Raw genomic sequence first — 54181 nt, forward strand, 5'->3', positions numbered from 1 at the left:
AGTGCGGAATTACGATCTGGAGTTCCTGAAACGCTTCTCCATGGTGATCGCGCTGCTGGCGACCATCACCCTCGGCCTCATCCTCCTTGCCGCCTACATCCACACCCGGATTCCGCCCGAGGTGTCGCCGACCGCGGCCAAGCGCACCGAACAGCGCATCTCGCCCACCGGCGCGGTCTATGCCGGCAGCACCGGCGCCGCCGCGCAGGCCGCCGCCAAGGCCGCCGCGCTGGCCAAGGCCGCGTCGCAGGTGGCCTACGGCGGCACCAAGGACGGCAAGGTCATCTTCGACAACCTGTGCACCGCCTGCCACACCACCGGTGTGGGCATGGCGCCGACACTGGACCGTTCGCACTGGGACAAGCGCATCGCACAGGGCAAGGACACCCTCTACAAGCACGCCATCGAGGGCTACACCGGCCCGGACGGCGGCATCATGCCGCCCAAGGGCGGCAACCCGGCGCTGACCGAGGAACAGATCCACGCCACCGTGGACTGGATGCTGGGCAACCTGAAGTAGACGCCCCAACGCGCCGCTTCCTGTAGAGCCGAGCCCACGCTCGGCTGCCCTCCGCGCGGCGTGGCCATGTGCAGCCGAGCATGGGCTCGGCCCTACGATCCCGAGGCTTTGCCCAGCGAGGCCTGATCGCTCAGATGACCCCGCTGCGCAGGCGGGGTTTCGCATTTCAGGGTTAGTCTGTGCGCCTCTTCCATGGAGTCGCCCGTCGATGCGCCGCCGTTCCCTCGCCCTTGCCCTGTCCCTGCTGCTGCCGGCCAGCGCCTTTGCCCAGGCCCAGCCGCAGGCCGCACCGGCTACGACGCCCGCTGCCGCGCGCAGCAGCGCCAGCGTGGTGCTGACCGCCGCGCCGGCCGACTGGCGCGCGCTGGATGGCCAGCGCGTGCGCATCGCCGCACCGCTGACCCTGGCCGGCACCGATGGCCTGGAGCGCTTCGGCCAGCTCACCGTGGCCTTCGATGGCCGCCTCTGGCAGCCGACCGAAGTGGCCGCGCCGGGTACGGCCGGCTATGAGCAGGTGATGGCCGACAACCAGCGTCGTCGCCTGGTGCTGGACGATGGCAGCGATGCCCGCGATCCGGCCAGCGTGGCCTACCTGCCGGGCAACCCGGTGCTGCGCACTGGCATGCAGCTGCGCAATGTGGAGGGCATCGTGCGCGTGGATGCACAGGGCCGTCCGCGCCTGCAGGTCGAGGGTGCGCTGAAACTGCCGGAACTCAAGCGCCCGGCAGTGCCGACCGTGCCGGGTAGCCTGCATGTGGCCGCTTTCAACCTGGAGAACTTCTTCAACGGTGATGGCCAGGGCGGTGGCTTCCCGACCCTGCGCGGCGCGCGCACGCTGGACGAGCACAAGGCGCAGGTGGTCAAGCTGGTCACCACGGTCAACGCGCTGGGCGCCGATGTCGCCGCGCTGATGGAGCTGGAGAACGACGGCTACGGTCCGCAGTCGGCCATCGCCGAACTGGTCGATGCGCTCAACCGGGACCGCGGCGCGCAGGGCGACTGGCGCTTCGTCGACGCGGGCAACGGCCCCGGCGACAACCCGATCCGGGTCGGCATCATCTACCGCAGCGCGCGCCTGCAGCCGGTCGGCAAGCCGGCCACGCTGACCGGTGGTCCATTCGTCGAGCACAGTCGCGTGCCGCTGGCGCAGGCCTTCCAGGGCAAGCAGGGCGCACCGTTCGTGGTGGTGGCCAACCACTTCAAGTCGAAGGGCTGCCGCGACGCCGCCGGTGCCGACGCTGACCGCAACGACAACCAGGGCTGCTGGAACGCCACCCGCGTGACCTCCGCGCAGCAGCTGCACGCCTGGCTGCAGACCGACCCGACCGGTACCGGTGCAAAGGACGCGGTACTGCTGGGCGATTTCAACGCCTACGCGATGGAAGACCCGATCCGCACCCTGCATGACCTGGGCTGGCAGGACGCGTTCAAGGTGGCCAAGGTCGAGCATCCCTACAGCTACGTCTACAACGGCTACACCGGCCGCCTCGACCATGCATTGCTGAGCCCGGGCATGGCCAACCGCCTGCGCGGCGCCGCCGAATGGCACAGCAACGCCGACGAGCAGGACGCCAGCGGTTACCAGGGCCGCAACGTGCAGGGCCCGTGGCGCAGCTCCGACCACGACCCGCTGCTGCTGGGCTTCGACAGATAAGGTTCGCCGGGGATCTGCTCTGCGAGGGACCTTGATCGGCACGGATGCTGCCGTTGCTTTTGATCTACCAGTCCGCCTTCAAGCGAGCCGAGCATCGCAGGTGAATCAGGGGCGAAGAGGCGCCGATGTCTGAGCGCAGCGAGTTCGGCGCCGTCCCCTGGTTCACCGAGAAGCGCAGGGTACCGGTGCACAGCACCGGCTCGCGGCTGGCGGGCGCGTTTCTTTTGGTTACTTTTCTTTTCGCGCGAAAAGAAAAGTGACATCCCACCGCGGGCGCGGAAATGGCCCGCCGCAACCAACGCTCACCCCCAGGCGATCAATCCGATCGCCAGCACCGCCAGCGCAAGACCCGCGCGGTTCCACTTCGTGGTTGCCTCGCCGAACGCGAACACGCCCACCAGCGCACCCAGCACCACCACGCCGATGTTCATGCCGGCGAACACGGTGGCCGGGCTGTCCGGCATCGACTGGTGCGCATGCACATAGAACAGGATGTTGCCGCCGTTGAGCAGGCCCAGCAGCGCACCCGCGCCGAGGTTGCGCCAGGCCAGCCGGCTGCGGCCGCTGAAATGCCGCCACAACTGCAGCGCCAGCATCAGCACGAACGCCACGCTGAAGCTGGCCAGCACCGCCGCCATCGACGGGGTGCCGGACAGCGCCACCTGCTTGAGCAGCACGTCCACCACCGCGAACCCGGCCCAGACGCCCAGCAGCCAGCCCCAGCCACCGGGTGAGGACGCCACCGCCGGTCCGCGCGGGCGCAGGCTGATCGCCACCATGGCGACCAGGCCCAGCGCCAGGCCGACCAACTTCCACGGCGTGGCGGTCTGGCCGAAGAACAGGAACGCGGCGGCCAATGACAGCAGCAGCGACAGCCGCTGCGCCACGTCGCTGCGGACGATGCCGGCCACCGCCACCGCGCGGCCCAGCACCAGGAAGATCGACGGCAGCACCACCGCCAGCGCCAGCAAGGACAGCCACGGCGCATGCGGCGCGCGCAGCGCGTCCAGCGGCGGCTGCAGCACCGCGGCGGTGAGCGTTGCAGCCACCAGATAGTTCCAGGTGACCATCTGCGCAACATCCAGCTGGCGGCGTCCGGCCACCTTCAACACCACCGAAACCAGCACGCTGCAGATCACGGCCAAGGAAAGGTAGAGCATGGGGCGGGCACAGGGCGGGGGCAGGGGACGGTATCATGGTGCCATGCACAAGCCTTCGTTCCCCGTCGCCCCTGGCGAAACCGCCTGCCTCGAACTGGACGGCCCGGCCGGCCCGCTGGAAGTGGTCGTCGACCTGCCCAAGGCCGATGTGCCGGTGCAGCCGATCGTGGCCATCGTCTGCCATCCGCTGTCCACCGAGGGCGGCACCCTGCACAACAAGGTGGTCACCATGACCGCCACCACCCTGCGCGAGCTGGGCATCGCCACGGTGCGCTTCAACTTCCGCAGTGTTGGCGCGTCGGCCGGTGAGTTCGACCACGGCGTGGGCGAGCAGGACGACCTGAAGGCCGTCGCCGCCTGGGTGCGCAGCCAGCGTCCGGACGACCGCCTGTGGTTGGCCGGTTTCAGCTTCGGCTCGTTCGTGTCGCTGAAGGCCGCTGCCGCGCTGCAGCCGGAAGCGCTGATCTCGATCGCGCCGCCGGCCGGTCGCTGGGATTTCGATGGCATCGCACCGCCGGCGCGCTGGCTGGTGATCCAGGGCGAGCAGGACGAGATCGTCGACCCGCAGGCCGTCTACCAGTGGCTGGACACGCTGGACTTCCCGCATGAGCTGGTGCGCATGCCCGAGACCAGCCACTTCTTCCACCGCAAGCTGATCGACCTGCGTGGCGCGCTGACCCACGGCGTGAAGCATTGGCTGGGCGCAGCGGCATGAGTGCAACCGAGTTGACCCCGTCGCAGCGGTACGCGGAAGGGGTCGCCCGTGGCGACTGGCAGAACGACCCGGCCCAGCATGCGGCGCTGGCCGAGCTGGACCGCATCCACCTGGGCCTGCTGGACAGTGCCGAGGACGGTTGGCTGGACCGCCTGTCCTCGTTCTGGAAGAAGCCCGAGCCGGTGAAGGGCCTGTACTTCTGGGGCGGCGTCGGCCGCGGCAAGACCTTCCTGGTCGACCTGTTCTACGACGGCCTGCCGATCAAGCAGAAGTACCGCACGCATTTCCATCGCTTCATGCGCAGCGTCCACGAGCGCCTGCGCGAGCACCAGGGCCAGAGCGACCCGCTGGCGAAGATCGCCCAGGAATGGCGCAGCAACCTGCGCGTGCTGGTGCTCGACGAGTTCTTCGTCACCGACATCGGCGATGCGATGCTGCTGGCGCGGTTGCTGGAGCGCCTGTTCGCCGAGGGCGTGACCCTGGTCACCACCTCCAACACGGCGGTGGAGAACCTGTACCTCAATGGCCTGCAGCGCGAGAGCTTCCTGCCGGCCATCGGCCTGCTGCAGCGCTTCTGCGTCGAGTTGTACGCCGAAGGCACCGAGGATTACCGTATGCGCGCGCTGACCCGCTCGCCGGTGTACCGCGCACCGCTGGCGGCCGACAGCGATGAGTGGCTGGCCACGCGCTGGAACGAGCTGAGTGGCGGCCAGCCGGCCAAGGCCGGCAACATCGAGATCGAGGGTCGCAAGATTCCGGTCCGTGGCCGCGGCAAGAGCATCGCCTGGTTCGATTTCGCCGCGCTGTGCGAGGGCCCGCGGGGGCCCTCGGACTACATCGAGATCGCGCACGAGTTCAACACGGTGCTGCTGGGCGGCATTCCGGCATTCGATCGCCTGAACGAAGATGCCGCGCGCCGCTTCGTCAACCTGATCGACGAGCTGTACGACCGCCACGTCAACCTGGTCTGCACCGCCAGCACCTCGCCGATCGAGCTGTACACCGGCCAGCGCCTGCAGGGCGCGTTCGAGCGCACTGCCTCGCGCCTGATCGAAATGCAGAGCGCCGAATACCTGGGCACCCCGCACCGGGCGTAAGGGCGGGCCGTCTGTAGAGCCGAGCCCACGCTCGGCTGCTTTTGCATGATGTGCCGAAAAGCAGCCGAGCGTGGGCTCGGCTCTACAACAGCGCCGCGCGGTTATCGGGAGGGCGCCAAGGCGTCGTCACGCGGCCGCTCATCCGGCCCGGCCGACACATGCAGCCCCGTACCGCTGCCGTGCTCCACCCGAACGCTCTCGCCGCGCTCCAGCAGCCGCAGTGGCTGTCCCTGGTAGCGCACTTCCAGCGCATCGTGGGCCTCTGCCAGTGAACGCACCAGCGGGCAAAGGGCCATTGCCTTGGCTTCCAGCTGCTGGCTGCGCGCTTCCATGCGGCGGTCGACCTCGGCATCGAGGCGGTCGGCGCGGCGCTCCATGGCCCCGGCGCGGCCGGTGAACACCTGCCACAGCACGCTGCGGGTCATCGACCCGGCCATCGTCTCGGCCATCTGCTCGATGTGCGCGTCGAAGCCGTCGCCGAAGGCTTCCTGTTCCCAGTAGCCGCGGCCCAGGCTGGCGTCGATCCAGTCCTGCATCTCGCCGCGCATCGCCCGCATCTGGCGGTTGCGGGACTTGCCGGTGATGGCCTCGAAGGCAGCGTCCAGCGCATCGAAGGTGACCCCGGAGACTTCGTGGGCCAGTGCGGTGGCCGCCGGCATCAACTGGCGGGCACCGGCCTCCATCTGCCGCAGGCGGGCGGCATCGGCGGCGCTGACCGGCACCATGGTGCCGTCCAGGCTCAGCTCGCCATCGTGGAACACCACTTCATGCGGCGCCTGCGGGCCATGCCGCAGCCAGATGCCGCCGCTGTCCACCAGCACGTCATAGTCGGTATGGATGCCGCACTGGTCCGAACGCAGGTCCGGCCCCTCGGCGGCCAGCGCCGGGGCAATGAACAGGGCAGGCAGCAGGGCCAGCGCGGGCAACCACAAGTGCATCGGAGCATCCTTTTCCGGGAGCGAGTGGCCAGCATCCGCTGCCCGCCCGAGCGCGTCACCGGCCGGAAGTCACCCGTCCACCGGATTCCCACCGGCTGCCCACCACCTATCCACAGGGTTGTCCCTAGCCAGTTTCATCACTGTCATGTGAAGCTGTCATTGTTCCGTTTTCGCGGTGCGTTGTACCACCGCAATGACGCCTTTCGGGCTTGACTGCGCAGCCCGTTCCGGCAGGTCTGAAGCGTCTGATCCGGGCGCCGATGGCACGATCCTTGCGGCGCAAGGGATTGCCGAATTTCACTACATTTGGCGTTGACGGACCCCACTACCCCCACTATCTTGTGGCCGTCGGTCGCAGCAACCCCAATTCCAGGGGATGCCCGGGGTACCCATCCGCGATCGCCAACGGCAGTGGCAGGCGCAGGGTCTCATCCCCTGCGACGCCGTCCTGCCATCCTGGGCTGTCATGTCCCGGGCTGCGTCACCCGATGCATCGAGCACCCACCAATCACGCCAAGAGGACACACGCCGTGACCACCGAATCCAGCGCCACCATCGAGAAGGAAAGCGAATTCCTGTTGACGTCGCCGCCGACGGCCAACGCGATGAGTGTGACCAAGCGCAATGGCACGACCGAACTGGTGGACCTGAACAAGATCGTGCGCGCGGTGCAGCGTTCCTCCGAAGGCCTGCACGCCGTCGATCCGATGCGCGTGGCCACCCGCACCATTTCCGGCCTGTACAACGGCGCCACCACCCGCGAGCTGGACGAACTGTCCATCCGCACCGCCGCCCTGCTGATCGGTGAAGAGCCCGAATACGGCCGCCTGGCTGCGCGCCTGCTGGCCAACTACATCGCCAAGGAAGTCTCCGGCCAGGAAATCTACGCATTCTCGCAGTCGGTCAGCCGTGGCCATGAAGTCGGCCTGATCAACGACCGCCTGCTGAACTTCGTGCAGACCAACGCACGCAAGCTCAACGATGCCATCGACATCTCGCTGGACCTGAACTTCGATTACTTCGGCCTGCGCACCCTGTACGACCGTTACCTGCTGCGCCACCCGCACACCCGCAAGGTGATCGAGACCCCGCAGCAGTTCTTCCTGCGCATCGCCAGCGCGCTGAGCGAGGACGTGTCCGAGACCCTGGCGCTGTACAAGCGCATGGGCAACCTGGACTACCTGCCGTCCAGCCCGACCCTGTTCAACTCCGGCACCACCCACGAGCAGCTGTCCTCGTGCTTCCTGCTGGACTCGCCGCAGGACTCGCTGGAGTCGATCTATGCCAAGTACGGCGACATCGCCCAGCTTTCCAAGTTCTCCGGCGGCATCGGCGTCAGCTACACCCGTGTGCGTTCGCGTGGTTCGCTGATCAAGTCGACCAACGGCCACTCCAACGGCATCGTGCCGTGGCTGAAGACCATGGATTCGTCCGTGGCCGCGGTGAACCAGGGCGGCAAGCGCAAGGGCGCGGCCTGCGTGTACCTGGAAACCTGGCACGCCGACATCGAGGACTTCCTCGAGCTGCGTGACAACACCGGTGACGAAGCCCGCCGTGCGCACAACCTGAACCTGGCCAACTGGGTGCCGGACCTGTTCATGAAGCGCGTCGAAGCCGACCAGGAATGGTCGCTGTTCGATCCGCGCGTCGTGCCGGAGTTCACCGACCTGTTCGGCGAAGCCTTCGAGGCCGCCTACCTGCAGGCCGAAGCCCAGGGCAAGGCCAACCGCACCATCTCCGCGCGCAAGCTGTACGCCCGCATGATGCGTACGCTGGCCGAGACCGGCAACGGCTGGATGACCTTCAAGGACAAGTGCAACCGCGCCAGCAACCAGACCCTGCGTCCGGGCAACGTGATCCACCTGTCCAACCTGTGCACCGAAATCCTGGAAGTCACCTCCAACGATGAAACCGCGGTGTGCAACCTGGGTTCGATCAACCTGGGCAACCACTTCGACGAGCACAACGAGTTCGACTTCGAGAAGCTGGCCGAGACCGTGCGCCTGGCCGTGCGCCAGCTCGACCGCGTCATCGACCTGAACTTCTACCCGATCGAAACCGCCCGCCGCGCCAACCTGCGCTGGCGTCCGGTCGGCCTGGGCTGCATGGGCCTGCAGGACGTGTTCTTCCGCAAGCGCCTGCCGTTCGACAGCGCCGAAGCCCGCGCCCTGTCGAAGAAGATTGCCGAAGCGATCTACTTCCACGCGCTGGAAACCTCCTGCGAGCTGGCCCAGGAACGCGGCAAGCACCCGTCGTTCAACGACACCCGTGCCGCCAGCGGCGAACTGCAGTTCGACGCCTGGAACGTGGTGCCGGAAGACACCGCACGCTGGGATGCCCTGCGTGAGCGCATCAAGGAACACGGCCTGCGCAACTCGCTGATGATCGCGATCGCCCCGACCGCGACCATCGCCTCGATCGCCGGCTGCTACGAGTGCGTCGAGCCGCAGGTGTCCAACCTGTTCAAGCGCGAGACCCTGTCCGGTGACTTCCTGCAGGTCAACCGCTACCTGGTGAACGAGCTGAAGAAGCTGGGCCTGTGGACCGCCGACATGCGCGATGCCATCAAGCTGGCCGAAGGTTCCATCGCCGGCGTGGCGCAGATTCCGGAAACGCTGCGCGAGGTCTACCGCACCGCGTGGGAACTGCCGATGCGCTCGCTGATCGACATGGCCGCCGAGCGTGGCGCCTTCATCGACCAGTCGGCCTCGCTCAACCTGTTCATGGAAAGCCCGAACATCGGCGCGATGTCCTCCATGTACATGTACGCCTGGAAGCAGGGCATCAAGACCACCTACTACCTGCGTTCGCGCCCGGCCACCAAGATCGCCAAGACCACGGTGAGCAGCGCGGCCCCGGCCAAGGTGTTCAGCCCGGACGAAGCCATCGCCTGCTCGCTGGAAAACCCGGAAGCCTGCGAGGCCTGCCAGTAAGCAAAAAAGAAGGGCCCCAAGCGGTAACTTGGGGCCCTTCTGATGCTTCACAAAACCCAAACTCCGTATCCGGATGAGGGTCTAGATCTGCCACTTCCTCTAAGAAGTGGAGCGAGTATAGCAATCCAGATCTCGTTCTGCTGGCGGGTCAAGTTGTAGTCCGGATGCCTTTTTTGTTTAGGTAAATTAACGATGGCTACTAATCCGCCGAAAAACAACGCTCGTATTGGTGCGGTTCGCGACCGCTCGCAGTTCCTGACGCCTTCCGGCCATCACGCAAAGCGTGGACCCGATGGGCGAATCATGGATGTGAAGACTAGCAGCAAGGATCCTTTCAAGGGTGTGCGGCGCGAATACAAGTGATCTACAGCTGGGGAGAGTATTCTCTCCCCAGCTTTCTGCATTTTGAAATTGAGGAAAACTGACACCCATGGCCGACAAGCCCAAGCAGATGCTGCTCGATCCCGGTTTTGAACTGACCCTGCGCCCGATGCGCTACCCGCAGTTCTATGACATGTACAGGAACGCGATCAAGAACACCTGGACGGTGGAAGAGATCAACTTCCAGATCGACATCACCGACCTGCACAGCAAGATGTCGCCGGGTGAGCGCCACCTGATCCACCGGCTGGTCGCGTTCTTCGCCACCGGCGACTCGATCGTGTCCAACAACCTGGTGCTGAACCTGTACCAGCACCTCAATGCGCCGGAAGCGCGCATGTACCTGTCGCGCCAGCTGTATGAAGAAGCGCTGCATGTGCAGTTCTACCTGACCCTGCTCGACAACTACCTGCCGGATCCGGAAGAGCGCGCCAAGGCGTTCTCGGCGGTGGAGAACATCGACTCGATCAAGAAGAAGGCCGACTTCTGCTTCAAGTGGATCGACTCGATCCAGAGCCTGACCCGCATCGAGACCCGTGAACAGCGCCGCCAGTTCCTGCTTAACCAGATCTGCTTCGCCGCTTGCATCGAAGGCCTGTTCTTCTTCGCTGCCTTCGCCTACGTGTACTACTTCCGTTCGCGTGGCCTGCTGCCGGGCCTGGCCTCGGGCACCAACTGGGTGTTCCGCGACGAGAGCGCGCACATGGAGTTCGCGTTCGAGTCGGTGCGTGTGGTGCGTGAGGAAGAACCGGACCTGTTCGACGAAGAGATGAAGCAGCAGGTCTACGACATGCTGGCCGAGGCGATCGAGTGCGAAGTGCAGTTCGCCGAGGACGTGCTGTCCGGCGGCGTGGCCGGCATTTCCACCCGCGACATGCGCCAGTACCTGCAGCACTGCGCCGACCAGCATTTCGCCAAGCTGGGCATGGAAAAGAAGTACAACGTGCGCAACCCGCTGCCGTTCATGGAACTGCAGGACGTGCAGGAACTGACCAACTTCTTCGAACGCCGCGTCTCGGCTTACCAGGTCGGCGTGCAGGGCGAAGTGGCCTTCGACATGAACTTCTGATCGAACCGGTCAAGCCTGTCGCAACGAAAAACCCCGGCGATCGCCGGGGTTTTTTGTTGCGCGCCGGGCTTTTGCAGAGTCGAGCCATGCTCGACTGCTGTCCGCGAAGATCAGTCGAGCATGGCCCGACTCTACAAAGAGCGGCTATCGCCGCCCTTCCACCGTCATGCGCACCGCCAGCCCGGCCAGTACCGTGCCCATCAGCCAACGCTGCACCATCTGCCAGGTGGGGTGCGCGGCCAGGAAGCCGGCGATGCTGCCAGCGGTCAGCGCGATCATGCCATTCACGCTGACACTGACCAGGATCTGGGTGGAGCCCAGCACGATCGACTGCATCAGCACGCTGCCTTCGCTGTCCGGGTGCAGGAACTGCGGCAGCAGCGACAGGTACATCACCGCCACTTTGGGGTTCAGCAGATTGGTCAGAAAGCCCATCGTGAACAACTTGCGCGGGCTGTCCTGCGGCAGGTCGCGCACTGCAAACGGCGAACGGCCACCCGGCTTGAGCGCCTGCCAGGCCAGGTACAGCAGGTACAGCGCGCCGCCGATGCGCAGTGCGTCGTAGGCGAACGGTACCGTCATCAGCAGGGCGGTGATGCCCAGCGCCGCGCACAGCATGTAGAACACGAAGCCCAGCGCCACCCCGCCCAGCGAGATCAGTCCCGCCATCGGGCCCTGGCAGATCGAGCGCGAGATGACGTAGATCATGTTCGGCCCGGGCGTGATCACCATGGCCAGCGAGACCAGTGCAAAGGCCAGAAGGTCGGAAGTGGCGGGCATGGGTGGTCCTGACGGTGGGCGTGGCGCAGTGTAGCGCCTGCCATGGGCGGGGCCTGCGCAGGCACCGCTGCCAGGTGGCCATTGCACATGCGTTCCGATGGCCGTCACGCCGGTCGCATAAAATTACCGGACCCCACACACCCAAGCACCCCCATGACCCCGAGCCCCGAGACCGTGCCGCCCACCGAAGTGCGCATGGCCGAAATCGTCTTCCCGAACCACACCAACCACCTCGGCACCCTGTTCGGTGGGCAGGCACTGGCGTGGATGGACAAGGCGGCCTTCCTGGCCGCCGCCCGCTATTCGCGCCGCACGGTGGTGACCGCGCGCAGCGACCAGGTCGACTTCAAGCTGCCGATCCGCATCGGCCAGATGGTCGAGACCATCGGCCGCATCGTCGAAGTCGGCCGCAGCTCGATGAAGGTGGAGGTGGAACTGGTCGCCGAAGACCTGCACAGCGGCGAGCGCAAGCTGTGTACCCGCGGCCACTTCGTGATGATCGCGCTGGACGAGGAAGGCCACCCGATCGCGGTGCCACCGCTGCCGGCGGCCTGACCCGGCCAACGGACCGGCGCTTGCGGGGGCGCCGCCGCGCCCCCATCTGGCAGCCATGACCCCGCCACTGACCGACTTCATCGACCGCGCCCAGCGCCTGTTCGTGCTGACCGGCGCTGGCTGCAGCACCGCCTCGGGCATTCCCGATTACCGGGATACCGACGGCCAGTGGAAACGCACGCCGCCGGTGACCTACCAGGCCTTCATGGGCGAGGCGGCCACCCGCCAGCGCTACTGGGCGCGCAGCCTGCTGGGCTGGCCGCGCTTCGGCCTGGCCCGGCCCAATGGCACCCACCAGGCCCTGGCTGCCCTGGAAAGCCGCGGCAAGCTGCAGGTGCTGCTGACCCAGAACGTGGACGGCCTGCACCAGCGGGCCGGCAGCCGCAACGTGATCGACCTGCATGGCCGACTGGATCGGGTGCGCTGCATGGGCTGCGAACGCCGCAGCGGCCGCGAGGACTTCCAGCAGCGCCTGCTGGACGCCAATCCGGGCTGGGACGCGCTGGAGGCCGGTATCGCCCCGGATGGCGATGCCGATCTGGAGACCGATTTCTCCAGCTTCGTGGTGCCCGATTGCCCGTCCTGCGGCGGCCTGCTGAAGCCGGACGTGGTGTTCTTCGGCGAAAACGTGCCCCGTGAACGCGTGGCAGCGGTGCATGAGCACCTGCAGCAGGCAGACGCCGTGCTGGTGGTGGGTTCTTCGCTGATGGTCTATTCCGGTTTCCGCTTCGTGCAGGCGGCGGCCAGGGCAGGGCTGCCGGTGGCGGCGCTGAACCGCGGCCGCACCCGTGCCGACGACCTGCTGCAGTTCAAGGACGAGCGGGACTGCGCTGAGGCGCTTGCAGGGCTCGTTACCGGGTAGCGCCGGGCCATGCCCGGCGGAAACGGGGTGCCGCGCCGCACGTTCGCCGGGCATGGCCCGGCGCTACCCATCATGCGTCCCCGCGAAACAGCGATCCATCCAGACGGTTGATTCGCCGGCCGTGCGGCGGTGCAATACGCACCCCCTACGTCGTTCATCACCGTCTTGAGCCAGCTGTTCTCGCCGATTTCGTTCGGCCCCCTGACCCTGTCCAACCGCATCGTCATCGCGCCGATGTGCCAGTACTCCGCCGAAGACGGTCGCGCCAGCGACTGGCACGCCATGCACCTGGGCAACCTGGCGCAGTCGGGCGCTGGCCTGCTGATCCTGGAAGCCACCGCGGTCGAGCCGCGCGGCCGCATCAGCTGGGCCGATCTGGGCCTGTGGGACGACGGTACCGAAGCCGCGTTGGCACAGGTGCTGGCCAGCGTCCGCCGCTGGTCGCCGATGCCACTGGGCATCCAGCTCGGCCACGCCGGCCGCAAGGCCTCGGTGAAGCGCCCGTGGGACGGCGGCGGCCAGTTGTCAGCCGATGATGCGCGTGGCTGGTCCACCGTGGCGCCGTCGCCGCTGCCGTTCCATGCCGGCGATCCGGCACCGCAGGAACTGGACGAGGCCGGCATCGCCGAGGTCATCGCCGCCTTCGCCGCCAGTGCGGTGCGCGCCGAGCGCCTGGGCTTCGAGCTGATCGAGCTGCATGCCGCGCACGGCTATCTGCTGCACCAGTTCCTGTCGCCGCTGAGCAACCGCCGCACCGATGGCTATGGTGGCTCGCTGCCGAACCGCCTGCGCCTGCTGGTGGAAGTGTTCGACGCGGTGCGTGCGGTAGTGTCCGACAAGGTCGCCGTGGGTGTACGCATTTCCGCCAGCGACTGGGTCGACGGTGGTTGGGATCTGGTGCAGAGCGAAGCACTGGCCCAGGTGCTGGACGCGCGCGGCTGCAATTTCCTGCATGTCTCCAGCGGCGGCCTGGACGAGCGCCAGAAGATCACCGTCGGCCCGGGCTACCAGGTGCCGTTCGCGGCGGCGATCAAGGCCAAGGTGCGCATGCCGGTCATCGCGGTGGGCATGATCACCGAGCCCGAGCAGGCCGAATCGATCCTGCGCCATCGCCACGCCGATGCCGTGGCCCTGGCGCGCGGCATCCTCTACGACCCGCGCTGGCCGTGGCATGCCGCCGCCGCGCTGCGCGACAGCGTGGAACCGGCGCCGCAGTACCTGCGCTGCGAGCCGCGCGACGCGCGCGGCGTGTTCAAGGCGCGCTGAGGCTCACACCCGCCAGGCCGGCGCCATGCCGGCCTGCAGGTGCTCGAACAGCGCGCGGATCTTGGCGGTGAAGTCGCGGCGGTCGCTGACGCAGAAATAGACCTCCATCGGCTCCGGGCGCCACGCCGTGTCGGCGCCGAACACCGCCTGCAGGCGGCCATCGCGCAGGTAGGGCTCGGCCACGAATGCGGCCAGCCGGGTGATGCCGGCACCGGTCGCGGCAAGCGTTGCCAGTGCATCGATGTCATCGCAGACCATGCTCGGCGGCAGTGCGGCGTCCACGCGCTGGCCATCCTTCAGCAGGCCCCAGCGCAGCGGTCGGCCATCGGTGGGGAAGCGGTGCAGCAGCCCGCGATGACCGCTCAGGTCGGAGGGTTGCTGCGGGGTGCCGTGCGCTTTCAGATAGGCCGGCGAGGCACAGAACACGAACGGGACGCGTGCCAGTTGCCGCGCGACCACGCCATCTTCCAGCTGTGCACCGATGCGGATGCTGGCATCCACCGCTTCCGGCCCATGCTGCACGGCGCGGTCGGTCAGGCGCAGCTCCAGCTGCAGTTGTGGGTAACGCTGCTGCAGTGAAGGCAGCAAGGGGGCAAGCACATGGCGACCGAAGGCGCTGCTGCTGGCGATGCGCAGCGACCCGGCCGGCTCGATGTCACCGGCAGTGACCATCGCCTGCGCGCGCGCCAGGTCGGCTTCGATGTGGCGCACCTGCGCCAGGTACAGCGCGCCGGCCTCGCTGAGGGCCAGCTGGCGCGTACTTCGGTTCAGCAACCGTACCCCCAGATGCGCCTCCAGCCGGTTGATGTTCTGGCCGACTGCGGTGGCGCTGATGCCAAGGATGCGGGCCGCGGCGGCAATGCTGCCGGTCTCTGCGGTGCGGGTGAAGCTGCGGATCAGTTGCAACAGGTTCATGACCGACCAGCTTGCCATGGGGACGCCCAAGTATCGCTTGGGACTGAACCAAGCTGTTCGGTTGCATCGGTGACCATCGATCCGGCGGGCGCGGCGCTGCCCTACACTCGGGGGATGCGCCCCGATTCCATTCTTACCCTGTCCTGTCCCGACCGCACCGGCATCGTCTACCGCGTGTCCGGCCTGCTGTTCGACCACGGCTGCAACATCCTCGACGCCCAGCAGTTCGGCGACGAGGAGAGCGGCCGCTTCTTCCTGCGCGTGCATTTCGACCGCGATGCCAGCCTGCCGCTGGAGACCGTGTACGCCGCCATGGCCACGCTTGCCGAAGGCTTCGGCATGGACTGGCAGCTGCATGATGGCCGCCGCCGCGCACGCCTGCTGGTGCTGGTCAGCAAGCAGGGGCACTGCCTCAACGATCTGCTGTTCCGTGCCCACAGCGGCCAGTTGAAAGTCGACATCGCGGCAGTGGCGTCCAACCACGCCGATTTCGCGCCATTGGCCGCGTCCTACCAGGTGCCGTTCCACCATCTGCCGGTGACCGCCGATACGCGTGCGGTGCAGGAGCAGCAGATCATCGACCTGGTCGAGCGCGAGCGCATCGATCTGGTGGTATTGGCGCGCTACATGCAGATCCTGTCACCCACGCTGTGCCGCGCACTGGCCGGCCGTGCGATCAATATCCACCACAGCTTCCTGCCCAGCTTCAAGGGCGCGCAGCCGTATCACCAGGCGCACGCGCGCGGGGTCAAGATCATCGGTGCCACCGCGCACTACGTCACCGAGGATCTGGACGAAGGCCCGATCATCGAACAGGACGTGGCCCGCGTGGACCACGCGATGGCACCGCGCGAACTGGTGCGGCTGGGCAGCGATACCGAATCGCTGGTGCTGGCGCGCGCGGTGCGCCGCCATGTGGAGCACCGCATCCTGCTCAACGGGCACCGAACGGTGGTGTTCCGGTAATCGCCCATCCCGCGTCCGCCGGGCATGGCCCGGCACTACCGAATCCTAATTTCATCCAGTGAAAAGCCCCCGGTTCGGCCGTCCCGCGATCTGTAGGGGGGCGTAGTTGGGGGGCTGGATGAATCGATTGTGTTGTCGTGGGCAGGAGCGCGCAAGCGGCATAAGCGACGTGCGCGGTAGCGCCGGGCCATGCCCGGCGGTCGCCCGTCAGGCGATCGCGATTCCCGCCTTGCCCAGCGCCTCGCGCACCATCGCGTCATTGGCTTCGGTCACCGGCCGGGTCAGCTCCCACAGGAACTTCACCCGGAAGCCGGACTTCACCGCGTCCTGCGCGCTCCACAGTACGCAGTAGTCGCGGGCCAGGCCGCACACATGCACTTCGCGGATGCGGCGCTCGTGCAGCCAGCCGGCCAGGCCGGTAGCTGGGCGCTCGCCATCGGGGCCATGGTTCTCGCGGAAGGCGCTGTACGAATCCACCTGTTGGCGCGTGCCCTTGCGCAGGATCAGGTCGGCCACGGTCCAGTCCACGCCCGGGTGCAGGGCGGCACCGGCGCTGCCCTGCACGCAGTGGTCCGGCCATAGGGTCTGCGGCTGCGCGTGCAGCAGGATGGTCTCGAAGGGGCGTTGGCCGGGGTGCTGGCTGGCGAACGAGGCATGGTCGGCCGGGTGCCAGTCCTGTGTCGCCACCACGGTGCGGTAGCGGCGCTGCGCCAGCAGACCGGCAATCGGTACCACCAGCGCATCGCCCTGGTCGCAGGCCAGCGTACCGCCGGGCATGAAGTCTGGCTGCAGGTCGATCACCAGCAGGGCGACATCGGCGGGCAGGGCGGTCATGGCAGGTCCACTACAACGTGAAGGGGCGACCAGCGTGGCCGCCCCGGCGGCACAGGTCAATCGCCCTGCGGCGTCCCAGCGTCCTGCCCGTAGTACAGCAGGCCGATCTTGATCCGCTCGCGGCCATTCTCGCGGCGATGGCGGTTGGCATCGCGCAGCGAGTACACGCAGCCGCAGTACTCCTGCTGGTAGAACTGCTCGCGCTTGCTGATCTCGATCATGCGGCTGGCACCGCCGCCCTTGCGCCAGTTGTAGTCCCAGTACTGCAGGCCCTCGTAGCGCGACGCGGCGCGGATGCCGCAGTCGTTGATCTGCGCCATGTTCTTCCAGCGCGAGATGCCCAGCGAAGAACTGATGGTGTCATAGCCGTGTTCGTGCGCGTACAGCGCAGTGCGCTCGAAACGCATGTCGAAGCACATCGTGCAGCGGATGCCGCGTTCGGGCTCGTTCTCCATGCCGCGCGCACGGCTGAACCAGTTGTCGGTGTCGTAGTCGCAGTCGATGAACGGGATGTCGTGCTGCTCGGCGAAGCGGATGTTCTCCTGCTTGCGCAGCTCGTATTCCCTCACCGGGTGGATGTTGGGGTTGTAGAAGAAGATCGCGTAGTCGATCCCGGAGGCGGTGATCGCCTCCATCACTTCGCCGGAGCAGGGCGCGCAGCATGAATGCAGCAGCAGGCGCTTGCCGTCGGCGGGCAGGGTCAGGGTGGGACGTTGGAGCTCGGTCATCGTCAGGTACCGCATGGACCGCCGGCAACGGCGGTGGCCCATGCATCAGCGCGTGGGTGAACAGGTCTGGCCGGATACCGTGAAAAGGACGCGCGCGGCCGCATCGCCTGCACGCGCAGGACAAGGACGGCCCCGGCAACCTCCCCGCGGAGATTCCAGGTCGAATCAGGGGACGGTCGTGTCCCCCGGCCGGGGCCGGTATTCGGGCTGATGGACACGGGCCGCAGCCCACCTACTACCTGCCGCTTCCCAGGCGCGAGCCCAGTGCTGTTGGCAGGATTCGTTTCCATTCACCGCTGCGGGGCAGCTCCGGAATGGGCGCGCGAGGCGCCTTCACCGGATTCCCGTTTAAATCCCGGCCGCCATCAATGCCACGGCCGGGATACCTTCGGCGTGCCCACGGTGGACGCGTCGACGGCAATGGTCAAGGGCCAATCAAAGCGCAGGGCTGTGGCTCGTTTCTCAGGCTGTGAGAGCCCCTCTTGCCATACTGTGCATCGACAGACGGGAGGTGACTCGTGGCGGCGAAGTACTGCGATCTGGTCATGAAAGGCGGCATCACCAGCGGCATCGTGTACCCCAATGCGGTACTGGCGCTGGCGCGCGAGTATCGCTTCAAGAGCATCGGCGGCACCTCGGCCGGCGCCATCGCTGCGGCGGTGGCGGCCGCGGCAGCCTGCGGTGATCGCCGCCAGCAGGCGGGCGAGCACCTGCCTGGCGATGCCGGCTATGGCGGGTTGTCGGCGGTGTCGGCGCAGCTGTCGCGGCGCGGCTTCATCTACAGCCTGTTCCAGCCGGCACGGGGCGCGCGTGCGGCCTATCGGCTGCTGGTGGTGCTGACCGGCAATGCCCGCCTGCCGCACAAGCTGCTGTGCCTGGCCGTTGCCGTGTTCGAGATCGCGCCGCTGGAAGTGCTGGTGTCGCTGGCGCTGCTGCTCGGCCTGGGCTGGTGGGGTGGTGGCTGGAGCGGCGTGGCCGCCACGCTGCTGCCGTCGCTGCTGTGCGCTTACGGTGCCGGCGTGGCCGGTGCCGCGCTGCGGGTGGCGCGGGTGGCGCGGCGCAATCTGCTGGGCCTGTGCAGCGGCCTCGGCCGTGATGCACGCAAGCCGGCGTTGACCGAGTGGCTGCACGAGTGCCTGCAGCAGTTGTCCGGCAAGCCGCTGGATGCACCGCTTACCTTCGCCGACCTGCACGATGCGCCGCGCTATGCCGGCGAGCCGGACAGCCCGCATGCGATCAGCCTGCAGATGATCACCACCTGTGTGTCGCACAACGAGCCGCGTACGCTGCCGCTGGGTGGCGCGCAGTTCTGGTTCCTGCGCGAGGAGTTCGAGCAGCTGTTCCCGGCCAGCGTGGTGCAGTGGCTGGTGGATCAAGCTGGCCCGCCGTTGGAGGTGGAGGGGCGACGGTACTACCACCTGCCGCAGGGCCCGAAGCTGCCGGTGCTGGTGGCCACGCGCATGAGCCTGAGCTTCCCGTTGCTGATCAGCGCGGTGCCGCTGCATGAGCCCTCGCGGCGCGAGCGTCGCTGCGAACCCACCGCGCCTGCCGCCGACCAGGAGCACAACGTGGCCGACAGCATGGAAGGGCTGACCAGTGCCGGGCAGACCTGTGGCCCGGTGATCACCGCCTTCCGCATCTGCTGGTTCTCCGATGGCGGCATCAGCAGCAACTTCCCGATCCATCTGTTCGATGCCGCCTTGCCGCGCTGGCCGACCTTCGCCATCAACCTGGTCTACCCGCAGCACGCTGAAGAGGTGAGCCACGGCAGCAGCGGCCGCCAGTCGCTGGAACACGCGGTGTTCCTGCCCACCGAAAACCGTCATGGCTGGCAGCGGACCTATCAGTCGATCGCCACGCCGCTGGCGGCCGCGGAACTGGGGCGTTTCCTGTTCGCGGTGGTGGCGACCATGCAGAACTGGCGCGATCTGCTGCAGGCGCGCGCGCCGGGTTACCGCGACCGCATCGTGCACGTCAGCCTGCAGGGCGACGAAGGCGGCATGAACCTGGACATGCCGCAGGAGGTGCTGACCCGCATCGCCGACAAGGGCAGCCTGGCCGGTGCGCGCTTCTGTTCGTTCTCGTTCGAGAACCACTACTGGATCCGCTGGCGCAACCTGGCCTCGGCCTACCAGCGCTACACGCTGGAAGTGGCACGCACCGACGACCCGGCGCAGCAGGTGCTGGCCTACCGCGCGGCGTACGCGATGGTTGCCACTGGCCAGCCGACGCCACCGTCATACAAGCTGGGTTCGGAAGACAAGCGGCTGGCCTCGCAGCAGCTGTGGGGGTTGATGGTCGAACAGGGTCGCAGCTGGGAGGACCTCGGCCCCGACCTCACCGACGGCGCACCGCGCCCGTTGCCGCAGATGAAGGTGACGCCGATCTACTGACCCGGTAGTAGATCCACGCCTTGCGTGGATGGAACCCCATCGAAATCGAATATTTCGAACGTTCATCGAAGAACATCCACGCATGGCGTGGATCAAGCGTGTCGACCAAGGTCGACACCTACCAGAGCAATACGTCGTTCCGACAGATGGAAGGAAACTGTCGAAGGCGGGGTGGTGTCGGATTGCGGGGTGTCCGCGGCATGGATGCCGCGGCCAAGCCCCCAGGGACGGGTTCACGGCGTCCCCGCAATCCGACACCGCCCCGCCATCCCACGGAATGCCAGCTTTTGCTGTTGCTGTTGCTTCGGCTTCGGCAGGTGCAGGGCGCAGCCCTGCCGAACCAACCCTACCGCCCCGGCAATTGCGCGAACGCGCGCTGCATGCAGTCCTCGCGCGGGCACACCCGGCAGCCCGGGCCAATCGACACCGAATTGCCCGGGCTCTGCACATCCAGCCCCAGCGAATACACCAGCCGCTCGGCATGCTGCAGGTCGCAGCCCAGCGCCACCGCGAAGGTCTTGCGCGGCTGGCCATGCCCCACCGGCCCGCTGCTGACCTGCCGCGCCAGCCAGAAATGGCGGCGCCCATCGGGCATGCGCGCCGTCTGCGTAAGGATGCGCCCGGGCTGGTTGAACGCCTCGTAGACGATCCACAGCGGGCACGACCCACCCACCTGCGAGAAATGGAAATCGGTGGCCGAATGGCGCTTGGACACATTGCCCGCACGGTCCACGCGGATGAAGAAGAACGGCAGCCCCGGCGCACTGCGCCGTGCCAGCGTGCTCAGCCGATGGCACACCGCCTCGAAGCCGACGCCGAACTGATGCGCCAGCAGTTCGATGTCGTAGCTGCTGGCCTCGGCCGCACGCAGGAAGCGCATGTACGGCATCACCAGCGCGCCGGCGAAATAGTTCGACAGGCCGATGCGCGCCTGCGCGATGCGTGCCTCATCGGTGAAGCCGGCACGCGCCACCACCGCATCGATCTGCGGCAGGTAGCCGTGCAGGGCCAGTTCGGCGGCCATCTGGAATGCCTGCTGGCCCGGTTCCAGGTAATCGGGCAGCCACAGCCGCCGTGCACCGGCATCGAACTGGCGCTTCTCGCGCCCGGCCTGCAGCGCCGCCACTTCCACCAGCACGCCATGGCGGTCGGCCAGCAGCTGGCGCAGGCGTGGTGCCACATGCCCGGGCGACAGCCCCCACTCGGCGAACAGGCGCTCGGCCAGTTCGTCCAGCTCGGGGATGTGGTTGTGCATGCGGTTGAAGAACTCGCGCACCTGGTCACCGGCGGGCAGGGTGCTGCCGGCACCCGGCTCGCCCAGCTGGAATTCCAGGGCGGCGGCATGTTCGCGCAGCGCCAGGTGGCGCCGATGCAGGTCCAGCAGGGCGCGGCTGACCTGCGGCAGGTTGCCGGCCAAGGCGCGCAGTTCGGTCGCGCTCACCTCCGCCAGGCCCAGGTCGCGCAGGGTCTCGCCCAGTGCCTCCTGCAGCGCGGCGGGCTCATCTTCGTCGAACAGTGCGGAAACATCGCCCAATACTTCGCCCAGCTTCTTCTGCACGGCCGGGGTGAGTGGGCGCTTGTTGCGCTCGATCTGGTTCAGGTAACTGGCCGACAGGCCCAAGGCGCGGGCCAGGTCCACCTGGCTGTAGCCGCGCTGCTCGCGCAGCCGCAGCAGGCGCAGGCCAAGTTGTCGCTGGGTGGCTGAATAATTCACAGAATTAACATGAATCGTCTGGCGTGTTGGCCAGATTAAGCGGATTCAGCCCGGAAATCGAGGTGGGTGCTGTGAATAATGCCAAGCATCTTTCGAGCCCGTGGGATTGTCGTCATGACTGTTGCAGCGCCCCGTATCCGCATGCTGATCGATGGCCAGTTCATCGAATCGGCCACCTCCCACTGGCAGGACGTGATCAATCCGGCCACCCAGGACGTGCTGGCCAAGGTGCCGTTCGCCACCACCGGCGAAGTGGACGCCGCCGTCGCCGCCGCCAAGGAAGCCTTCAAGACCTGGCGCAAGACCCCGATCGGCACCCGTGCGCGCATCTTCCTGAAGTACCAGCAGCTGATCCGCGAGAACATGAGCGAGCTGGCCCACATCCTCACCGCCGAACAGGGCAAGACCCTGCCGGACGCCGAAGGCGATGTGTTCCGTGGCCTGGAAGTGGTCGAGCACGCCGCCGCCATCGGCAACCTGCAGCTGGGCGAGCTGGCCAACAACGTGGCCAATGGCGTGGATACCTACACGATCATGCAGCCGCTGGGCGTGTGCGCCGGCATCACCCCGTTCAACTTCCCGGCGATGATCCCGCTGTGGATGTTCCCGATGGCCATCGCCACCGGCAACACCTTCATCCTCAAGCCGTCCGAGCAGGACCCGATGGTCACCATGCGCCTGGTCGAACTGGCGCTGGAAGCCGGCATTCCGAAGGGCGTGCTGAACGTCGTCCACGGTGGCGAGGAAGTGGTCAACGCGATCTGCGACCACCCGGACATCAAGGCTGTTTCGTTCGTGGGTTCCACCCGCGTCGGCACCCACGTCTACAACCGCGCCTCGCTGGCCGGCAAGCGCGTGCAGTGCATGATGGGCGCCAAGAACCACGCTGTGGTGCTGCCGGACGCCAACAAGGAACAGACCCTCAATGCGATGGTCGGTGCCGCCTTCGGTGCCGCTGGCCAGCGCTGCATGGCCGCCTCCACCCTGGTGCTGGTCGGTGAAGCACGCAACTGGGTGCAGGATCTGGTGACCAAGGCCAAGACCCTGAAGGTCAGCGGCGGCACCGTGGCCGGCACCGATGTCGGCCCGGTCATTTCCTGCAGCGCCCGCGAGCGCGTGGAAGGCCTGATCGCCTCGGGCGTGGAGCAGGGCGCCAAGCTGGTGCTCGATGGCCGCAAGCCGCAGGTCGATGGCTTCGAGAAGGGCAACTTCGTCGGCCCGACCATCTTTGCCGGTGTCACCCCCGACATGCGCATCTACCAGGAAGAAATCTTCGGGCCGGTGCTGGTCATCCTCGAAGCGGAAACGCTGGAAGACGCCATCGCGATGGTCAACAGCAACCCCAACGGCAACGGCACCGCACTGTTCACCCAGTCCGGCGCCGCCGCGCGCAAGTTCCAGGAAGACATCGACGTCGGCCAGGTCGGCATCAACGTGCCGATCCCGGTGCCGGTGCCGTTGTTCTCGTTCACCGGTTCGCGCGCGTCCAAGCTGGGCGACCTGGGCCCGTACGGCAAGCAGGTGGTGCTGTTCTACACCCAGACCAAGACGGTCACCGCGCGCTGGTTCGATGACGAAACGCTGAGCCACGGCGTCAACACCACGATCAGCCTGAAGTAACGGCAGGAGCAGCCATGAGCCACTCGATGACGACGGAACTGGAAGAAGCGCAGCAGGCGTACCGCGAGGCTGCGCGCGACTTCGCACAGGCCGAACTGGCGCCACACGCCGCGCGATGGGATGCGGAGGGCATCTTTCCGCGCGAGGCGATCGCCAAGGCCGGTGAACTGGGCTTCTGCGGTCTGTACATGGACCCGGAAGTGGGCGGCAGCGGCCTGAGCCGACTGGACGCCGCCGTCGTCATCGAGGAGCTCGCCAACGTCGATCCGTCGACCGCGGCCTACATCAGCATCCACAACATGGCCTCGTGGATGGTGTCCACGTGGGGCCAGCCGGCACTCCGCGATGCATGGGGCACCGACCTGTCTTCGGGCAACAAGCTGGCCTCGTACTGCCTGACCGAGCCGGGCGCCGGTTCCGATGCGGCCTCGCTGAAGACCACCGCCGTGCGCGATGGCGACTTCTACGTGCTGAACGGCGCCAAGGCCTTCATCTCCGGCGCCGGTGCCACCGAACTGCTGGTGGTGATGGCGCGTACCGGCGGTGCCGGTGCAGGTGGCGTCAGCGCCATTGCCGTGCCGTCGGACCTGCCGGGCATCAGCTTCGGCCGCAAGGAAGAGAAGATGGGCTGGAACAGCCAGCCCACCCGTGGCATCACCTTCGAAAACGTCCGCGTGCCGGTCAGCCACCTTCTGGGAGAGGAAGGCGGTGGCTTCAAGCTGGCGATGAAGGGGCTGGATGGTGGCCGCATCAACATCGCCGCCTGCTCGCTGGGTGCTGCGCAGGGCGCATTGGATGCCGCGCGCCGCTACATGGGCGAGCGCCGCCAGTTCGGCAAGGCGCTGGCCGAGTTCCAGGCACTGCAGTTCAAGCTGGCCGACATGGTCACGCAGCTGGTGGCCGCGCGGCAGATGGTGCACACCGCCGCGCGCAAGCTCGATGCCGGTGCCAGCGATGCCAATGTCTGGTGCGCGATGGCCAAGCGTTTTGCCACCGATGCGGGTTTCAACGTCTGCAATGAAGCACTGCAGATCCACGGTGGCTACGGCTACATCCGCGAATACCCGATTGAGCGCCTGCTGCGTGACTGCCGCGTGCACCAGATCCTGGAAGGCACCAACGAGATCATGCGGGTGATCGTTGCCCGTCACCTGCTCAACACCGAAGAGGAACTGCGATGAAGGATTGGCGTACCCAGGAGCACGTGGGCCTGAAGGTCGAGGCCGACGGCCACACCGCCGTGGTCACCCTGAACAACCCGCCGGCGCACACCTGGACCGTGCACAGCCTGTCCGCGCTGCGCGACCTGGTGGGCGCGCTCAACGCAGACCGCGACATCTACGCACTGGTGATCACCGGTGACGGCGAGAAGTTCTTCTCCGCCGGTGCCGACCTCAACCAGTTCGCCTCCGGCGACAAGGCCGCCGCACGCGAGGCCGCGCGCCGCTTCGGCGAAGCCTTCGAAGCGCTGTCCGGGTTCCGTGGCGTGTCGATCGCCGCGATCAACGGCTACGCCATGGGCGGTGGCCTGGAATGTGCGCTGGCCTGCGACCTGCGCATCATCGAAGACCATGCCCAGGTCGCGCTGCCGGAGGCCACCGTCGGCCTGCTGCCGTGCGCCGGCGGCACCCAGAACCTGCCGCGCCTGGTGGGCGAGGGCTGGGCCAAGCGCATGATCCTGCTGGGTGAGCGCATCACTGCCGAGACCGCACTGCGCATCGGCCTTGCCGAAGAAAAGGTTGGCAAGGGCGAAGCCAAGGCACTGGCGCTGGAATGGGCGAAGAAGGCCGGCAAGCAGAGCCCAACCAGCATCGCCGCCTGCAAGACCCTGGTGCAGTCCACCCGCACCGGCACCCACGCCTCGGCGCTGGTGGCCGAGCGCGAAGCCTTCGTCGACCTGTTCGACACCGCCGACCAGGTCGAGGGCGTGACTGCCTTCCTGGAAAAGCGCACCGCGCAGTGGAAGAACGCATGAGCACCGACACCGCTGCCGACGACGCACCGGTGCTGTTCGAAGAGCGCGTGGCCGGCAACGGCACGCGTATCGGCATCGCCACGCTCAACGCGCCGCGCACGCTCAACGGATTCTCGCTGCCGATGGCGCACCTGCTGCTGAAGCAGTTGAATGCCTGGGCCGACGACGACGGCATCGCCATGGTGGTGCTGCAGGGCGCCGGCGAAAAGGCGTTCTGCGCCGGCGGCGACCTGCACAGCCTGTACAAGGCCATGGTCGCCTTCCGTGAGGCCGGCCGCAGCGACATCCGCGAGAACGACTACGCCGCTGAGTTCTTCGACGTTGAATACCGCGTCGATTACCTCATTCACACCTACGCCAAGCCGATCCTGTGCTGGGGTCATGGCATCGTGATGGGCGGCGGCATCGGCCTGATGTCCGGCGCCAGCCACCGCGTGGTCAGCGAGCGCTCCAAGTTGGCCTTCCCGGAAATCACTGTTGGCCTGTTCCCCGATGTCGGTGGCAGCTGGCTGCTGCCGCGCGTGCCGGGCAAGGGCGGCCTGTTCCTGGCCCTGACCGGCGCACTGCTCAACCCGGGCGATGCCATCTACGCCGGCTTGGCCGACGTGCACGTGGCCGAAGAGCGCCGCAGTGCAGTGTTCGATGCGCTACTGCAGGTGGCCTGGTCCAGTGATGCCGCACACAACCAAGAACGCCTGACCCATCTGCTGCAGTCGCATGCCAGCGATGCCGCCACCGGTCCACTGCTGGCCCACGCGGCGCAGGTCGATGCGTTGTGCGAAGGCGATGACCTTGAAGCCATCGTTGCGCGCATTGCCGGCCTGCAGACCGACGATGCGTGGCTGCAGGCGGCACAGAAGACCCTCGTTGCTGGTGCGCCGGGTTCGGCGCGGCTGGCCTTTGAACTGCAGCGCCGCAGCGCCGGCCAGGACCTGGCCAGCGTCTACCGGCTGGAGTACATCACCGCGCTGCACTGCGCCGCCCACGGCGATTTCGCCGAAGGCATCCGCGCGCTGCTGATCGACAAGGACCGCAATCCGCAATGGAACCCGGCCACGCTGGCCGAGGCCAGCGGCGCGTGGGCCGACACCTTCTTCGCTTCCCCCTGGGCCGATGCCGCGCATCCGCTGGCCGACCTGGGCACTCCCCTTGTTGAAAGGAGCCTTGCATGAGCCGCATTGCATTCATCGGGTTGGGCAACATGGGTGGCCCGATGGCCGCCAATCTGGTCAAGAACGGCCATACCGTGCGCGTGTTCGATCTGGTCCCGGCCGCGGTGCAGGCCGCCGTCGATGCCGGCGCCAGCGCGGCGGCATCGGCGCGCGAAACCCTGGCCGATGCCGAGGTGGTGATCTCGATGCTGCCGGCCAGCCGCCACGTCGAAGGCGTGTACCTGGGCGACGACGGCATCCTCGCCGCGATTCCCGCCGGTGCACTGGTCATCGACTGCAGCACGATCGCACCGGCCAGCGCCCGCAAGGTTTCTGAAGCCGCCGCCGCGCGTGGCCTGCAGATGCTCGACGCACCGGTGTCCGGCGGTACCGCCGGTGCCCAGGCCGGCACCCTGACCTTCATCGTCGGTGGCGAAGAGGACGCGCTGGAACGCGCCCGTCCGGTGCTGCAGGCGATGGGCAAGAACATCTTCCACGTGGGCGCCAGCGGTGCCGGCCAGGTGGCCAAGCTGTGCAACAACATGGCGCTGGGCGTGATCATGGCGGTGACCGGTGAAGCCATCGCCCTGGGCGTGGCGCACGGGCTGGACCCGAAGGTGCTGTCGCAGATGATGGCAGTCAGCACCGGCCGCAGCTGGGCCACCGAAGTGTGCAACCCGTGGCCGGGCGTGCTGGAGAATGCGCCGGCCTCGCGCGGTTACAGCGGCGGCTTCGGCAGCGACCTGATGCTGAAGGACATGGGCCTGGCGGTGGAAGCGGCGATGAGTGTCGGCGCCTCGATCCCGCTGGGCGAAGTGGCCCGCAACCTGTACTCGATGAACCACCAGGCCGGCCGCGGCAAGCTGGATTTCTCCAGCGTCGTGCAGCTCATCACCAGCGACCGGTAACCGGTCGCTGGTCCGCGCATTCCACCTTATCCCCGCGCCGTTGGCGCACCCCCTTGAACAACAAGGGGGCTCTCCTCCAGAAGGATGGATGCGCGCCGTAGCGAATGCGTCCCCGGCTGCGCGCCGGGGCCCACCCGAGGTGGGATGGGCGGATGCCCGGTTTCGACCGGCATCCGCCCATTTTTTTGCCTTTCACGTTGGTGCTGCCGGCCGCTGGCCGGCAGCACCGCATCAGGCGACGACCAGCGTCACGTCGATGTTGCCGCGGGTGGCATTCGAGTACGGGCACACGATGTGCGCCTTCTGCACCAGCTCTTCCACCTGCTCGCGCGGCACGCCCGGCACGTTGATGGTCAGCTCGGCCTCGATGCCGAAGCCGGTCGGGATCTGGCCGATGCCGACCTTGCCGGTCACGGTGGTGTCGGCCGGCAGCGCGACCTTGGCCTGGCCGGCCACGAACTTCAGTGCGCCCAGGAAGCAGGCGGAGTAACCGGCCGCGAACAGCTGCTCCGGGTTGGTGCCCGGGCCACCCGCGCCGCCCAGCTCGCGCGGGGTCGACAGCTGGATGTCCAGCACGTTGTCGGAAGAGACGGAACGACCTTCACGGCCGCCGGTGGAGGTGGCCTGGGCGGTGTACAGAACCTTTTCGATGGACATCGGGATGCTCCTGGTCAGTGGGTGGGTGTTGCGTTGGAGCCTACTTTGCCCGGTTTTCGCGTACGTTGGGTTGCAATGCGTACGAAAAACTTGATTGATCGTCCTGTGGGCCTAGATCGTCCATTCGCGATCGGTGGTGAACATGATGGTCAGCCAGCGGTCCGGCGAAGCCTCGCCCAGCGCATCGCCGATCTCATCACGCAGCTGGTCCCATTCCACCAGCGGCCGCGGCGGGTCGTCCTCGCGCACCACGAAGAACAGCTCGATCTGCTCGCCACGCCCCACCTGCGCCACATAGCTGCGGTGCTCGACGAAGCCATGCTTGGCGACGATGTCGCGCGCCACCGCATCCACGTGCGCCTGCAGCTCCGGCGGGGTGACCAGCAGGATGCCGGCCAGCGCGCGGCGCACGGTACCGAGCGGGGCGATCATCACCAGCACGCAGACGAAGGCGAGGATGGCCGGGTCGATGTACGGCCCGACCCAGGCCCACGAGGTGCCCTGCACCAGCACACCGCCGAGGAAGGCCAGCAGGTAGCAGGCCGACATGCTGGCCGCGATCACCCAGTTCTTCGCATCCAGCGCGATGAATTCCGAACCGATGCGGCGGTTGGCGCGCAGGATGAACCACGCCAGCGCGCCTTCGCCCACGATCGACAGCCCGGCGAAGGCGATGGCCGGGCCCAGCGCAATGTGGCGGCCCCCGGACATCAGTGCATCCACCGCATTGACCAGGGCATACAGTGCCGCACCGATCATCAGCGTGCCGCTGACCCCCAGCACGATCGGCTCCAGGTGCCAGAAGCCCATGGTGAAGCGCTGGTTGAGCCGCGATTGCAGCGCGTCGGTCTGGGTGGACAGCGCGATCAGCCGTGCCACCAGCAGCGACAGCCAGGTCATCACCACGTCGATCAGGCCGTAGATGCCGTCGAAGATGATCAGCGAGGAATTGGCCAGCAGGCCGAACACCACTGCGGCGGCGGCCAGCAGCAGCGAGGCGGCGATCGACAGGCGCAGCACGCCTTGTTCGGTGGCGGGGTCGAAGAACTGCGGGCGATCAGTAGCCATGCCCCGATTGTAGAGCGGCGCCATGCCCCGCGGCCTTTCGCGGTCGGTCGCGCTACCTTCGTGCGGCCGCTTCCCGTAGACTGCGCCCCTCCCAACGCACCGACGCCCGCCTGCAGTGATCACGCCACCCTGACCCTTGCCGCCCATCGGCAGCCGGCTCGCCCGGCTCAGGAACCCGTGTCTTTCCACTGCAGCGCCACGTGGCCCCATGCCCGTGCGCGCGGAGTTTTCCCATGCAAACGTCCTATCCCCTGCGCCACCAATGGCTCGGCAACCTCCGTGGCGACCTGCTGTCCGGCATGGTCGTCGCCCTGGCCCTGATTCCCGAGGCCATCGCCTTCTCGCTCATCGCCGGCGTCGACCCCAAGGTCGGCCTGTATGCCGCGTTCTCGATTGCCGTCATCACCGCCATCGCGGGTGGCCGCCCCGGCATGATTTCCGCCGCTACCGGTGCAATGGCGCTGGTGATGGTCGACCTGGTCAAGGATCACGGCCTGCAGTACCTGTTCGCCGCCAGCATCCTGGCCGGGTTGCTGCAGGTGCTGGCCGGCGTGTTCAAGCTCGGCTCGCTGATGCGCTTCGTCTCGCGTTCGGTCATCACCGGCTTCGTCAACGCGCTGGCGATCCTGATCTTCCTCGCGCAGATGCCGGAACTGATTGGCCGCGGCCCTACGGTCTACGTGCTGTGCGCCGCCGCGCTGGCGATCATCTATCTGCTGCCGCGCCTCACTCGCACGGTGCCATCGCCGCTGGTGGCCATTGTGGTGCTTACCGCCGTGGTGATCGGCTTCGGCGTGGACGTGCGCAGCGTGGGTGACATGGGCCAGCTGCCCGACAGCCTGCCGCATTTCCTGCTGCCTGATGTGCCGCTCAGCTGGGAGACGCTGCGCATCCTGCTGCCGGTGTCGGCCACGCTGGCCGTGGTCGGCCTGCTCGAATCGATGATGACCCTGCAGATTGTCGAGGACATCACCGAGACGCCCAGCGAACGCAACCGCGAATGCGTCGGCCAGGGCGTGGCGAACACGGTCACCGGTTTCCTCGGTGGCATGGCTGGCTGCGCGATGATCGGCCAGTCGGTGATCAACGTGACCTCCGGTGGACGTGGCCGCCTGTCCTGCCTGGTGGCCGGCGTGTTCCTGCTGGTGCTGGTGGTGTACGGCAGCGACCTGGTGAGGCAGATCCCGATGGCTGCGCTGGTGGCGGTGATGATCATGGTCAGCATCGGCACCTTCAGTTGGCGCTCGCTGCGCGACCTGCGCACGCATCCGCGCAGCTCGTCCGCGGTGATGCTGCTGACCGTGGTGGTCACCGTGGCTACCCACGATCTGGCCAAGGGCGTGCTCAGTGGCGTGCTGCTGTCGGCGCTGTTCTTTGCGCGCAAGGTGGGCCGTATGCTGGATGTGCAGCGCGACGATGCTGGTGACACACAGGTCTACCGCGTGTGTGGGCAGGTGTTCTTTGCCTCGGCGGAGCAGCTGGGTGCGGCGTTCGATTACCAGCACGTGGCGCCGAAGGTGCAGATTGACCTGCGCGATGCCCACCTGTGGGATCTGACTGCCGTGGCCGCGCTGGAGCGGGCGCAGGAAAAGCTGGCCGCGCATGGTGCGGAGGTGACGGTGGTGGGGCTCAATGCGGCCAGCCAGACGCTGATCGAGCAGGTCGGGGGCGCGCGCGGGGGGCATTGATCGCGTAGGGCATGCTGGTAGCGCCGGGCCATGCCCGGCGGGCGCAGCGGCAGCGATCAGGCGGTGCCAGCGGGTTGCTTGTCGGCTTGCACGATGAGATGCACCCCGAGCGCTGACAGTACCCGCTGCACGGTATCGAAGCGCGGGTGTGCTCCGGGACGCAGCGCCTTGTACAGGCTCTCGCGTCCAAGACCAGAGACCTCGGCAACGCCGCCCATGCCGCGGGCGCGCGCAACAGTTCCGAGCGCCTCCTGGAAGTGGCCCGCATCACCTGCTGCCAAGGCCTCGCTCAGATAGGTGGCGATTGCGACGTCATCATCCAGATAGTCTGCGGGATCGAAGGGAATCGTCTTCAGCTTGCTCATGGGGAGAGTCCTGGCAACGGCATGGAATCAAATGGTGGCTACAGCAGATCCGCGAGCCTGACCGCTTTTTCGATATCGCGACGCTGGCTCGACTTGTCGCCACCGTGCAGGAGTACGACGATGGATCTTCCGCGACGTGTGAAATACACGCGATATCCCGGCCCATGGTTGATTCGCAGTTCGCTCACGCCATGACCCACTGATCGAACATCTCCCTCGAGACCGCGGGAGACCCGCTGCAGGCGTTCCACGATCACTGCTCGGGCGCCGCTGTCGTTGAGCCCGCGCAGCCAGCGCGTGAACGTCTCTGTTGCCTGGAGGGTCGCCATCCACAAATCGTATCCAAAAGGATACACCGTTCAATTGGCATCCGCGTCAATGCGTGGCGTACTGCGCTGGACCCGCTGGTCGTATCCATGGAGAACGCAAACCCCAAGCTCCCCGAGGGCAGGAAGCGTCCGCTGCCACCGCCCAGCCCACCCCGGCCGCCAGCCGGAAGCGGGCCCAGCCGGCGCTCGCCGCGCGACTGACCGGGCGCATTCAGCCGGGCGGTGTAAACTATTGATCTCACTGGCAATGCCAGTCTCCACGATCAACGCCCCGATGACGTCCGCCACCGCCCGTTACGCCGATTCCCTGCGCCTGTCCGTTGCCCCGATGATGGACTGGACGGACCGCCATTGCCGCGTGTTCCATCGCGTGCTTGCGCCGGGCGCGCGGCTGTACACCGAGATGGTGCATGCCAATGCGGTCATCCACGGCGATCGCGAGCGCCTGCTCGGCTTCGACCGAAGCGAGCAGCCGCTGGCGCTGCAGCTGGGTGGCAGTGATCCGGCCCTGCTGGCGCAGGCCGCACGCATCGCTGCCGAGTGGGGCTATGACGAGGTCAATCTCAACTGCGGTTGTCCGTCCGATCGCGTGCAGGCCGGGCGTTTTGGCGCCTGCCTGATGCGCGAGCCGGTGCTGGTGGCCGAGTGCGTGGCGGCCATGGTCGACGCGGTTGATATCCCGGTGACGGTGAAGTGCCGCCTGGGCGTGGACGAGGACAACGACTACGACGTGTTTGCCAGCTTCGTCGACCGCCAGGTTGCCGCCGGTGCGGCGATGGTGGTGGTGCATGCGCGCAACGCGTGGCTGAAGGGCCTGTCGCCGAAGGAGAACCGCGAGGTTCCGCCGCTGAAGTACGACTGGGCCTACCGCCTGAAGCAGGAGCGCCCGGCACTGCCGGTGGTGATCAACGGTGGCCTGGCCAGCATCGAGGCGGTACAGGCGCAGGCCGCGCACGTCGATGGCGTGATGCTGGGCCGCGCGGCCTACCACGACCCCTACCTGCTGCATCAGCTGGAGGCGCTGCACACCGGCGCCCCGCTGCAGGCCCGTGGTGACCTGCTGCGCGCGATGCGCCCCTACATCGAGGCGCGGCTGGGCGAAGGCCTGGCGCTGAAGCACATTACCCGCCACCTGCTCGGCCTGTTCCACGGCCAGCCCGGTGGTCGCGCATTCCGCCAGGTGCTGAGCGAGGGCGCACATCGCCCGGGCGCCGGCTGGAGCCTGATCGAACAGGCCCTGGCGGTCACCGAACGCGAAGCTGATCGGGCCGCAGCGTGACCGCAGTCACATTCCTGGCTTGACAAGAGACGTCGATTCGTCCCGAATGTTCACTTAGCTGAACAACGCGGGCGCAGGGCCGGAAAAGTTCAGACCGGATTCACCGCTGTAAACCAAGAATTTGCAAAAGATTTGTAAAACGCTGGGTTTCGAACCCGGCGCCGGATTTACGACTTTTGAACGAATCGCCGTGCTCGGCTAGGATCGCATCGATGTCTTCCGCTCCCTTCCATCGCCGCATTGCCCTGGCCACCTGCGTGGTGCTGTCGGCTGTGCCGCTGTCTTCGGCGCTGGCGCAACAGCCGCCGCGTGGCGAGCAGGCGCGGGCGGAGATGATGGAGCGGGGCGAGCGTGGCAACCGTGGCGACGAGCGGTCGCTGTCCGATGCCGTGCGCCGCGTGCAGCGCACCACCGGCGGCCACATCCTCGGCGCCGAGCGCGTGCCGTTCGATGGTCGTGATATCAACCGGGTGAAGTACATGGACGATCGGGGCCGGGTCCGCTACATGGACGACCCCGCCCCGTCGCGTTCACAGCCGCGCACGCCGCGGTCGGATATGTCATCACTACGCGGCGATAACCCCTGAACAGGGATAGTTGTCGCTATCAACCCGTACCCCACAGGCCTCCGGGCCACACCCAGGACACTAGGGAGAGTTCATGCGTATCCTTCTGGTCGAAGACGAAGCCCCGCTGCGTGAGACCCTGGCAGCCCGGCTCAAGCGCGAAGGCTTTGCCGTCGATGCTGCGCAGGACGGCGAGGAAGGCCTCTACATGGGGCGCGAAGTTCCGTTCGATGTCGGCATCATCGACCTTGGCCTGCCCAAGATGTCGGGCATGGAGCTGATCAAGGCCCTGCGTGACGAAGGCAAGAAATTCCCGGTGCTGATCCTGACCGCGCGTTCGAGCTGGCAGGACAAGGTCGAGGGCCTGAAGCAGGGCGCCGACGACTACCTGGTCAAGCCGTTCCACGTCGAAGAGCTGCTGGCCCGCGTCAACGCGCTGCTGCGCCGCGCCGCTGGCTGGAGCAAGCCGACGCTGGAATGCGGCCCGGTTGCCCTGGACCTGGCTGCGCAGACCGTCAGCGTGGCCGGCAGCAATGTCGACCTCACCAGCTACGAGTACAAGGTGCTGGAGTACCTGATGATGCACGCCGGTGAACTGGTCTCCAAGGCCGACCTCACCGAGCACATCTACCAGCAGGACTTCGACCGCGACTCGAACGTGCTGGAGGTCTTCATCGGCCGCCTGCGCAAGAAGCTGGACCCGGATGGCGAACTGAAGCCGATCGAGACCGTGCGCGGCCGCGGTTACCGTTTCGCGATCCCGCGCAACGAGGGCTGAGCCGGCTCACCCTGGCGATAGCACGATGTCCGGCCGTCTGTGGTTCTTCCGACGCTGGCGGCCGCGCTCCCTGCAGGCGCGCCAGATGTTCGCCGCGTCCGTGGGCCTGGTCGCGTTCCTGGCGCTGGCCGGTTACGCGCTCGACGCCGCCTTCGCCGATACGGCGAAGGCGAACCTGCGTGAGCGCCTGAAGAACTACGCCACCGCCTACGCGGCCGGCATCGACTTCACCCGCGACCGCTCGCTGTACATCCGCGAGCAGCCGCCGGATTCGCGCTTCGACGTGCCGGGCAGTGGCCTGTACCTGCAGGTGGTGATGCCGCACGGCAAGGGCAATTCGATGTCCGCCGAAGGTCCGATGCTGCCCACCGCGGGCGGTGGCCTGCTCGCGCCGCGCCAGGAAGTGTTCGAAGGCCCACTGCCGATGATCCAGATCGACGGCAGCCAGGGCTCGGTGTACCGCTATGGCCTGGGCCTGGTGTGGGACGCCGACGCCGACCCTGCCACCGAGTTTCCGTACACCATCTACGTGATGGAAGACTCGCGCGCGCTGGGTGCGCAGCTGCGCGTGTTCCGCAGCCGGGTCTGGTTCTACCTGGGCGGCATCGGCCTGATCCTGCTGCTGCTGCAGACCGTTATCCTGCAGTGGAGCCTGCGCCCACTGCGCCGCGTGATCACCGAGCTGACCAAGGTGCAGCGCGGCGAGACCGAGCGCATGAGCGAGCGCCACCCACGTGAGCTGGAACCGCTGACCGACAGCATCAACGCCTTCATTGAAAGCGAGCGCGAGAACCTGGAGCGCCAGCGCAACACCCTGGCCGACCTGGCGCACAGCCTGAAGACGCCCATCGCCGTGCTGCGCACGCAGATGGACAGCGGCGCCGGGGACGGCGCCCTGCGCGAGGAGCTGGACGTGCAGCTGCAGCGCATGAACAACCTGGTCTCGTACCAGCTGGCACGTGCTGCGTCGTCGGGCCACAAGCTGTTCTCCGCGCCGCTGCCGATTGAATCCAACGCCGAGGAGATCGTGCGTGGCCTGGAAAAGGTCTATGCCTCCAAGGGCGTGCTGTGCGAATTCGACATCGACCCGGCCGCGCGCTTCCACGGCGAACCGGGCGACCTGCAGGAACTGCTCGGCAACCTGCTGGAAAACGCCTTCAAGTGGGCCAACCGCCGCGTGTTGCTGACCGCGCAGCCGCTGCCGGCACCGAACGCGCGTCGCGCCGGCCTGCTGTTGGCGGTGGACGACGATGGCCCGGGTATTGCCCCGGACGACATCGGCAAGGTGCTGCAGCGTGGCGTGCGTGGCGACGAGCGCGTGCAGGGCCACGGCATCGGCCTGTCGATCGTGCAGGACCTGATCAAGGATTACCGCGGTGAACTGGCTGTGGGCCGCTCCGAGGAACTGGGCGGCGCCCGTTTCGAAGTGCGCCTGCCGCCGGGGCCGTAGCCTTGTGGAGAGTCGAGCCATGCTCGATTGCTCCGCAAAATGCAGCCGAGCATGGCTCGGCTCTACATAAGCTGCGGTAGTGAATCAGCCGACCATCGTCGGCGGCTCGCCATAGAACCGCCGCAGCTGCGCGGCCACCTCCGGCAATGCCTGCTGCAGCAGATCCGGCGCCGAGAAGTGATACTCGCTCGCTACCGCGAAGAACTCTTCCGGCGCTTCGGCCGCGTACGGATCGATCAGCGTTTCCACACCCGCGTCTACCTGCGCACAGAAGGCATCGTAAGCCTGCTGGAACGTAGCCGCCCATTCGCGCTGCCATTGCCGCGGCAGCGGCGGCGTGCCGTCCATCGCGCCATCCAGCGCATCCAGCTTGTGCACCATCTCGTGCACCGCCACGCAGTAGCCCTCGTGCGGCGCCGACAGGTCGGCCTGCACATCGGCCCAGGACAGGATCAACGGACCGCTGTCCCACGATTCGCCGATCAGTTCGTCATCCCACTCGTGCAGTACGCCGGCCGCATCCATGTGGCTGCGGTGCACGCGGAACGCGTCGGGGTAGACGATCAGCTGCGACCAGCCTTCCAGTCCCACTTCGCCGAACTCCAGCAGCGGCAGGCAGCACAGCGCGGCCAGCAGCACGCCATCGCCGGCCTGCAGCTGCAGATCGCCGATCGGGGTGATGGTCTTCTCGTGCAGGAAGCGCGTGGCCAGCAGGCGCAGTCGCCCACGACGCCCGTCATCCAGGCCGTGCAGCCACGCCGCGCGTTGGCAGGCGTCTTCCCAAAGTGCATCGTCAATCGGCCGCGGTGCAGGCCGCAGCCACTGCAGCAACGACTTGATCAGCGGAACATTCCCGGCAGGTAGCTGTGCCACTTCGGCGCGCGGATGCGCGGCAGCATGTCGTCGTCGCTGCCACCGCCGCCGGTGGTGGTGCTGGCAGCCGGGCGTACAGGTGCCGCCTTGGTGCTGGCAGCCGATGCGCTGGCGGTGGGCGCGCGCTGCGAGGCGGCATCGCCATTGGAGGACACGCATGCCCCACGGCTGTCGTCCAGCGCTGCTGTCGCAGACGCCGCGAAGGGCATCGTCAGCAGGATCAGGCAATGGGCATAACGGCGCATTGACGACATCCACGTTAAGGGAGGGTGAGTTCCCGATTCTAGCCCGAACCCGGCACCCGGTTGGAAGCCCCTGCGGCCCACCGGTGGCGGGCGTCGCTGGCGGCTTTCCCGCATAATTCCTTTCTGACTTCGTGGAAGCTGCCGTGGACGATCGCCAATTGCTGGCCAAACTCGCTGCCGGTCGCCTGTCCGGCGACGCCCTGGCCCGTGAGCTGGGTCAGACCCGGGCGGCCATTTGGAAGCGTATTCAAGGACTTAGGGCCGCCGGTGTGGACATCGAGGGCCGCGCTGGCGAGGGCTATGGCCTGACCCGCCCGGTCGACCTGCTGGACCCGGACGCGATCCGCGCCGGCCTGCCCGCCGACGTCCAGGCCCTGCTGCACGACCTGCAGGTGGCCTGGACAGTGGACTCGACCAACGCCGAATTGCTGCGTTGCAGCGCGCCCCAGCGCGGGGTGAGCGTCCTGCTGGCCGAACGCCAGACCGGCGGCCGCGGCCGTCGCGGCCGTACGTGGGCGTCGCCGCTGGCCGCGCATATCTACCTGTCGGTGCTGCGCCTGTTCTCCGGCGGCCTCGGCCGCCTGGCCGGGCTGAGCCTGGTGGCCGGCATCGCCGTGGCCGAAGCGCTGCACGACCTGGGCTACACCCAGGCGCAGCTGAAGTGGCCGAATGACCTGATCGTCGATGGCAAGCGCAAGCTGGTCGGCCTGCTCGCAGAAGGCGGTGGCGAATACGCTGGTCCGGCGCGCGCGGTGATCGGCATCGGCATCAACACGCACATGCCGCCGTCGTTCGCCGAGCAGATCACCCAGCCGTGGGTGGATCTGGACACGCTGGCCGGCAAGCCGGTGGACCGCAACGTGGTCGTCGCTGCCGTGCTGACGCGCCTGCTACCGGCGCTGGAAGAATTCGATCGCGAAGGTCTCGCTCCGTTCCTGCCGCGCTACGCCGCGTTCGACATGCTGGCCGGCCGCGAAGTACGGGTGGAACTGGAAGGGCAGTGGCAGCACGGCACCGCGCTCGGCCTGGCCGATGACGGCGCGCTGCGCGTGCGCATCGATGGCCGCGAGCGCCTGCTGCACGCCGGCGAAGTCAGTGTGAGGGCGGCATGAGCGATTGGTTGTTCGACCTCGGCAACTCGCGCTTCAAGTTCGCGCCGTTGCAAGGTGACCGTGCCGGCGATGTGCAGGCCTGGGCGCATGGCGCCGAAGGCATGGCCGGGCAGCCGCCACACAGCCTGCCCAGCGGCCGCACCGCGTTCGTGGCCAGCGTGGCCGCACCGTCGCTGACCAGCGCCATGCTGGACCAGCTGCAGCGCCGCTTCGAACACGTACACGTGGTACGCACCAGCGCCGAATGCGCCGGTGTGCGCATCGCCTATGCCAAGCCGGAGAAGTTCGGCGTCGACCGCTTCCTGGCCCTGCTGGCCGCGGCCAAGGCGCAGCGCCCGGTGCTGGTGGTCGGCGTGGGCACCGCACTGACGATTGATCTGCTCGACGCCGACGGCCAGCACCACGGTGGCCGCATTTCCGCATCGCCCACCACCATGCGCGAAGCGCTGCACGCCCGCGCGGTGCAGCTGCCGGCCACGGGCGGTGACTACAGCGAATTCGCCAACGACACCGCCGACGCGCTGGCCTCCGGCTGCGATGGTGCGGCCGTGGCGCTGATCGAACGCAGCGCACAGCAGGCGCAGACGCTGCTGGGTGTTGCGCCCTCGCTGCTGGTGCATGGTGGCGGCGCACCGGCGCTGATGCCATTGCTGCCCGGCGCCGATTACCACCCCTCGCTGGTGCTGGATGGCCTCGCCCGCTGGGCGGTGCACCAGCCCGCAGGCTAGTATCCGCGCATGCTGACCCGTGCCCTGATCGTCGTACTGGCCATCCTCAATCTTGGCGTCGCCTGCTGGTGGCTGCTGCGCGATGCGCCGCAACCGCCTGCGCCGCCGCCGCAACCGGCCGGCGTCGCCGAGCTGCGCTGGGTGCCCGGTGGCGTTGATGCGGCTGAGGCCGCCGATGCCACTGCTGCCGCACCTGTTGCGCCGCTGATGGATCGCGAACCGGCCGAGAAGACGGCTGTGGCTGCCACGCCGGCGCCCGCCGCCCCGGCCAGGCCGGAGATTGCCAAGCCGCAGGTGGCTGAGGCTACGCCGGTTGCTGCCGCTGCCAAGCCCGTAACACCGCCTGCACCCGTACCGGCACCGGAAAAACCCGCAACCCGGCCCGTGGCTGCCGAACCGGCGCGCTGCGTGGCATTGGGCCCGTTCGCCGACCGCGCGGCCGCGACCAGTGCACAGGGCAAGGCCGGCAGCGTCATCAGTCAGGTACACCTGCGCGAACAGCCCGCTGCCAGTGGCAGCGCCCGTTTCCGGGTGATGCTGCCGGCCGCCGCCAACCGCGAAGAAGCCCAGGCCACGGTGAAGCGCATCGTCGCCGCCGGCCTGAGCGACTACTACATCATCAGCCAGGGCGAGGACATCAACGCCGTGGCGCTGGGCCAGTACCGCAACCGCGAAGGCGCCGAGCGACGCATGGCCGCCGTGCAGGCCGCCGGCTTCCAGCCGCGCCTGGTGGCCAGCGGCGACGCCGGCCAATGGTGGCTGGAAGGGCAGCTGGCCGCGGGTACGCAGCCGGCCCAGGCCCAGCAGCGCAGCGGCGCGGCACAGAGCCGGTCGCTGGAATGCGCAAGGTTGCGCTAGAATCCCCGGACCGCGGCACTGCCGCGGGTGCACCACCCATGCCGCTTTAGCTCAGTTGGTAGAGCAACTGTCTTGTAAACAGTAGGTCATCCGTTCGATTCGGATAAGCGGCACCATCTTCGATCCCTTGGCATCCGCACATGTCCACGGAGAACAATCAACCTGCTGCAATGGCGGGTTATTTTGTGCGTTGCCGTTCTGGGGAAGAATGGGAGCCTGCAGGCAAGTTCACCGTGGCACCGCAATGCCCCTTTTGAGTTGACTGCAACGTTGGAGCATACGTTCGCCGGATTGCTCCTTGAGTTGAATGCGGCCATCGGCGAGAAGGGGATAGGTCTCGAGACGGACACGATAGGCTGCTTGCGAAGACAGCTGCACTGCAGCGTCGTCCGAGCCGATGGCGGCTCCAGGTAGCGAATCCTCTCGAACAACGCCATTTACCTGAAGCTGTGCGCAGAGTCCGGCGTAGTAGGCGATGCGTTCATCAAGCGCCTGAGGGTGCCTTGTGGCATGACCTAGCGCATGGAATGTCTCGTGTGCGACCAGATCGACAAGGTTCGCAACCGTCCGTTCGCGGTCGTCATGTATCGAAGCCGCAAGTGCCAACGTCTTCCCACCCGAGAACGATCCAAAAGTACGCGACTGTATCGTCGCGGCGGTATCCGTTGGCGCGAGAAGGATCCGGTATCTGTTCGCCTTTGCTTCTATCCATGATTCGGAGAATTTCGCTGCTGCATCAATGCGCATGCAGGTATCGGCAACGTCAATCTGTGTTCCTGCAGCCATCAAGAGCAGGATTTCGTGCTGGGTGCTGGCGCAGTGAACCGATTCCAGAGCGGGCAGGTCCTTGCGCCCCGGAACAGTGGACAGGGATCGGAAGTAGCGGAATGGACCGAGAGGCGTGGACACCAGCTCGGTGTAGCCATCCGGAGGGATGCCTTGTGGCAATCCAATTGTTGCGGCGCAGCCTGCCAGGATGGAGGCGGCGAATGCGGCGAGTACGACTCCTTTCATCGCTTCTCCCAGAGGTGCGGGTGCTCAAGGTGCAGCCACATCTCCCGTTGTTTACTACATCTCCATGCACACGTGCGGCGAGGGGTGGTTGACACAATCCCGTCTTTCGAACTCCCGGTAGTCTGGCGCGAACAGTTTCAATCAAACCGGATGATGCGGATCAACCCTCTTGTCGACGATCCGTCTCCGAAGGCGGCCAATGTGCCATAGGGGAATGCCTCCTTCGCACCGTCATGGTTGATGAATGAGATCGTGCAGTTCGTCCGAGTGCCGGGACGGATCCGGGTCATGGTTCTGTCATTCAAGACGAAGCTGTACCACGTGAGTCGGGGACTCATGGAGAGCGCCATGGGGCGCGCGGTGGAGGCGATCAACTCGGGAACAGCGCCGCCGCGCGAATCCACTTCGTCCAGTCGCAGCTCAACGAGAACAGGTTTCAGGTTTGGATAAGGTGTGCTCATTCCAGAAGCGGGCCTGCTCGATTCGATAGCCACGGCAGTGACGTTGTGAACCTGTGCAACGGGGATCTCAATGTTCCGCATTATTGAGCCCTACCCACCTGCAACGCTACATACTCCGCCAGCCCCCGACAGGCCAATATCAGCCCTTCGCGCGTGCCATCGCCGATATCGTCTTTCTCTTCCCCGTCCACGCGCACGCGCTCTGCGGCGTGGTACAGCTCCAGCAGCGACACCAGGCCCACTGCGGCGCGCTCCCTGCGTGCGGCAGCCACGACGTCGCCAGGTGTGCCTGCCGGTCCCGGCCACGGCTGTCCATCGGCGGCGTCACCGGCCTGGATGCGCTGCAGGCAGCCGGGCAGGTTGATCGGCGCAGGGGCCTCGTTGGCGGCAGCGAAAGCGGCCTCCAATGGCTGCGCCAGTTCGGGCGGCAGGCGCAGCGCGGCCTCGCCAAGGGTGGCGGTCAGGTACGGGTGATGAGTCTTGGGCATGCGGGCATCCTCGTCGGGAACAGAGGCGCCACCCGAAGAGGGTGGCGGGCGATGCGTGGCTTCCAAGACCGGGTCAACGAATCGGCGGGCACGAGGCCCCCACGCACCGCCCGCCGTCGATCGGCGAACGGATTGCCAGCCGGCGCCGTACTTGGGAGGACGACGCCGGCTGGCAAGCGTATACATCGTTGACAACACAGGCTTGGAAGTCCCGACCACCTTTGCAGGTGGCGATTCATCATGCGCACGTGAAATCACCGCCTGCCAGTCGTTTGTTTCGATGGCATCGGGTGATCTGAAAGGGAAAATGAATTATCGCAATTGGCCCGTTTCGACCATGGCAATGCCAGAAGCGACATATCGCGCAGGACTGCAACCAACGACGAATTCTGGTGCGTCATTGCTGTCGCACGGCCCTTTAAGGCCCAGAAAGTAAAGCCGGCTTAACTTCCCCGGCAGGGCTTCCAGAACACCCTATCAGACATGAATCCCCATGCGCGCCGCCTGGATCTTGATATTCCTCACGGACAGCCCGCAACGCCCCACCGCATACTGCCGCCACACGCCCACCCTGGGCCCCTTCGGGATCCGCACATGCGTCGCCATGCCCTGTCGCTCACCGTCGCACTTTTGTCCACCACCTGCGTGGCCCCGGCCATGGCTGCGGTACCGTTCTTCAACGCCAGCTGCCCAGGCGGCATCGACGTGCACGCCGACGAAGGCGGTCCGGTCTACGTGCAGGGCCGCGAGGCCACGGTGAAACGCTTCAACGACCGCTATTCCGAAGCACGCGATGCCAACAGCGGCATCACGCTGTCGATCAGCAGCAACGAGGACGGCACGCCGCAGATCAGCTATACCGGCCGAGGCGGCGCCAATGGCATCTGCCAGGTCAGTGCCAGTGGAACGCCCGTACCGTCTGAACATCGCGACCACCGTCGCCACGATGACGACAACGACGCCGCGCTGCCGCGCGAAGTCACCTGCGAGTCCACCGGCCAGCAGCAGGTGTCATGCGATCTGAATACCCGAGGCAACGTGGAAATCGTGCGCCAGCTCAGCCGCACCCGCTGCGAGGAAGGAAAGAACTGGGGGCTGGCGCGGCATTCGGTGTGGGTGAATGGTGGCTGCCGTGCGGTGTTCCGCAATGTGTCTTCGGTGACCACCCCCGCGCCCGCAGGCGATACCGCACTGGGTTCCTGCAATATGCGCAAGGGTGCGCAAGGCACGCTGGTGACTCAGCTACCGGTGGGCAGCGATTATCAGGAGTTGATCATCGATTATCCCGATGGCCGCTTCCTGTGCATGATGCGCAACAACGGCCAGGTGCAGAGCGTGACGCCTGTTCGCCACCGCGGAAGCTGAGCGCGCAGCGGGCTGGGGCAGGCTTCAGCCGCAGGACCTATACAGCAACACCCACGCCAGCATCAGGGCGAACATACCAACGAAGGTCAGGCCGAACCATAGCGCCGCCACCTTCACGTTGCCGATCAACGCCGTCGCCACACGGGGCAGCTCGCTTTTCAGAATCGGGTGTTCGGCGTGTGCTTTGCGCAGACGCTGCCAACCCAACCCGAGGAATACCAGGGTCGAGAACGGCACCAGCAGTAGCGTCGCCTGCATCAGCCAGCGGTTCGGCGACGCATCGATCGAGCTGCTCAACAGAACCGCAAAAGCGGCAATGGGCAGCGCGCCCATGAAGAAGCGTGGCCATGCGGTATTGATGAAGGGCGACATCGCAATCTTCCATGAAGGACGGTCGGGTCCGCGCGGCATCATGCCATGCCAATGCCCTGCTGCACCGCCGCGAGTGGTGTCACACAGCTCTGGCTAGACTGTGCTTCTTTTTCCCCACCGCAGGAGGCACCCATGGCCCATCCCATTTCCGTATCCCTGATTGGCGTTCCCACCGATGTCGGTGCGGGCCATCGCGGTGCACGGCTGGGGCCGGAAGCGCTGCGCGTGGCTGGGCTGCCGGAGGCGCTGGAGGCGCGTGGCGTGGACGTGCGCGACCTGGGCAATCTGGATGGTCCGCGCAACCCGTGGACCGCGCCGGTGGAAGGTTACCGGCACCTGGATGAAGTGGTGGCGTGGAACCACGCGCTGATGGAAGCCAGCTATGCCGAACTGCAGGCCGGGCGCATGCCGATCATGCTCGGCGGCGACCACTGCCTGGGCATCGGTTCGATCACTGCGGTGGCGCGCTGGTGCCGCGAGCAGGGCAAGACCCTGCGCGTGCTGTGGCTGGATGCGCATTCCGATTTCAACACCAGCGATGTCACCCCCTCGGGCAACATCCACGGCATGCCGGTGGCCTGCCTGTGCGGCCTCGGCCCGGACGCGTTGACCCACCTCGGCGGCAGCGCACCGGCGATCACCCCGTCGCAGATGCACCAGATCGGTATCCGCTCGGTGGACCCGGAAGAAAAGCGCCTGATCAAGACCCACAAGGTGGATGTCTATGACATGCGCTACATCGACGAGAACGGCATGAAGCGCACCGTGGAGGCGGCGCTGGCCGGTATCGACGAGAACACCCACCTGCATGTCAGCTTCGATGTGGACTTCCTCGACCCCAGCATCGCACCGGGCGTGGGCACCACCGTGCCGGGCGGGGTGAACTACCGTGAGGCGCAGCTGGTGATGGAAATGATCGCCGACACCGGGCGCATGGGGTCGCTGGACATCGTTGAGCTCAACCCCTTGCTGGACAAGCAGAATGCCACCGCTGAACTGGCCGTTGACCTGGTGGAAAGCCTGTTCGGCAAGTCCACCCTGATGCGCGACTGACCGCCCCTGCTGAACGGATTGCCGAACCGTTCACGCCCGCTCCACGCCCCTGCCGCCAGATTGCACTTCACGCGGCGGCAGTGGGCATTGGTGCCCTCCCGCCGAGCGAAAGAATCCCATCCGCGAATGAAGCGGTATAGCGGCGAACCCAAGGAGAAGCCCATGAAGCGCGTAGTTGCCCTGATGCTGTTGTCGATGTTCTCGGTGGCCCTGCTGGCCGGTTGCAACACCGTGGCCGGTGCTGGCAAGGACGTGCAGAAGGCCGGTGAAAAGGTTGAGGACGCCGCCAAGGGCAAGTAAGCCCGGCGCGGAACGGAAAGAGAAAGGGCCGGGGACATCCCCGGCCTTTTTTTGTGCGTGCTTTTCACTGCATGCTGTCGAAGCGTAGTGAACCATTCAAGCAAGTGAGCAGTGTTTTCATGGTCGGTTGACCGGCACCCAACAGCCGCTGCGCGAAGCTGGAGCCACGGTAAGAACGCCGTTGCAGCCAAGGATTCCCAGCAATGAACAAAGACATCATTTCCGGCAAGTGGTCGCAGCTGAAGGGCAAGGCCCAGGCCAAGTGGGGCGATCTGACCAACGACGATTTCGATGTGGCCGAGGGCAATGCCGAGTATCTGGCCGGTCGCCTGCAGGAACGATATGGCTGGGCCAAGGACCGCGCCGAGAAGGAAGTCCGTGACTTCCAGGATGCGGTGAGCAAGGACTACCCGGACTACAAGTAAGCGCGACCAAGCGCGACAGTTTCCCCCACAGCACAACGTCCGCACCGAGAGGTTGCGGGCGTTGTGTTGTCTGCGCTCAGCGCGCGGGCGGGTCGGGCACGTAGCGGTTCGGGAACGCCTGCGGCTCGCGCGGCAGGCGCGAGGGCGAATCCACCAGGATGCCGCGTGCGCGCAGGTTGCGGGCGCTGTCGTAGCGCAGCTGCAGGACTTGGGCGGGGCTGCGGCTGGCGCGTTCGAAGTCGGTATCGCGTACCGACGATTGTTCGCGAGCGCCGTGGCCGGTGCCCAGCGCAGGGGCCTGCGACTTGCTGCCATAGCCCTCGATGCGGCTGGCACTGGCATCAGCGGCAGCCTCGGCTTGCGCGGCCGGGGCCGGCAGCGGCAGGCCACGGCGCAGGATCGGCTCGGGGCGCCAGCGACGCGCCTCTTCGAATACGGCCACGCCGACCACGCCGATGTTGTCCGGGCGCCCGGTGCGGCTGGCGTAGCTGCCGCTGGGGCTGCTGAACACGAACTGCGCCACTTCGTCCTGGCTCTTGCGCCAGCCGGTGATGTCGGCGCGCTGGCCGGGGTTGAGCACGTAGCCGGTCTGCGAGGGATCGGCATCCTCGCCGGAGATGGCGTTGACGCCGTCCACCGACAGCACCACCAGCACCCGGCGCGGGCTGTCGTTGTACAGGCGCACGGCGTAGCGGTGACCGCGCTCGCCGGCCACCCAACGCTGGCCCTCGGCGGGGTAGCTGCGCAGTTCGGTGCCGCGGTCGCGGTCGACCAGGGCCATGCGCACGGGGCCGCCCTCGTATACCGGCGGCGGTGGCGGGGCCGGGCGGAAGCCGGCCAGGGGCAGGATCAGCAGCAGGGGCAGCAGGCGTTTCATCGGGCGTCTCCAGCGGGGTTGCGTGAATGAACGCGCCGCGGGCCCTGACGGGGTTGGTGGCGTGCAAGGTAAACTGGCCCCGTTCATCGAAGGTTACCCCACGCAGTCATGACGACCCGAGTCCTTACCGGCATCACCCCCTCCGGCACGCCCCACCTGGGCAACTACGTTGGCGCCATCCGTCCGGCCATCGCGGCCAGCCGCGCGCCGGGGATCGAGAGCTTCTTCTTCCTGGCCGACCTGCACAGCCTGATCAAGTCGCAGGACCCGCAGCGCACCCAGCGCGCGACCCTGGAGATCGCAGCCAGCTGGCTGGCCTGTGGCCTGGACCCGGAACACGTGTGGTTCTACCGCCAGAGCGACATCCGCGAGACCACCGAGCTGATGTGGTTCCTGACCGCCATCGCCAGCAAGGGCATCCTCAACCGCGCGCACGCCTACAAGGCGGCGGTGGACAAGAACCGCGAGGAAGGCGTGGACGAGGATGCAGGCGTCAGCGCCGGCCTGTTCATGTATCCGGTGCTGATGGCCGCCGACATCCTGATCTTCAAGGCCAACCAGGTACCGGTGGGCCGTGACCAGATCCAGCACATCGAGATGGCGCGCGATTTCGCCCAGCGCTTCAACCACGTGTACGGCAAGGAGTATTTCCCGCTGCCGGACGTGGTGATCGACGAGCAGGTGGCGACGCTGGCCGGCCTGGATGGCCGCAAGATGAGCAAGAGCTACCACAACACCATTCCGCTGTTCGTGCCGCGCGAGGAGCTGAAGAAGCTGGTGTTCTCGATCCTGACCGATTCGCGCGCACCGGGCGAGCCGAAGGACACCGAAGGCTCGGCACTGTTCCAGATGTACCAGGCCTTCGCCACCCCGGAACAGACCGCCGAATTCGCCAAGGCGTTCGCCGCCGGCATCAGCTGGGGTGATGCCAAGCAGCAGCTGTTCGAGCGCATCGACAGCGAGCTGTCGCCGCTGCGCGAGCGCTACAACGCGCTGATGGCCGAGCCGGAGAAAATCGAAGCGTTGCTCAAGCGCCGTGGCCAGCAGCTGCGCGAGCAGCTGGCGGCACCGCTGCTGGAAGAGCTGCGCCACGCGGTGGGCCTGCGTGACCTGTCCAGCGCCGGCGACATCGCCAGCGAGGATGCCGGCGTGGCCCGCGTGGCACCGCCGCTGTTCAAGCAGTACCGCGAGAAGGACGGCCGCTTCTACTTCAAGCTGACCGCCGGTGACGGCACGCTGCTGATCCAGAGCGAAGGCTTCGATTCGCCGCGTGATGCCGGCCAGCTGATCGCGGTGATCAAGCAGGCCGAGCAGGGCGACCAGCTGCAGAGCGAACTGTTCAAGCTGGAAGCCGAAGTGGACGCCGTGCTGGCCGCGCTGGCCGTGCTGCGCGAAGGGACCTGATCGCCGGGCCTGCCTGCCCTTTGTAGAGTCGAGCCATGCTCGACTTTGCTCCGCCTCTGTAGAGCCGAGCCCATGCTCGGCTGGGCTGCAAAGCAGCCGAGCATGGGCTCGGCTCTACAGGGAAGCACTCCGCCGGCACGACCGTGGCACAGCGCCCGTGGCATGATGTCCGCGCGCCTCCGGCGCGATGACATGGAGTCTGCGATGGCCTGGTTGTCGCTGCTGCTGTTCCTGCCCTGGTTCCTGCTGCTGGGCAGCCTGTACTGGCTGTTCCCGCGCCAGCCGCGTACCGCGCGGCGGCGCCTGTTCGATGGCACCACCCTGGTAGTGGCTTTCGCCCTGAGCATCGTGTCGATGCTGTGGGGCTACCGCATCGGCGTGGTGCAGCCCGGCGCCGGACCCATCTGGCCGCAGGTGCTGGCGGTGCTGTATGCCTACGGCGCGTTCCTGGCGGTGCTGGTGCTGGCGTTGCTGCTGCGGCCACGCTGGTTGGACCGGTAGTGCCGGCCAGCGGTCGGCACTACCCGACCAAAGCCGCATCGAACCCGGGCCGCCTGCGCGCCTACCATGGGGGTCCGTTCCCGATCCTGCCAGGTGCGTGCCGATGACCGCCGACCCCAGCATCCACACCATCGATACCGGCTTCCAGCGTCCCGACTTCGACGCGGCCTACCTGATCGTTGAAAACGGTCGCGCGGCCTTCGTCGACTGCGGTACCGGGCTGTCGGTGCCGGCGATGCTGCAGGCGCTGGCGGACGCCGGCCTGGGCGTGGAAGCGGTGGATTGGCTGCTGCTCACGCACGTGCACCTGGACCACGCCGGCGGCGCAGGCTTGCTGATGCAGCAGCTGCCGAACGCAAAGGCGGTGCTGCACCCGCGCGGTGCGCCGCACATGATCGACCCGACCCGGCTGATTGCCGGTGCGACGGCGGTGTACGGCGCCGAAGAGATCGCACGCAGCTATGGCCGCATCGAGGCGATTGCCGAACACCGCGTGGTGGTGGCCGAGGACGGCCACCACATCGACCTGGCCGGCCGCGAGCTGGTACTGCTGCACACGCCGGGCCACGCGCTGCACCACTACTGCGTGTGGGATGCGCGCAGCCGCAGCTGGTTCACAGGCGATACCTTCGGCATCTCCTACCGCGAGCTGGACAGCGCGCAAGGTGCCTTCATCTTCCCGACGTCGTCGCCGGTACAGTTCGACCCGGAAGCGATGAAGGCCTCGATCCAGCGCATGCTGGGCTACGGCCCGCAGGCGATGTACCTGACCCACTACGGTCGTGTGGAACAGGTGGAGAAACTGGCCGACGACCTGTTCGAGCAGATCGATGCGATGGCCGCCATCGGCCGCCAGTGCGATGGCCGGCCGGACCGTCACCGCTGCCTGCTGGCTGCACTGCAGGCGCTGTACCTGGAACGTGCACAGCTGCATGGCTGTGCGCTGGACGATGCGGCGGTGACTGCGGTGCTGGCGATGGACATCGAACTCAATGCGCAGGGCCTGGCCTGCTGGCTGGATCGCATCAGCAGGTAGATCCACGCCATGCGTGGATGACGTGGGCCCAGGCTGCGCCGTGATGTCACGACCACGTTACACTCTGGTGACTTCCAAGCTAGCCGTGGTACTGCCGTGAATCCGATGCGCGTGTTGCTGCTGTCGTCCTGCCTGTTCGTCGGTGGCCTGGCCCATGCGGCCAATGACCTTCCCGGTGGCGGCATCGATCCGCAGGCACTGTCGCGCCACGTGCGTGTGCTGGCGTCGGATGAATTCGAGGGCCGCGCGCCGGCCACCGAAGGCGAAGAGCGCACCGTGCAGTACCTGATCGAGCAGTTCCGCAGCTACGGCCTGCAGCCGGGTGGCGTGGATGGCAGCTGGGTGCAGCCGGTGCCGCTGGTACGTGCGCAGCTGGAGGGGCCGGCCAAGGCCAGCCTGTCGCTGAAGCAGGGCAGCCGCGCGCTGGCCAACGGCGTGGACGTGACCCTGCAGAGCCTGCAACCGCGCAAGCGCGTGCAGATCAAGGATGCGCCGCTGGTGTTCGTCGGCTACGGCATCGATGCGCCGGAACGCCACTGGAACGACTACAAGGACGTGGACCTGCACGGCAAGATCGCCGTCGTGCTGATCAATGACGCCGATTTCGAAGCCGATGCGCCGGGCGCGTTCGATGGCAAGGCGGTGACCTATTACGGCCGCTGGACCTACAAGTTCGAGGAAGCCGCGCGCCGTGGTGCCGAAGGCGTGCTGATCGTGCACGAGACCGCGCCGGCTGCGTATGGCTGGGCCACGGTGAAGAGCTCGGGCACCTCGCCGCTGTTCGACATCGAGCGCGGCCAGGCCGAGGCGATGGCGCAGCACACGCCGCTGCGCGGCTGGATGCAGCGCGAACTGGCCGAGGCGATCTTCGCCGACGCCGGCCTCGACTTCGATGCCGAGAAGCGCAAGGCGATGCGTGCAGACTTCCGCCCGGTAGCACTGGACAACGCGAAGCTGAGCGTGGATTTCGCGCTCAAGCGCGAGCAGGTGGTGACCCGCAACGTGGTGGCCAAGCTGCCCGGCGGCGAGCATGGCGACGAGGCGGTGATCTTCTCCGCGCACTGGGATGCGTTCGGTATCGGCCAGGCCGATGCCAAGGGCGATCGCATCCGCCGTGGTGCGATCGACAACGCCACTGGCGTGGCCACGGTGCTGGAACTGGGCCGCGTGTTCGCCGCCGGCCCGCAGCCGCAGCGCACGCTGTACTTCGTGGCCCTGACCGCCGAAGAGAAGGGCCTGCTGGGCGCCAGCTACTACGCCGCGCACCCGCTGGCGCCGCTGGACAAGACCGCCGCAGTGCTGAACATCGAAATGTTCAGCCCGGATGGCCCGACCCGCGACATCGCTTCGTGGGGCAAGGGCCGGGTGTCGCTGGAAGGCGATCTGGAACGCGTGGCCAAGGCCCGCGGCCGCAGCTACAGCCCGGACCCGAACCTGGAAGCGGGCTTCTTCTACCGCGCCGACCACTTCGCCTTCGCCCGCCTGGGCGTGCCGGCGATCACCATCGGCCCCGGTCTGGACAAGCTGGACGGCGGCGTAGAAGCCGGCCGCGCGCTGCGCGAGAAGTACTTCGCCGACTGCTACCACCAGGCCTGCGATGCCTGGACCCCGAGCTGGGATCCGAGCGGCCACGCCGCCGATACCCTGCTGGTCTACGACCTGGGTGCCGAGCTGGCCAACAGCCGCCGCTGGCCGACGTGGGAAAAGGAATCGGAGTTCCGCAGCGCACGCGACAAGAGCGAAGCCGCCCGCCGCTGAGGTAGTGCCGGCCGCTGGCCGGCAACCTCGTGAACCTTCGGAAAGAATGTGGAGTTGCCGGCCAGCGGCCGGCACGATCGCGCGCTCGTCAGCGCCGGCGCAACAGCGTCCATGCGCCCCAGCCACTGGCAGCGAGCGCGGCCAGATAGCACGCCACCATCGTACGCAGGCCAACCGGTGATCCTGCGTTGATGCCGCGATGCAGGCGCAGCTGCAGCGAGCTGTGGCCGCTGCCCAGGTCCACCGCCAGCTGCAGCGCCAGCGCGCCGCAGAACACCAGCAGGGCGATCCCGAATCCGATGCGTGGCCACGCGGCCTGCGCGTTGGGACGGCGCAGCAGCCAGGCCAGTGCCGTGGCTGCGGCCAGCGTCGCCGCGATCCACATCAGTGGCGTGGCGGGAGACGCAGCGGCCACCGGCATTGCACCGGTGGCCGCAATTACGGCAACGCGCTTACGTGCGGGTGCCGTCGAGCCAGTTCGGGCCCTTGTTGGTAAGGAAGAACACATAGACCACCAACGATACCGCGATCGTGGCGGTTACGTAGATAGCGAACCAGTCGACATGGCCGGTCTTCAGCGCGCCCTGGTACAGCAGCGGGGCGGTGCCACCGAACAGCGAGTTGGCCAGCGCGTAACCCAGGCCCACGCCCAGTGCACGCACGTGGGTGGGGAACAGCTCGGCCTTCACCACCGCGTTGATCGAGGTGTAGCCGGTGAGGATGACGAAGGCCATGGCCAGGGTCAGGAAGGCCAGGGTGGCGTCATGCTGGTGCGGCAGCTGGGTGATCAGGTACCAGCTGTACAGCACACCGCCCACACCGAAGAACACCAGCAGGGTCTTGCGGCCGATGATGTCCGACAGCCAGCCGCCGACCGGCTGCAGCACCATCAGGAACGCCAGCACGCCCAGGTTGATCAGGGTGCCGGTCATCGGGTCGTTGCCGGCGAAGGCGCTCTGGATCATCTTCGGGCCGTTCACCGAGTAGGTGTAGAAGGCCACGGTGCCACCGGCGGTGATCAGGAAGCACAGCAGCAGCGGGCGCCACTGGTGCACGAACAGCTCGTACATCGAGCCGGACTTCTGTGCCTTGCCTTCGCGTGCGGCTTCGATGGACGACTCCGACAGCGATTCGTCCATGCCGCGGCGCAGCCAGAACACCACCACCGCGGCGATGCCACCGATGCCGAAGGCGATGCGCCAGCCCCACTCGGAGATCTCCGGCTTGCCCCAGAAGGTCAGCATCAGCAGCAGGGTCAGCTGGGCCAGCACATGGCCGCCAACCAGGGTGACGTAGTGGAAGGAGGACAGGAAGCCGCGACGGCCGGGAATGGCCGCCTCGGACATGTAGGTGGCGCTGGCACCGTACTCGCCACCGGTGGCGAAGCCCTGCAGCAGGCGTGCGAACAGCAGGATGACCGCGGCCCAGATGCCGATGCTGGCGGCGGTGGGGGTGATGGCGATGAGGAACGAGCACAGCGCCATCAGCGTGACCGAGACCGTCAGCGCCAGGCGGCGGCCGTGGCGGTCGGCGAAGCGGCCGAAGAACCAGGCACCGATCGGGCGCATCAAGAAGGTCGCGGCGAAGATCGCCCACACGTACAGGGTGGAGTTCTTGTCGTCCGGCGAGAAGAACTGCGATTCGAAGTACACGGCGAACACCGAGTACACGTAGACGTCATACCACTCCACCAGGTTGCCGGCGGAGCCTTTGAGGGTGTTGGAGATCGACCGCCGCAGGGCAGCGCGGTCGTTTGCGGGTACGGCAGGTTGGGACGTGGTGCTCATCTGGGTGGGAATCCTCGATGCGGCGCGTCCGTGCGCAGGGAAAACGGCGCCCGGCCTTGGGGCGGCGCGGCCGGGCAGCCCTCTTGGTACTGCATCGGCCGTCAACACGGGGTAGCAGACCAGAGCAGGGTGCATGGATGGATGACAGCGTGCCACTGTCCGGGGTCCCGGACCATACTCAAAACGTCCTAGAATCCGCCTTCCCCCGGCTCCCTGGTGTGTCATGTCGGCTCCCCCTTCTTCGTCTGCGGCTGCCCCCCGGGGTGGCCTTGTCGCGCTGGCATTGCTGCTGGTCTACGTGGTCTGGGGCTCGACCTACCTGGGCATCGCCAAGGCCCTGCACGGCGGCGCGCTGCCGCTGACGATGGTCTCCGGCAGCCGGTTCATCATTGCCGGTGGCCTGATGTTCCTGGCCTTGCGCCTGTTCTGGACGATGCCGAACCCGACCCTGCGGCAGTGGCGCAACCTGGTGGTGATGGGCGTGACCATGCTGGTGCTGGGCAACGGCATGGTGGTGCTGGCCGAGCGTGAGGTGTCTTCGGGCCTGGCCGCTACCGCGGTGGCCTCGGTGCCGCTGTGGATGGCGCTGTTCTCGGCGCTGCGCGGCCAACATGCCAGCAAGGGTGAATGGCTGGGCATCGCGGTCGGCTTTGTCGGCGTGGTCTGGCTCAATGCCGGCAGCAGCCTGACCGCCTCGCCGACCGGGCTGGTGCTGCTGCTGATCGCGCCGATCGGCTGGGCGTTCGGTTCGGTGTGGTCACGTGGCCTGGACCTGCCGGGCCCGTTCATGACCGCTGCCGGTCAGATGATCTGCGGCGGCGTGCTGCTGGTGCTGATCGGCCTGGCCGTGGGCGAACGCCCGACCACGCTGCCCGACACCGGCGGCCTGCTGGCGATGGCCTACCTGTGCGTGTTCGGCTCCATCGTCGCGTTCACCGCCTACGTATGGCTGCTGCAGAACGTGCGCCCGGCGCTGGCGGGCAGCTATGCGTACGTCAATCCGGTGATTGCGGTGTTGCTGGGCGCTGCATTGAATGGTGAACGCTTTGGATGGCGGGACTTCCTCGCCATGGCGGTGATTCTTCTGGGTGTGGTGGTGCTGACAATGGCAAGGACACGAAAGAAATGAGCATGGACGAGAAAGAACAACGCCGGGGCCTGCTGGTCACTGCGTCCACCTTCGTGATCTGGGGGTTGGTGCCGGTGTACTGGCACCTGCTCAACGAGGTCCCCTCGTTCCAGATCATCGCCCACCGCATCATCTGGAGCACCGTGCTGGTGCTGGGCTGGCTGCTGCTCAGTTCGCGCCTGGGCTGGTGGCAGAAGATCGCCGCACAGCCGCGCGCGCTGCCGATCCTGCTGGTGTCGAGCCTGACCATCGCGTTCAACTGGGGCCTGTACATCTGGGCGGTCAACGCCGGCCATGTGATCGAAACCAGCCTGGGTTACTTCATCAACCCGCTGGTGAACGTGCTGCTGGGCGTGCTGGTGCTGAAGGAGCGCCTGCGCCGCCTGCAGTGGGTGGCGGTGGCGATGGCGGCGGTGGGTGTGGCCTGGCTGACCATCGATGCGGGCACGCCGCCGTGGATCGCGTTGGGCCTGGCCTGTTCGTTCGGCCTGTATGGGCTGCTGCGCAAGCTGGTTTCGGTCGATCCGGTGGCCGGGCTGGGCGTGGAGAGCATGTACCTGTTCCTGCCGGCGCTGGCGTTCGCGATCTGGGCCGAGAACGGCCATGGCGGCGCGTTCTTCCATGGCTGGGGCTGGCGCAACGACCTGCTGCTGATCTTCGGCGGTGCGGTGACGGCCGTGCCGCTGATCGGCTTTGCTTACGGCGTGAAGCGCATTCCGCTGTCGCTGGTCGGCATCCTGCAGTACATCGCGCCGAGCCTGCAGCTGCTGCTGGGCGTGTTCTTCTTCCACGAAGCGTTCGATACCGCCAAGGCGATCGGCTTCGCGGCGATCTGGGCCGGCCTGGTGCTGTTCGTCGGCGACAACATCCGCACGATGCGCAAGCGGTAGCGGCGCCGGGATCCGGCCACGCTTTCCGCAAAAAAAGAACGGCGCCCCGAGGGGCGCCGTTCTGCTTCCATCCACCGCCAGGAGAGAGATGGCGGTGGCGGGAACGCGGTTGCAGGCTTAGAAGCGCTGCTGGTACTTCATGTACATGAAACGACCGATGTCGAAGCCACCGTAGTAGGTGAAGCTGCTGT

Annotated in this window: 56 protein-coding genes, 1 tRNA gene and 1 riboswitch (1 of these 58 cut by a window edge); of the genes, 36 read left to right on the forward strand and 21 right to left on the reverse strand. The window is 66.9% G+C overall.

Annotated elements, in window-relative coordinates; translation table 11 throughout:
* Position 1 precedes the first annotated feature (1 nt).
* The 3 genes from AC5P6E_RS16200 (at position 2) to AC5P6E_RS16210 (ending at position 2434) form a co-directional block, all read left to right on the forward strand.
* A complete protein-coding gene (locus AC5P6E_RS16200) occupies positions 2-520 on the forward strand; it encodes a c-type cytochrome (RefSeq protein WP_019337661.1) in 519 nt (172 codons plus the stop codon).
* A 208-nt stretch (positions 521-728) separates the two neighbouring features.
* Positions 729-2174, forward strand: coding sequence for an ExeM/NucH family extracellular endonuclease (locus AC5P6E_RS16205; RefSeq protein WP_329835107.1), 1446 nt, complete (start codon positions 729-731; stop codon positions 2172-2174).
* 125 nt (positions 2175-2299) lie between these two features.
* The gene (locus AC5P6E_RS16210; RefSeq protein ID WP_329835108.1) at positions 2300-2434 is read left to right on the forward strand and encodes a hypothetical protein; all 135 of its coding nucleotides are present in this window, start codon (positions 2300-2302) and stop codon (positions 2432-2434) included.
* 42 nt (positions 2435-2476) lie between these two features.
* Here AC5P6E_RS16210 and AC5P6E_RS16215 read toward each other — a convergent pair whose 3' ends face one another.
* Positions 2477-3334, reverse strand: a complete 858-nt coding sequence (locus AC5P6E_RS16215; RefSeq protein WP_159359660.1) for an EamA family transporter — start codon at positions 3332-3334, stop codon at positions 2477-2479.
* A 43-nt stretch (positions 3335-3377) separates the two neighbouring features.
* Between AC5P6E_RS16215 and AC5P6E_RS16220 the strand changes: the two genes are divergently transcribed.
* Both AC5P6E_RS16220 and zapE read left to right on the forward strand, forming a co-directional pair.
* Complete coding sequence (locus AC5P6E_RS16220) at positions 3378-4049, forward strand: alpha/beta hydrolase (RefSeq protein WP_043400616.1); 672 nt, start codon at positions 3378-3380, stop codon at positions 4047-4049.
* Positions 4046-5146 (forward strand): cell division protein ZapE, encoded by a 1101-nt coding sequence (zapE, locus tag AC5P6E_RS16225; protein WP_029380119.1) that lies wholly within the window; start codon positions 4046-4048, stop codon positions 5144-5146. Before AC5P6E_RS16220 ends, zapE begins: the two co-directional genes overlap by 4 nt.
* A gap of 101 nt (positions 5147-5247) precedes the next feature.
* On the opposite strand, the gene AC5P6E_RS16230 is transcribed toward zapE, so the two are convergent.
* On the reverse strand, positions 5248-6084 hold the full coding sequence (locus AC5P6E_RS16230; RefSeq protein ID WP_019337779.1) for a DUF2884 family protein: 837 nt from the start codon (positions 6082-6084) through the stop codon (positions 5248-5250).
* A 530-nt stretch (positions 6085-6614) separates the two neighbouring features.
* Between AC5P6E_RS16230 and AC5P6E_RS16235 the strand changes: the two genes are divergently transcribed.
* A complete protein-coding gene (locus AC5P6E_RS16235; protein ID WP_019337780.1) occupies positions 6615-9017 on the forward strand; it encodes a ribonucleoside-diphosphate reductase subunit alpha in 2403 nt (800 codons plus the stop codon).
* A 430-nt stretch (positions 9018-9447) separates the two neighbouring features.
* Positions 9448-10467, forward strand: coding sequence for a ribonucleotide-diphosphate reductase subunit beta (locus tag AC5P6E_RS16240; RefSeq protein ID WP_005407669.1), 1020 nt, complete (start codon positions 9448-9450; stop codon positions 10465-10467).
* Between the two features lie 144 nt (positions 10468-10611).
* On the opposite strand, the gene AC5P6E_RS16245 is transcribed toward AC5P6E_RS16240, so the two are convergent.
* Complete coding sequence (locus AC5P6E_RS16245) at positions 10612-11247, reverse strand: LysE family translocator (RefSeq protein WP_109815145.1); 636 nt, start codon at positions 11245-11247, stop codon at positions 10612-10614.
* A gap of 153 nt (positions 11248-11400) precedes the next feature.
* On the opposite strand from AC5P6E_RS16245, the gene AC5P6E_RS16250 reads away from it, so the two are divergent.
* The 3 genes from AC5P6E_RS16250 to AC5P6E_RS16260 all read left to right on the forward strand — a co-directional run bounded on the left by AC5P6E_RS16250 (position 11401) and on the right by AC5P6E_RS16260 (position 13930).
* The gene (locus tag AC5P6E_RS16250; RefSeq protein WP_010487034.1) at positions 11401-11802 is read left to right on the forward strand and encodes an acyl-CoA thioesterase; all 402 of its coding nucleotides are present in this window, start codon (positions 11401-11403) and stop codon (positions 11800-11802) included.
* Between the two features lie 55 nt (positions 11803-11857).
* Positions 11858-12664: an NAD-dependent protein deacetylase gene (locus AC5P6E_RS16255; protein WP_019337782.1), complete on the forward strand. Its 807-nt coding sequence runs from the start codon at positions 11858-11860 to the stop codon at positions 12662-12664.
* A 165-nt stretch (positions 12665-12829) separates the two neighbouring features.
* Positions 12830-13930 (forward strand): oxidoreductase, encoded by a 1101-nt coding sequence (locus AC5P6E_RS16260; protein WP_029550787.1) that lies wholly within the window; start codon positions 12830-12832, stop codon positions 13928-13930.
* 3 nt (positions 13931-13933) lie between these two features.
* Here AC5P6E_RS16260 and AC5P6E_RS16265 read toward each other — a convergent pair whose 3' ends face one another.
* On the reverse strand, positions 13934-14845 hold the full coding sequence (locus AC5P6E_RS16265) for a LysR substrate-binding domain-containing protein (RefSeq protein ID WP_019337784.1): 912 nt from the start codon (positions 14843-14845) through the stop codon (positions 13934-13936).
* A 114-nt stretch (positions 14846-14959) separates the two neighbouring features.
* On the opposite strand from AC5P6E_RS16265, the gene purU reads away from it, so the two are divergent.
* On the forward strand, positions 14960-15811 hold the full coding sequence (gene purU / locus AC5P6E_RS16270; RefSeq protein ID WP_029550788.1) for a formyltetrahydrofolate deformylase: 852 nt from the start codon (positions 14960-14962) through the stop codon (positions 15809-15811).
* A gap of 207 nt (positions 15812-16018) precedes the next feature.
* Here purU and pncA read toward each other — a convergent pair whose 3' ends face one another.
* Entirely contained in the window at positions 16019-16645 is a 627-nt protein-coding gene (gene pncA / locus AC5P6E_RS16275; protein ID WP_197597423.1) for a bifunctional nicotinamidase/pyrazinamidase, read from the reverse strand.
* Between the two features lie 56 nt (positions 16646-16701).
* Positions 16702-17388 (reverse strand): epoxyqueuosine reductase QueH, encoded by a 687-nt coding sequence (locus tag AC5P6E_RS16280; protein WP_010487022.1) that lies wholly within the window; start codon positions 17386-17388, stop codon positions 16702-16704.
* Between the two features lie 161 nt (positions 17389-17549).
* A riboswitch (cobalamin riboswitch) is annotated at positions 17550-17764 on the reverse strand.
* A 154-nt stretch (positions 17765-17918) separates the two neighbouring features.
* On the opposite strand from AC5P6E_RS16280, the gene AC5P6E_RS16285 reads away from it, so the two are divergent.
* Entirely contained in the window at positions 17919-19766 is a 1848-nt protein-coding gene (locus tag AC5P6E_RS16285) for a patatin-like phospholipase family protein (RefSeq protein WP_049480029.1), read from the forward strand.
* 346 nt (positions 19767-20112) lie between these two features.
* Here the strand turns inward: AC5P6E_RS16285 and AC5P6E_RS16290 are convergent, their stop codons facing one another.
* Positions 20113-21480, reverse strand: coding sequence for a helix-turn-helix domain-containing protein (locus AC5P6E_RS16290; RefSeq protein ID WP_483698480.1), 1368 nt, complete (start codon positions 21478-21480; stop codon positions 20113-20115).
* Positions 21481-21594: 114 nt separating this feature from the next.
* On the opposite strand from AC5P6E_RS16290, the gene AC5P6E_RS16295 reads away from it, so the two are divergent.
* The 5 genes from AC5P6E_RS16295 to mmsB are packed head-to-tail and all read left to right on the forward strand — an operon-like array spanning position 21595 to position 27134.
* Positions 21595-23100, forward strand: a complete 1506-nt coding sequence (locus AC5P6E_RS16295) for a CoA-acylating methylmalonate-semialdehyde dehydrogenase (protein ID WP_392422170.1) — start codon at positions 21595-21597, stop codon at positions 23098-23100.
* A gap of 14 nt (positions 23101-23114) precedes the next feature.
* A complete protein-coding gene (locus tag AC5P6E_RS16300) occupies positions 23115-24281 on the forward strand; it encodes an acyl-CoA dehydrogenase family protein (RefSeq protein ID WP_029380118.1) in 1167 nt (388 codons plus the stop codon).
* Positions 24278-25075, forward strand: a complete 798-nt coding sequence (locus tag AC5P6E_RS16305) for an enoyl-CoA hydratase (protein ID WP_010487013.1) — start codon at positions 24278-24280, stop codon at positions 25073-25075. The genes AC5P6E_RS16300 and AC5P6E_RS16305 overlap by 4 nt, the downstream gene beginning before the upstream one ends.
* Positions 25072-26247 carry an enoyl-CoA hydratase/isomerase family protein gene (locus AC5P6E_RS16310; protein ID WP_241888917.1) on the forward strand — a complete coding sequence of 392 codons (1176 nt, stop codon included), beginning with the start codon at positions 25072-25074 and terminating at the stop codon, positions 26245-26247. The genes AC5P6E_RS16305 and AC5P6E_RS16310 overlap by 4 nt, the downstream gene beginning before the upstream one ends.
* Positions 26244-27134 carry a 3-hydroxyisobutyrate dehydrogenase gene (gene mmsB, locus AC5P6E_RS16315; protein WP_043401854.1) on the forward strand — a complete coding sequence of 297 codons (891 nt, stop codon included), beginning with the start codon at positions 26244-26246 and terminating at the stop codon, positions 27132-27134. Before AC5P6E_RS16310 ends, mmsB begins: the two co-directional genes overlap by 4 nt.
* 231 nt (positions 27135-27365) lie before the next feature.
* On the opposite strand, the gene AC5P6E_RS16320 is transcribed toward mmsB, so the two are convergent.
* Entirely contained in the window at positions 27366-27791 is a 426-nt protein-coding gene (locus tag AC5P6E_RS16320; RefSeq protein ID WP_005411948.1) for an organic hydroperoxide resistance protein, read from the reverse strand.
* A 111-nt stretch (positions 27792-27902) separates the two neighbouring features.
* On the reverse strand, positions 27903-28883 hold the full coding sequence (locus AC5P6E_RS16325) for a cation diffusion facilitator family transporter (protein ID WP_171954744.1): 981 nt from the start codon (positions 28881-28883) through the stop codon (positions 27903-27905).
* 209 nt (positions 28884-29092) lie between these two features.
* Here AC5P6E_RS16325 and AC5P6E_RS16330 point away from each other — a divergent pair, with 209 nt between their 5' ends.
* A complete protein-coding gene (locus AC5P6E_RS16330; protein WP_019337794.1) occupies positions 29093-30547 on the forward strand; it encodes a SulP family inorganic anion transporter in 1455 nt (484 codons plus the stop codon).
* Positions 30548-30603: 56 nt separating this feature from the next.
* Here the strand turns inward: AC5P6E_RS16330 and AC5P6E_RS16335 are convergent, their stop codons facing one another.
* Positions 30604-30912 carry an addiction module antidote protein gene (locus tag AC5P6E_RS16335; RefSeq protein ID WP_004136660.1) on the reverse strand — a complete coding sequence of 103 codons (309 nt, stop codon included), beginning with the start codon at positions 30910-30912 and terminating at the stop codon, positions 30604-30606.
* Between the two features lie 38 nt (positions 30913-30950).
* Positions 30951-31241, reverse strand: coding sequence for a type II toxin-antitoxin system RelE/ParE family toxin (locus tag AC5P6E_RS16340; RefSeq protein WP_019337795.1), 291 nt, complete (start codon positions 31239-31241; stop codon positions 30951-30953).
* A 247-nt stretch (positions 31242-31488) separates the two neighbouring features.
* Between AC5P6E_RS16340 and dusA the strand changes: the two genes are divergently transcribed.
* From dusA to AC5P6E_RS16360, 4 genes are all read left to right on the forward strand, one after another.
* On the forward strand, positions 31489-32520 hold the full coding sequence (dusA, locus tag AC5P6E_RS16345; RefSeq protein ID WP_019337796.1) for a tRNA dihydrouridine(20/20a) synthase DusA: 1032 nt from the start codon (positions 31489-31491) through the stop codon (positions 32518-32520).
* 212 nt (positions 32521-32732) lie between these two features.
* Positions 32733-33107, forward strand: coding sequence for a hypothetical protein (locus AC5P6E_RS16350; protein WP_010487000.1), 375 nt, complete (start codon positions 32733-32735; stop codon positions 33105-33107).
* 73 nt (positions 33108-33180) lie between these two features.
* Entirely contained in the window at positions 33181-33864 is a 684-nt protein-coding gene (locus AC5P6E_RS16355; protein WP_004136763.1) for a response regulator transcription factor, read from the forward strand.
* 25 nt (positions 33865-33889) lie between these two features.
* On the forward strand, positions 33890-35314 hold the full coding sequence (locus AC5P6E_RS16360; RefSeq protein WP_019337797.1) for an ATP-binding protein: 1425 nt from the start codon (positions 33890-33892) through the stop codon (positions 35312-35314).
* Between the two features lie 84 nt (positions 35315-35398).
* Here the strand turns inward: AC5P6E_RS16360 and AC5P6E_RS16365 are convergent, their stop codons facing one another.
* Together AC5P6E_RS16365 and AC5P6E_RS16370 are read right to left on the reverse strand one after the other, a co-directional pair.
* Positions 35399-36187 (reverse strand): M90 family metallopeptidase, encoded by a 789-nt coding sequence (locus AC5P6E_RS16365; RefSeq protein ID WP_029380115.1) that lies wholly within the window; start codon positions 36185-36187, stop codon positions 35399-35401.
* Positions 36154-36432, reverse strand: coding sequence for a hypothetical protein (locus AC5P6E_RS16370; RefSeq protein WP_010486993.1), 279 nt, complete (start codon positions 36430-36432; stop codon positions 36154-36156). Before AC5P6E_RS16370 ends, AC5P6E_RS16365 begins: the two co-directional genes overlap by 34 nt.
* Positions 36433-36575: 143 nt before the next feature.
* On the opposite strand from AC5P6E_RS16370, the gene birA reads away from it, so the two are divergent.
* From birA to AC5P6E_RS16390, 4 genes are all read left to right on the forward strand, one after another.
* Positions 36576-37544 (forward strand): bifunctional biotin--[acetyl-CoA-carboxylase] ligase/biotin operon repressor BirA, encoded by a 969-nt coding sequence (birA, locus tag AC5P6E_RS16375; RefSeq protein ID WP_049435509.1) that lies wholly within the window; start codon positions 36576-36578, stop codon positions 37542-37544.
* Positions 37541-38272, forward strand: a complete 732-nt coding sequence (locus AC5P6E_RS16380) for a type III pantothenate kinase (protein ID WP_049409961.1) — start codon at positions 37541-37543, stop codon at positions 38270-38272. The genes birA and AC5P6E_RS16380 overlap by 4 nt, the downstream gene beginning before the upstream one ends.
* A gap of 9 nt (positions 38273-38281) precedes the next feature.
* Complete coding sequence (locus tag AC5P6E_RS16385) at positions 38282-39130, forward strand: SPOR domain-containing protein (protein WP_329835118.1); 849 nt, start codon at positions 38282-38284, stop codon at positions 39128-39130.
* A gap of 40 nt (positions 39131-39170) precedes the next feature.
* A tRNA-Thr gene (locus tag AC5P6E_RS16390) sits at positions 39171-39246 on the forward strand.
* A gap of 112 nt (positions 39247-39358) precedes the next feature.
* Here AC5P6E_RS16390 and AC5P6E_RS16395 read toward each other — a convergent pair.
* From AC5P6E_RS16395 to AC5P6E_RS16405, 3 genes are all read right to left on the reverse strand, one after another.
* A complete protein-coding gene (locus AC5P6E_RS16395) occupies positions 39359-40144 on the reverse strand; it encodes a hypothetical protein (RefSeq protein ID WP_329835120.1) in 786 nt (261 codons plus the stop codon).
* 137 nt (positions 40145-40281) lie between these two features.
* Positions 40282-40605 carry a hypothetical protein gene (locus AC5P6E_RS16400; RefSeq protein ID WP_191850474.1) on the reverse strand — a complete coding sequence of 108 codons (324 nt, stop codon included), beginning with the start codon at positions 40603-40605 and terminating at the stop codon, positions 40282-40284.
* An 80-nt stretch (positions 40606-40685) separates the two neighbouring features.
* On the reverse strand, positions 40686-41093 hold the full coding sequence (locus tag AC5P6E_RS16405) for a hypothetical protein (protein WP_191850476.1): 408 nt from the start codon (positions 41091-41093) through the stop codon (positions 40686-40688).
* A gap of 594 nt (positions 41094-41687) precedes the next feature.
* On the opposite strand from AC5P6E_RS16405, the gene AC5P6E_RS16410 reads away from it, so the two are divergent.
* Positions 41688-42458 carry a DUF3011 domain-containing protein gene (locus tag AC5P6E_RS16410; RefSeq protein WP_329835123.1) on the forward strand — a complete coding sequence of 257 codons (771 nt, stop codon included), beginning with the start codon at positions 41688-41690 and terminating at the stop codon, positions 42456-42458.
* Positions 42459-42482: 24 nt separating this feature from the next.
* Here the strand turns inward: AC5P6E_RS16410 and AC5P6E_RS16415 are convergent, their stop codons facing one another.
* Positions 42483-42830 carry a hypothetical protein gene (locus AC5P6E_RS16415; RefSeq protein ID WP_010486978.1) on the reverse strand — a complete coding sequence of 116 codons (348 nt, stop codon included), beginning with the start codon at positions 42828-42830 and terminating at the stop codon, positions 42483-42485.
* Positions 42831-42962: 132 nt separating this feature from the next.
* Here AC5P6E_RS16415 and rocF point away from each other — a divergent pair, with 132 nt between their 5' ends.
* The 3 genes from rocF to AC5P6E_RS16430 all read left to right on the forward strand — a co-directional run bounded on the left by rocF (position 42963) and on the right by AC5P6E_RS16430 (position 44608).
* Positions 42963-43883, forward strand: coding sequence for an arginase (gene rocF, locus AC5P6E_RS16420; RefSeq protein WP_049435516.1), 921 nt, complete (start codon positions 42963-42965; stop codon positions 43881-43883).
* Positions 43884-44045: 162 nt separating this feature from the next.
* Positions 44046-44183 carry an entericidin A/B family lipoprotein gene (locus AC5P6E_RS16425; RefSeq protein ID WP_014035659.1) on the forward strand — a complete coding sequence of 46 codons (138 nt, stop codon included), beginning with the start codon at positions 44046-44048 and terminating at the stop codon, positions 44181-44183.
* A 203-nt stretch (positions 44184-44386) separates the two neighbouring features.
* Entirely contained in the window at positions 44387-44608 is a 222-nt protein-coding gene (locus AC5P6E_RS16430) for a CsbD family protein (RefSeq protein WP_010486972.1), read from the forward strand.
* Between the two features lie 76 nt (positions 44609-44684).
* On the opposite strand, the gene AC5P6E_RS16435 is transcribed toward AC5P6E_RS16430, so the two are convergent.
* Entirely contained in the window at positions 44685-45485 is an 801-nt protein-coding gene (locus tag AC5P6E_RS16435) for a hypothetical protein (protein ID WP_143994781.1), read from the reverse strand.
* 108 nt (positions 45486-45593) lie between these two features.
* Here AC5P6E_RS16435 and AC5P6E_RS16440 point away from each other — a divergent pair, with 108 nt between their 5' ends.
* From AC5P6E_RS16440 to AC5P6E_RS16455, 4 genes are all read left to right on the forward strand, one after another.
* Positions 45594-46889 carry a tryptophan--tRNA ligase gene (locus AC5P6E_RS16440; protein WP_010486969.1) on the forward strand — a complete coding sequence of 432 codons (1296 nt, stop codon included), beginning with the start codon at positions 45594-45596 and terminating at the stop codon, positions 46887-46889.
* A gap of 204 nt (positions 46890-47093) precedes the next feature.
* Positions 47094-47390: a hypothetical protein gene (locus AC5P6E_RS16445; protein ID WP_019338600.1), complete on the forward strand. Its 297-nt coding sequence runs from the start codon at positions 47094-47096 to the stop codon at positions 47388-47390.
* Between the two features lie 103 nt (positions 47391-47493).
* Positions 47494-48426: an MBL fold metallo-hydrolase gene (locus tag AC5P6E_RS16450; protein ID WP_019338601.1), complete on the forward strand. Its 933-nt coding sequence runs from the start codon at positions 47494-47496 to the stop codon at positions 48424-48426.
* Positions 48427-48531: 105 nt separating this feature from the next.
* The gene (locus tag AC5P6E_RS16455) at positions 48532-50184 is read left to right on the forward strand and encodes a M28 family metallopeptidase (RefSeq protein WP_019338602.1); all 1653 of its coding nucleotides are present in this window, start codon (positions 48532-48534) and stop codon (positions 50182-50184) included.
* Positions 50185-50272: 88 nt separating this feature from the next.
* Here the strand turns inward: AC5P6E_RS16455 and AC5P6E_RS16460 are convergent, their stop codons facing one another.
* Together AC5P6E_RS16460 and AC5P6E_RS16465 are read right to left on the reverse strand one after the other, a co-directional pair.
* Entirely contained in the window at positions 50273-50569 is a 297-nt protein-coding gene (locus AC5P6E_RS16460) for a hypothetical protein (RefSeq protein WP_010486965.1), read from the reverse strand.
* 67 nt (positions 50570-50636) lie between these two features.
* On the reverse strand, positions 50637-51971 hold the full coding sequence (locus tag AC5P6E_RS16465; protein WP_019338650.1) for an MFS transporter: 1335 nt from the start codon (positions 51969-51971) through the stop codon (positions 50637-50639).
* Between the two features lie 223 nt (positions 51972-52194).
* On the opposite strand from AC5P6E_RS16465, the gene yedA reads away from it, so the two are divergent.
* Complete coding sequence (yedA, locus tag AC5P6E_RS16470; RefSeq protein WP_019338651.1) at positions 52195-53100, forward strand: drug/metabolite exporter YedA; 906 nt, start codon at positions 52195-52197, stop codon at positions 53098-53100.
* On the forward strand, positions 53097-53990 hold the full coding sequence (gene rarD / locus AC5P6E_RS16475; protein WP_019338652.1) for an EamA family transporter RarD: 894 nt from the start codon (positions 53097-53099) through the stop codon (positions 53988-53990). Before yedA ends, rarD begins: the two co-directional genes overlap by 4 nt.
* Before the next feature lie 117 nt (positions 53991-54107).
* Here rarD and AC5P6E_RS16480 read toward each other — a convergent pair whose 3' ends face one another.
* Positions 54108-54181: the end of a TonB-dependent receptor domain-containing protein gene (locus tag AC5P6E_RS16480; RefSeq protein ID WP_019338653.1), read on the reverse strand. 2785 nt of this gene lie beyond the right edge of the window; the window shows 74 of its 2859 coding nt (coding positions 2786-2859); its start codon lies beyond the right edge, outside the window; its stop codon occupies positions 54108-54110.

This window comes from Stenotrophomonas sp. YJH_SMC_16 (assembly GCF_059367875.1).

What these genes read in the sequence shown, in the direction of transcription:
- AC5P6E_RS16205 (WP_329835107.1), top strand. Translation starts at nt 729, where the DNA reads ATGCGCCGCCGTTCCCTCGCCCTTGCCCTGTCCCTGCTGCTGCCGGCC.
- AC5P6E_RS16210 (WP_329835108.1), top strand. Translation starts at nt 2,300, where the DNA reads ATGTCTGAGCGCAGCGAGTTCGGCGCCGTCCCCTGGTTCACCGAGAAG.
- AC5P6E_RS16215 (WP_159359660.1), bottom strand. Translation starts at nt 3,334, where the DNA reads ATGCTCTACCTTTCCTTGGCCGTGATCTGCAGCGTGCTGGTTTCGGTG.
- AC5P6E_RS16220 (WP_043400616.1), top strand. Translation starts at nt 3,378, where the DNA reads ATGCACAAGCCTTCGTTCCCCGTCGCCCCTGGCGAAACCGCCTGCCTC.
- zapE (WP_029380119.1), top strand. Translation starts at nt 4,046, where the DNA reads ATGAGTGCAACCGAGTTGACCCCGTCGCAGCGGTACGCGGAAGGGGTC.
- AC5P6E_RS16230 (WP_019337779.1), bottom strand. Translation starts at nt 6,084, where the DNA reads ATGCACTTGTGGTTGCCCGCGCTGGCCCTGCTGCCTGCCCTGTTCATT.
- AC5P6E_RS16240 (WP_005407669.1), top strand. Translation starts at nt 9,448, where the DNA reads ATGGCCGACAAGCCCAAGCAGATGCTGCTCGATCCCGGTTTTGAACTG.
- AC5P6E_RS16245 (WP_109815145.1), bottom strand. Translation starts at nt 11,247, where the DNA reads ATGCCCGCCACTTCCGACCTTCTGGCCTTTGCACTGGTCTCGCTGGCC.
- AC5P6E_RS16250 (WP_010487034.1), top strand. Translation starts at nt 11,401, where the DNA reads ATGACCCCGAGCCCCGAGACCGTGCCGCCCACCGAAGTGCGCATGGCC.
- AC5P6E_RS16255 (WP_019337782.1), top strand. Translation starts at nt 11,858, where the DNA reads ATGACCCCGCCACTGACCGACTTCATCGACCGCGCCCAGCGCCTGTTC.
- AC5P6E_RS16265 (WP_019337784.1), bottom strand. Translation starts at nt 14,845, where the DNA reads ATGAACCTGTTGCAACTGATCCGCAGCTTCACCCGCACCGCAGAGACC.
- purU (WP_029550788.1), top strand. Translation starts at nt 14,960, where the DNA reads ATGCGCCCCGATTCCATTCTTACCCTGTCCTGTCCCGACCGCACCGGC.
- pncA (WP_197597423.1), bottom strand. Translation starts at nt 16,645, where the DNA reads ATGACCGCCCTGCCCGCCGATGTCGCCCTGCTGGTGATCGACCTGCAG.
- AC5P6E_RS16280 (WP_010487022.1), bottom strand. Translation starts at nt 17,388, where the DNA reads ATGCGGTACCTGACGATGACCGAGCTCCAACGTCCCACCCTGACCCTG.
- AC5P6E_RS16285 (WP_049480029.1), top strand. Translation starts at nt 17,919, where the DNA reads ATGAAAGGCGGCATCACCAGCGGCATCGTGTACCCCAATGCGGTACTG.
- AC5P6E_RS16295 (WP_392422170.1), top strand. Translation starts at nt 21,595, where the DNA reads ATGACTGTTGCAGCGCCCCGTATCCGCATGCTGATCGATGGCCAGTTC.
- AC5P6E_RS16300 (WP_029380118.1), top strand. Translation starts at nt 23,115, where the DNA reads ATGAGCCACTCGATGACGACGGAACTGGAAGAAGCGCAGCAGGCGTAC.
- AC5P6E_RS16305 (WP_010487013.1), top strand. Translation starts at nt 24,278, where the DNA reads ATGAAGGATTGGCGTACCCAGGAGCACGTGGGCCTGAAGGTCGAGGCC.
- AC5P6E_RS16310 (WP_241888917.1), top strand. Translation starts at nt 25,072, where the DNA reads ATGAGCACCGACACCGCTGCCGACGACGCACCGGTGCTGTTCGAAGAG.
- mmsB (WP_043401854.1), top strand. Translation starts at nt 26,244, where the DNA reads ATGAGCCGCATTGCATTCATCGGGTTGGGCAACATGGGTGGCCCGATG.
- AC5P6E_RS16320 (WP_005411948.1), bottom strand. Translation starts at nt 27,791, where the DNA reads ATGTCCATCGAAAAGGTTCTGTACACCGCCCAGGCCACCTCCACCGGC.
- AC5P6E_RS16325 (WP_171954744.1), bottom strand. Translation starts at nt 28,883, where the DNA reads ATGGCGCCGCTCTACAATCGGGGCATGGCTACTGATCGCCCGCAGTTC.
- AC5P6E_RS16330 (WP_019337794.1), top strand. Translation starts at nt 29,093, where the DNA reads ATGCAAACGTCCTATCCCCTGCGCCACCAATGGCTCGGCAACCTCCGT.
- AC5P6E_RS16335 (WP_004136660.1), bottom strand. Translation starts at nt 30,912, where the DNA reads ATGAGCAAGCTGAAGACGATTCCCTTCGATCCCGCAGACTATCTGGAT.
- AC5P6E_RS16340 (WP_019337795.1), bottom strand. Translation starts at nt 31,241, where the DNA reads ATGGCGACCCTCCAGGCAACAGAGACGTTCACGCGCTGGCTGCGCGGG.
- dusA (WP_019337796.1), top strand. Translation starts at nt 31,489, where the DNA reads ATGCCAGTCTCCACGATCAACGCCCCGATGACGTCCGCCACCGCCCGT.
- AC5P6E_RS16350 (WP_010487000.1), top strand. Translation starts at nt 32,733, where the DNA reads ATGTCTTCCGCTCCCTTCCATCGCCGCATTGCCCTGGCCACCTGCGTG.
- AC5P6E_RS16355 (WP_004136763.1), top strand. Translation starts at nt 33,181, where the DNA reads ATGCGTATCCTTCTGGTCGAAGACGAAGCCCCGCTGCGTGAGACCCTG.
- AC5P6E_RS16360 (WP_019337797.1), top strand. Translation starts at nt 33,890, where the DNA reads ATGTCCGGCCGTCTGTGGTTCTTCCGACGCTGGCGGCCGCGCTCCCTG.
- AC5P6E_RS16370 (WP_010486993.1), bottom strand. Translation starts at nt 36,432, where the DNA reads ATGCGCCGTTATGCCCATTGCCTGATCCTGCTGACGATGCCCTTCGCG.
- AC5P6E_RS16380 (WP_049409961.1), top strand. Translation starts at nt 37,541, where the DNA reads ATGAGCGATTGGTTGTTCGACCTCGGCAACTCGCGCTTCAAGTTCGCG.
- AC5P6E_RS16385 (WP_329835118.1), top strand. Translation starts at nt 38,282, where the DNA reads ATGCTGACCCGTGCCCTGATCGTCGTACTGGCCATCCTCAATCTTGGC.
- AC5P6E_RS16395 (WP_329835120.1), bottom strand. Translation starts at nt 40,144, where the DNA reads ATGAAAGGAGTCGTACTCGCCGCATTCGCCGCCTCCATCCTGGCAGGC.
- AC5P6E_RS16400 (WP_191850474.1), bottom strand. Translation starts at nt 40,605, where the DNA reads ATGAGCACACCTTATCCAAACCTGAAACCTGTTCTCGTTGAGCTGCGA.
- AC5P6E_RS16405 (WP_191850476.1), bottom strand. Translation starts at nt 41,093, where the DNA reads ATGCCCAAGACTCATCACCCGTACCTGACCGCCACCCTTGGCGAGGCC.
- AC5P6E_RS16410 (WP_329835123.1), top strand. Translation starts at nt 41,688, where the DNA reads ATGCGTCGCCATGCCCTGTCGCTCACCGTCGCACTTTTGTCCACCACC.
- AC5P6E_RS16415 (WP_010486978.1), bottom strand. Translation starts at nt 42,830, where the DNA reads ATGTCGCCCTTCATCAATACCGCATGGCCACGCTTCTTCATGGGCGCG.
- rocF (WP_049435516.1), top strand. Translation starts at nt 42,963, where the DNA reads ATGGCCCATCCCATTTCCGTATCCCTGATTGGCGTTCCCACCGATGTC.
- AC5P6E_RS16425 (WP_014035659.1), top strand. Translation starts at nt 44,046, where the DNA reads ATGAAGCGCGTAGTTGCCCTGATGCTGTTGTCGATGTTCTCGGTGGCC.
- AC5P6E_RS16430 (WP_010486972.1), top strand. Translation starts at nt 44,387, where the DNA reads ATGAACAAAGACATCATTTCCGGCAAGTGGTCGCAGCTGAAGGGCAAG.
- AC5P6E_RS16435 (WP_143994781.1), bottom strand. Translation starts at nt 45,485, where the DNA reads ATGAAACGCCTGCTGCCCCTGCTGCTGATCCTGCCCCTGGCCGGCTTC.
- AC5P6E_RS16440 (WP_010486969.1), top strand. Translation starts at nt 45,594, where the DNA reads ATGACGACCCGAGTCCTTACCGGCATCACCCCCTCCGGCACGCCCCAC.
- AC5P6E_RS16445 (WP_019338600.1), top strand. Translation starts at nt 47,094, where the DNA reads ATGGCCTGGTTGTCGCTGCTGCTGTTCCTGCCCTGGTTCCTGCTGCTG.
- AC5P6E_RS16450 (WP_019338601.1), top strand. Translation starts at nt 47,494, where the DNA reads ATGACCGCCGACCCCAGCATCCACACCATCGATACCGGCTTCCAGCGT.
- AC5P6E_RS16455 (WP_019338602.1), top strand. Translation starts at nt 48,532, where the DNA reads ATGCGCGTGTTGCTGCTGTCGTCCTGCCTGTTCGTCGGTGGCCTGGCC.
- AC5P6E_RS16460 (WP_010486965.1), bottom strand. Translation starts at nt 50,569, where the DNA reads ATGTGGATCGCGGCGACGCTGGCCGCAGCCACGGCACTGGCCTGGCTG.
- AC5P6E_RS16465 (WP_019338650.1), bottom strand. Translation starts at nt 51,971, where the DNA reads ATGAGCACCACGTCCCAACCTGCCGTACCCGCAAACGACCGCGCTGCC.
- yedA (WP_019338651.1), top strand. Translation starts at nt 52,195, where the DNA reads ATGTCGGCTCCCCCTTCTTCGTCTGCGGCTGCCCCCCGGGGTGGCCTT.
- rarD (WP_019338652.1), top strand. Translation starts at nt 53,097, where the DNA reads ATGAGCATGGACGAGAAAGAACAACGCCGGGGCCTGCTGGTCACTGCG.